The sequence below is a fragment of the Methanomethylovorans hollandica DSM 15978 genome (assembly GCF_000328665.1).
Taxonomy (GTDB): domain Archaea; phylum Halobacteriota; class Methanosarcinia; order Methanosarcinales; family Methanosarcinaceae; genus Methanomethylovorans; species Methanomethylovorans hollandica.
In genome coordinates, this window is sequence record NC_019977.1 from 807,402 (window position 1) to 863,614 (window position 56,213).

The window sequence follows — 56,213 nt, forward strand, 5'->3', positions numbered from 1 at the left end:
CAGTGATCAGGCATGAGCAGTTCCTCAAAGGCAATCTTACAACCCATTTCATAGAGGACAATTCCATAATCAAAGATGTGGAAAGAGTTGTAAAGGAAGATTCGGAAAAGGGAGCTACACTTGCATCTGCACTTGAGAACAAGTCGACAATGGTCGCTGCCGTCACTGCAGCTGTAGAGTCTTATATGCATGCGGCAAAGAATCAATCTAGTAATACAGAGTAAATATTCTATAGAGAGATGTTTATTGGTGGGATAAAGTGAGCACTAATTTAGCTGAGATCATACGGATATTGAAAGAAGCTGATGGAAAACCAGTATCAGGGGAGGAACTTGGAGAACGGTTAGGTGTTTCCAGGGCAATGGTCTGGAAGTATATAAGTTCCTTGAAGGAAGGGGGATACGAGATCGAATCATCCCCAAAAACGGGCTATATTTTAAAGGTAGTCCCGGATATGCTTTACCCTGAAGAGATCAAAGACGGGCTAAATACCACTTTGATAGGTAATAATATCTTTTACTTTGCAGAGTTGGAATCAACTAACAGCTTCGCTAAGGAAATGGCCAAGGAAGCAGAAGAAGGTACAGTGGTCATAGCTGAGTCCCAGAAGAAAGGACGGGGGCGGTTAGGAAGGAACTGGCAGTCACCTAAAGGAGGAGTCAATCTTTCTGTAATACTCAAACCTAATATCCCTCTTGATCATGCAGCAAGGCTTACATTAATGACAGGACTTGCAGCAGCAAATACTATTCGGTCCCTTGGGCTCGATGCCCGTATAAAATGGCCTAATGATGTACTCATAAAAGATAAAAAGGTATGTGGCATACTCACAGAAGTAGATGCTGAAATGGAACAGGTCGATTATATTATCATTGGGATTGGTATTAATGCCAATGTCAATGTGGACGATTTCCCTCCGGGGATACGTGAGAATGCGACAAGCCTCCAGAAAGAACTTGGTACAGAGGTTAATAGGGTAGAATTCGTCCAAAAATTACTGTATGAAATTGAGCAACAATATATAAAGTTCAAGACACAGGAATTTTCTGCTATCCTAAGCGAATGGATCAATCTCTCAGATACTATTGGTAAGAACGTCACCATAATGACCCCTTCGAAGATGGTTGAAGGCAAAGCTATAGGGATCACTGATACAGGAGCTATCTCTGTCAGAACAAAAGATGGGAAAAGGGTAAACCTTATTGCTGGTAGATGTGTCTATACACGTACTAGATGAGAGACTTATCCATGTGGATAGGAAAATATCTATCCGTATTGCTATTGGTTCTGATCATCTGCACGCCGACAGGTGCTGTATTACCCGCTAAGGCTGCTCCTGTAGTGGAAGATGTACTTTTAAATGATACAAGCATATATCTTCTTGCAGGCAATACCTGGCATTTTTATCAGGGATATAATCTTACTATAAAAAGTGTGAATCAGGAAGCTGACAGTGTATGGCTGGAACTGTCTTTGGGAAATAATATTTTGCAAAGTGTAATCCTCAGAGAAGGAGATCTTTTTATCTATAAGAAAAATGATCAGACTCTCCTGAACATAACTGTGGATACCATCTATGCTGGCGATGATGAGGAGCTTGTAGCTTTCTCACCAGTGTTCCAGTACCTGGATAGGAATCTGCCTGAACCTCTAATTCCGGAAGATGAAAATAATCAAGGGCAGAATATCAGTCTCGACGATAATATCTCAAATGGGACAAATGGAATTGAGGGATTCAGATTGCATATGGCAGTTCCGGTTATAGTAATCATTGCTGCTTTAATGCTGTTTTTTAGAAAAAAAGATCCTTAAGAGAACAAAGGGACCTTTCACAATTCCAGGTCCCCGTTCTCCATAAGCACTTTCAGATCTTGAAGGCTCATCTTTCCTGTCTTTTCCAGCTTCTCTTTAGCAACTACTCTTTGTTCCTGCTGTTTCTTTTCATCTTTCACAAGCTGGACATCATTTAATTTCTCAAGATAGCTGCTCAGCTCCTCCCTTAGCTGTGAGGTCCTCTGTTTCAATGGATCAATTCTGGCTCTGAGAGGTTCTGTGACCCCGAATTTTTCCTTTATCTGAGCATGATAGAGATCCGCATCTTTGCGCATTTCATCAACTTTCTTGTATACGTCTATCATTTCCAGATGGTATTGCTGTGAAATTTGAGCCAGTTCTTTTATAGTAGATCCAATATTTTCTCCTGATCCAAACTGTTGAGACACGGCCGCATCATAGGTTTCCTGGATTTTCTTATGTACTTCATCTGCTTTCATGGCAGCTTTCAAACGTTCTTCAAGCTGTACTAACCTGCCCAAGACATCGATCTCATGATGCAGGGGTACATCTGCATTAAGGAATGTATCCAGTTCTGCAGAATATGCTTTAGAAATGATATCTACAGTGCCTCTTGAAACCTTATTCAGTGCATCCCTTTCAGCTTTCAGTTTTCCAATTTCATCTGAAACTTGCTGGCTTGCTGATATCCTGGCATTTTTCACATCTTTAAGCTCAGAGATCTTTGTATTAACCTCATCTCTTTTTTCTTTTAGCTCCCTGGCCCTTGCGACAATTTCCTTGACCTGGGAGTTCAAACTATCTCTTTTTTCCTTGAGTTCTCCCATATTAGTTCGGTGAAGCCGTAGTTCATTGAACAGGGACCTTAGTTCTCTCTCATCCCGCGTTATCTGGGTCCTTAGTTCATTTACCTTTAATTTTAGATCCTTTTCTGAGATGGATGATGCATCTGTCATGCTATGATCTCCTCTTCCTTTACATTTTTCAGGTTTTCCCAGTGCTTCAAAGCCTCTTTATGACTTTGTATCCTATTTTCGAGCCACGAATGCCTTGGTTTTGCTTTGTTTAACTCTTCCTCATGAAGCTTCTTATCTTCAGTCAAAGTATTTTCTCGACCAGATATTGATATGAATTCTTCATGTGCTGCAAGTGCTTCTGCTATCTTGGACTCGATGGAAGATTTGATTTCAGAAGTTTCCCCTCCGGCCAGAAGTGACAGGATCGATGCAACAACAGCTTTTTCTTCGTCTTCAGAAGAAATTGATTTTGCCTTTATTATACTGTCGCGTATAGTGTCAACATCCTTTTGCTGCATATCCGATCCAATTAACTTTTCGAGCGTGATCTCTGCCTGATGGTAGAGTTGCTGGCGCTTTTCTTTGAGCACATCTATGCGTTCGAGCAGTTCTTCATGTTCCTTCTTAATGTTGTCGATTTCCCGGGAACAAGACGAAAATCTCGTATCCAGTTCCTCGAATTCAAAATTGTACTTCTCTAACATCCTATTGTGTTTAAGGATCACTGCATCGATAAGACCTTCACGGCCAAGTAAAGTAACCCCTACACCATCTCCTTCGGTGGTCATTTATTTATCTCCAACTAGACTGTATCTAACAATATTTATTTACAATGTTATATATGTATAAGCTGGTGGTCTCATACTCTGAATACTTGAGCATGTGGCACACCATTTATTATTATCACACTTTTCGGGTCTACCACGCCACAGTTGACAGCACACTGAATACACTTTTCCCCAAAAAGGTTAGCTGTGGTTGCTTTTCTGAGAGTTTTCTCAACAGTTTCTGGTCCAACCGTCTCACCATAGAAAAACTCTTCATTAACTGTTACTGTAATATTTCCCTCTTTTAAGGTCTTTCCAAGGACCTCTTTATCACATATGGCAACAACTACATTGCTGCTGGAAATATGGACCTTCATATACATCAATTGTTCCTCACACAAGTTTCACACTGTCATGATCTGGTTTCATCAGATCCCCAGACCTGCGCATTTTTGATATCATTTCTTCTGCATGAGCTCTGTCAATGCCTTCTACAGCTGCTTCTGCATAGATCTCTTCCAGAGGCGCTTTGCCGGCCGGGTGCCTGCCACCTACCTGCCTGATGATATCCTTGAGCACTTTTATCTTATCCCTCTGGCTCTTGCTGGTACCAGATGCTATTATATCCACGTCGAAGGCACCTGTGGACGGGTCGACACCTACCTGTTTCATGCATGAATATACTATCTTTGTTGTACGCCTTGCATCGTCCATATTAACAATGCTACTCAGACGCACTCTTGCACTTGCTTCTGCCAGTCTTACAAGCGCTTCCAGCTGTCTGGCTGTCACTGGGACCGGGGAATCCTTACCTTCTCCCATTTTACGCAGGTCCATGTAAAACTTCACCAGATGATCCCGTGCTTCCTCTTCCATCACAGGGAAAATATTCCTGCGCGAATAGGCCACATATTTTCTCATAAGGTCCGGGTCTATATCGGGAATGACTATTTCCATCTGTTCATCTACCTGTTCCTGGGTGACCTTGCTTGTAGGCATCTTTTTGCGCTGCTCGGAAAGTTCACCAGCGTAGTGGGATTTAAGGATATGTCTGGCAATACGTGTATCTTTCTCTTCGTTAGGTGTGTCCAGAAGCACGAAGATCATATCAAATCTGGACATAAGAGCTGGAGGCATATTGATCTGCTGAGCTATGCCCTCGTACCTGTCAAAACGTCCATACTTAGGATTGGCAGCTCCAAGAAGTGCACATCGGGATTTCAGAGTGGCAAGAATACCTGCTTTTGCAATAGATACCGTCTGCTGCTCCATAGCTTCGTGAAGTGCGCTCTTGTCCTCGGAACGCATCTTGTCCATTTCATCCACTGCTGCAATACCCATATCTGCCATAACGAGTGCTCCTGCTTCCAGTGTCCACCGCCCATCTCCCATTTCATCCTTCACAGCAGCTGCAGTAAGGCCGCTGCTAGAGGCACTTTTTCCTGAAGCGAATACGCCTCTGGGAGCGAGCTTGACCATATAGCGAAGAAGCTGACTTTTTGCCACACCCGGATCACCCACAAACAACATGTGTATGTCGCCCCTTATTCTTGATCCGTCGGGAAGATGCTTGGGAACGCCGGAAAATAGCTGCAGAGCCAAGGCTTCCTTCACTTCTTCAAGGCCATAGATCGAAGGTGCAATGGACTGGATTATCTTGTCATATATGTGTGGATCCTGGCTCATTTCCCTTATTAGATCTTCCTCTTCGGGAGTTATCTGGAGTTCATCAAACTCTTTATCCACATTCTCAATAGAATTCGCATCCAGTACGAGGTCATAAAAAGGAGATTTCCCTTCGCGTGTGGTACGCTGATGGGAACGCAGCACACCATTGATAACTATCCTGTCTCCGGGTTTTACGATACCTGCAAGGTCTTCTTCCACATCCACATCAAGGCTCTGTGGCTGTGTTCCTCCTCTAAGGTTCTCCGGTGACTCCTGTATCTGCAGTTTCTGGGCATCCACAAACACGGACTGTTCCATGAGTATCTTAAAAGGTCCTCTCTTACCACATGTGTCGTTCTCACATTCCAGAGGCTCAACGAATTTCATTTCCGTTTGGGGTACAAAAGTGATATTTTCGCATCGCATGCACATAAAAGCAGCATTGATTATCTTGGGACGCACCTCTGTGGCTTTACGGATCATGCCCTCGATGGCAATAAATTTCATAAGATGCTTACTGCGCAGATCTCTTATGGGGATCTTTGAAGGGACCTTTTCGAACCTGACCTTTGCCTTATCAAGTGTTTTATCTATAGGCAGATCTATTTCCTGCAAGGCCTTGTCTGCGGATGGCATCACTTCCGAAGGTTGCTCTAAAAGCTCTGCAGCCAGTTCTCTATCGAATATCTCAAGTTTTGAAAAATCAACTGTAAGACTTCGCTGTTCAGGGTATTCGTTGGCAAGCTGAAGAATGTCGTCCCAATAGTACTGCTTGAGGAATACCTTGAATTTATCTTCCCATTTTATATCTGTCATATTTTTCTCAAAGTTTGCTGCGCAGATCTAGTCTTGGCACCAACCCATAGTTTTTAATTTATATCAATATTTCGTGTATGGTAGTTGATCATTTTTTCAGGTCTGAAACCAAATTCTTCTGTACCCTGCGCAGGACCCCTCTTAAGGTCTGCACTTCTCTGGGTATCAGACGTGCTCTGCCGAATATCTTTTTAAGCATAAGTTCTGTCTTTTCTTTTTTATGCTCTGGGTAATCAATGTTGTCCAGGACCTGGGCAAAATGTTCCATTAAAAGCTTTGTATCAAAAGGATCAGCAAGCGGAGTTTCTCCGGGTTGGATGTCGCTTAGCTCATACAGTACCACCGCAACAGCATGTGAAAGGTTCATGACCGGGTATATTTCGGATGTGGGTATGGTAAGGATCATGTCCATCATACGCAGTTCATCTTTGGTGAAACCTTTATTTTCTCTGCCAAAAAGCAGTGCAACAGTGCCGCAAGAGCCTTGAAGATGTTGTTTCAGTTCCCTGGGAACATGCGCCGGGATACGTATGTGCTCGTCGAATTTGCTGCCGGTTATGCCTGTGGTACCTATCAGGAGATTGGCATCTGCAACGGCATCTTCTATGCAGCTTGTTATTATTGCACCTTCGAGCACATCACGCGCATGAGAAGACATTGCACGTGCCTCTCCTTCAAGGGGGCATGGGTTAACAAGCACAAGATCTGAAAAGCCGAAATTCTTCATTGCCCTTGCGACAGAGCCCACATTTCCCTGATACAAAGGCTCAACGAGCACTACTTTGAAATTAAGAGACATGATATATCCTTGATGTTTTTGGAAGCTTATAGGTGTCTGCAGATTATATAAGGCTGATTGTGACACGTATTTGTAAATTGTAAATGATACACTCTTTAATGTCAGGAGTTGGTTAATAATTTAAGTGTTTATTCTATCATGGACGATCTCATAAAAGGATAAAAAAGAATATATGAATTTGCAAGGGCTGACATTTTTCATTCAGGTGATCTCGGTGCATGGGAAGTGACTTAATATTTAAGGGCGAATGAAAATTGAATAATCCTTCCTCTCAGAGGCTTTCCATGAACATTGAACATTTTACACCATCTATTGTTACAGCAGGACAAGTTTCTGACTTGTGGGAAGAAAATGATGTTGTCATTTTCATTATCGAGATGAAAGACTATCCATTAGCTGATGCAGACCATCTCAGTGAGGCGGAAAAGATGCATCTGAATATGCTTAGAACAGAATATTTCAGACACAGATTTATTATATCGAGGCTTGTCTTAAAATCTCTGGCTGCGACTATCAAAGAAAGATCCTGGTCCGATATCGTTACGTGTAAGGATGAAAATGGACGGGTCCATGTATGCGGTCATAATGATCTCAACGTCTGTATCTCCTATAGTGAGGATATACTTGCGCTTGCTTTATCTAAAATAGAGGTTGGGATCGACATAGAGGTCATAAGGTCACGCTCGGTTGCAAGCATTTCAAAATCAATTGATATTCCAAAGTCAATAGATAGAACGTTGTCTGGCATCATTTCCTCTGCAAAAGTTCCTGATTTTCTTGTCATGTGGACTTTGAAAGAAGCTTATTGCAAACTCTCAAATGAAACGATGTTCTCCAGTTTAGCCAGGAAACTGGACCTAGCCGGTCTGTATCACTCAAGTTATTGTATAAAAAATACATACTTGCTTGCTGCCGTTAGCGGATCTCATCCATGCAAGGTTGAGATAGTTTTTCTTCAAAAGATCGATTTTTTAAGCTGAGGAATCAATAAACTATTCTCAGTTCCAATATATATACAAATTCCAAATTGAGTAAGCTTTTTCCCGAGGTAAGGTGCGATCATCTGTATAAAAATAGTCTTTAAGTAAAATATATCTACTTAATTAAAGGATTTGAAGCAACTTTACAATCCGTCCGCAAGCGAAGTATCCATAGTGAAAGTGCCTCCTAGCCCTATCTTATGATCCATGGCATAGGGGACCTTAATGATGGACAATATGGAATAGTTCATTCCGGAAAATAAGGAGGCCTGGAAATGGACATCCATGATCATGCAGCCTTCATATGTGACAAGGGTAATGTTTGAACTGGTTTTTGAGCAGGTTCAGAAAAAGAAAGGTTTTGCAGCTCTTTCCAGAATACTTTTTGAAACATATGATGAAGGCCTATAGGCTCAGATCATTCATCTAGAGCTTTATGCTGCTGACACTCCTACGATACGCAAACTACACCAGTTCATAGAGAATAAAGGATATTCTCTCAGGGGTAAGCACTATGAGATCTATCTCAGCGACCCCCAGAGAACAGCTTCTGAGAAACTGAAGACCATTATCCGTCAGCCAGTAGCATCAAAGATCTGATCCTATCTGAAAGGATCTTATCTGGCTTTTCTATTTTAAGTGATCCAATATAAGGTTTCGGATAACTTTTCATCCTGCCAACCACAAATCATCTAAACCATCCAGACATATAAAATACAGAATGATAGACGAAGTTATCAAAGTATTTAAACAACTGGATAATAAGGACATACGTATCCTTACAGGTATAGAGATAGGAATGAAGGATTCTGAGTGGGTGCCTGTTGAGAATGTCATGAAGTACACTCGTATGACTTATGATAACCTTTCTTTCAAGCTTAAGAAATTGGCAAAATTGAACCTATTATCCTTCACAAATATTCCTTATGAAGGCTATCAGATATATTTTGAAGGATATGATGCCCTTGCTTTGCATACGTTCGTGCAGAGAAAGACTATCAGTGCAATTGGCAACGAGATAGGTGTAGGTAAGGAATCCGTGGTACTGGAAGCCATAAAGGAATCTGAACTCGGTATCGGTGATCCGGAAGGTGTGGTGATCAAGTTCCATAGAGAGGGTCGTACCAGTTTCACCCAGGTAAAACGCAATCGCGGCCATATAGGCGACCGGGAGCACATGTCGTGGATATATGCAGCCCGTCTTGCAGCTAAACGTGAAGCAGATGTTATGAATAAGTTATATCCGGAAGTATCAGTACCAAGACTTGTCGATCACAATAGGCACGCACTTGTTATGGACATCGCTCAAGGCTCCTTGTTGTACAAAACAAAGCTTGCAGATCCGCAATGGTTCCTGGATGAGATCCTGAGGCAATTGAAACTAGCCTATGCTAAAGGTTTTATTCATGCTGACATGAGCGAATATAATACTTTCGTGCATGAGGGTGGTGTACAGATAATAGACTGGCCACAGTATGTGGAACCTTCGCATCCTCACGCTGATGAATTGCTGGAGCGGGACATTTCTAACATACTCTCCTTTTTCAAACGTAAATATGACCTGGAGGCAGAACTTGAAAGCTCAGTGGCATATGTGAAGAGCCAGTGAACAACAATATATCTCAGCAAACCAATACTCATATAATGTATGCATAACGGCATCATTTACGGCATTGACATTGCAAAAGGCTCTCCAAGGGCACAGGCGATCCCCAAGTATGCTGTGGCTATCCTTAAAGAAAACCAGATACAGCGCCACAGCATGGTCAGCAGAAACCACATCCTTAAGATGGTGCAGGAGGACAAGCCTGATTATATCGCAGTGGATAACATATTTGAGCTTGCCCCTGATAAGGATGATCTCATCCGTTTTCTTGCTAAATTGCCGGAATCCACAAGGCTTATTCAGGTAACAGGGGGTCTGCATCAGCAGCCTCTCCTGAAACTGGCCCGGGAGCATGGTATTTCCATGAACCAGTTCAGCCCAGGTGATGAAGCTGAAGCATGTGCACGCCTTGCAGCTATGAGCGTCGGCTGTGAAGTTTCTTTATTTGAAGATGTCACAAAGATCAAAGTTAGCCGGGCCAGGTCACTGGGTAGAGGCGGGTGGAGCCAGAACAGATACAGGCGAAAGGTCCACGGTGCTGTCAAGGAGAAAAGCCGTCTGATAGAGCAGATACTGCGTAAGTTCTCGAAAGATAGAGGTACTACCTTCACTTCAAAATCCATAGAAGGTTTCGGTGGCTATGTGCGTACCGAGTTCATGGTCAATAGCAGCCGCGAGCAGATACCTGTGCATCCTTCCACTAATGCAGATGTACAGGTTACCATCCGTAGTATTGAAAGGGATAAGATCAAGTATATACCTCTTACACCATCCAAGCGTAAATACACTATCGTTGGCATTGATCCTGGTACCACTGTAGGAATAGCCATTCTTTCTCTGGACGGTGATCTTCTTTTTTCCAATAGTTTCAGGGGTATTTCCCATGATCAGGTGGTCAAACTGATCTCAGACCACGGAAAACCTGTAATTGTTGCTACTGATGTATATCCTACGCCTGCAGCTGTGGAAAAGATACGCCGTAGCTTTAAGGCAGTACTAGGTACTCCTGGCACTGAGCTGCGTGCAGAGGATAAGATCGCGATGGCAAGATCATTCGGCTATTCCAATGACCACGAAAGGGACTCTCTGGCTGCTGCCATCAGTACCTATCGTAATTACAAGAACATATTCAGCAGAGTAGAGAAAAGAGCTCCCCGGTTTGCAGATGTGGGTCTGATAAAGTACCATGTAATCAATGGCTATTCCATAGAAGAGGCTATAGAGAAAGTAACTGCTGTTCGCGTTCCCGCCAGATCCGAAACCGCGTCTGCAACAGGGGAAAGCATTGATGCCGATGAGCAGACAAAAAGGCTTCAGGAGCTTATAAGGCAGAAGAATAGCCTGATAAATGAGCTCAAGGAATATGTGAAGGACTTAAAAGAAGCTAATTTGGAAAAGGATCGGCGTATAGCAGAAATGGAAGATCGTGTAAGCAAGCTGAAAAAGTCTGAATCTATGGAGCTGCGTAAACAAAAAGAGATCCGTATACGCGATACGGAAATCTCAAGGCTCAATACAGAACTCAGCAGGTCAAAGCAGGCTCTTCAGGACTCACGCCAGCACATAAAGAAACTTAAGCAGATCCGCAAGAAAGAGATCAAAGGTGAGGGCTTGCCGGTAAAAGTGGTGTACGCATTTACAAAAGAGGCTATCCAGCAGACAATGGACACCTATGGTATCAAAAAAGGTGATGTGGTATTGCTTGAAGACTCCAGCGGAGGTGCTGCCGGTACAGCAGCCATATTGGTGGAAGCAGGTATAAGGGCTGTGATCATAAAAGATGATATTTCACATGCAGCTAGTGAAGCTTTTTTTCAGGGGAACGTGCCCCTTCTGCAAGATGTAGAAATTCAAAGGTTCGATGATTTTGCTACTGTGGACCCTAAAGTTCTGGAACAGGCATTATCCGCATGGCAGGAAGATGCAAAGAAAAAGAGGCGTGAGCAGGAACATCAGCATCTGGCCTCTCTGCTTGAGGAATATCGTAGTGAACGACGGCGTGGTCTTGCCTGAAACTTAAGGCCATTTCCTGTCAAAGAAGATGTTCTTTCCCTTAACACTTAAAGGAATTACCATGGCGATATCTGCCTTTATCATCTCTGCTGCAATGGCTGCAGTACCAGCACTGTAAAATATCCTGTTGTCAAGGCATAGATCTTTTGCCTTGGCTGCAGCACATCCCAGAGCTATTCCGAGGTCCATATATTTGATACTGCATTGAGGACCTTCAAAATCTGTTTTTACCTTCTGTGCTTCAAGCATCAGATCGCATTCTTTATAGCCACATGCACCACAGTTGAGTCCCGCAACACCTGCATTCCTGAGACCTATGAGGACCACGGTATCTGCATCTCTTATATTCCTTGCATCCCTTTTGAAGAATGCGAAGCGTTCTCCTCTTTCATCTGCCATGCCTTCCATGACTCTGGCCAGTATTTCCTGTTCATCGCGCTCAAGTATGCCAGTTATAAGGTCATCCTTACCTTTGGCTTTTGGGGCTGTACGTGCTGCCACCAGTATCTCTCTGGCAAGGATATCGATGCACTGCAGTTCAGGATTCTCTATCATGCCTTTAAGTAGGTAGAGATATATTTTAAGTATTACGAAGCTTAAAATCGATGATGAACAATACTGATTAAAATATCGATGTTGTATGTTGAACAGTGATATGAAATGCAAAGGTCTGCACTGATACTGGCTGGTGGAAAGGGAACAAGGCTTAGAGAACAGGAGAAAGCTTTGCTTGTCTGTAAGGATAAGACCTTGCTGGAAAACGCTATATATGTTCTGGATCAGGTAGTAGATGAAGTTATTGTTTCAGTAAGGGATCATAAACAACAGGAAGCTTTCTCTGAATTTGTTCAAGGTATAAAGTTGCTATGTGACCAATATCAGAGTAAAGGTCCTCTTGCAGGAATGCTGGAAGGCATGAGGGCGGCGGCGGGTAATTATGTATTTGTAGTTGCATGTGACATGCCTTTTCTTCAGCCGGATGTCATTGACCTTTTGTTTAAGGAGGCTGCCGGCCATGATGCAGCTATCCCTTTGTGGAAAGATGGCAGAAAAGAGCCTTTACATGCAGTTTATAATAGAGAACAGCTAATTCCTATTATAGAAAGGTCTATCCTCAAGGATGATCATCGGGTCATGAATGTAGTATCACAATTATATGATGCCAGGTTCACAAGTGTGGATAGAATTCAGCTTATTGACAGGGAACTTGTATCCTTTGTCAATATTAATACTCCAGCTGATCTGGTACAGATCACTAAGAAGGGGGTTTACGATCATGGATAAATGTATGGTCATCGATAAGGCAATTAAAAGAATAGCAAATGATTATGATCTCACCACAGATACCGTTATGGACGCTATTGAAGGCTCCAGGTATCCTCTTGACTTTGATCGGATGGTAGAAGAGGGCAGTTTCTGTTTCAGAGGACCGGATGATGAATCTAAATCTGATAATGCTTCTATCTGCCTGGCTTCCAAGATACTTTCCAATAAAGGGGTGCAGGAGCATATCCTGCCTATCATATGCAGCAGGATAAGGGCATGGGACCATGAGAACATTGAAGATCTGCTGAACTTGCTGAGAAAAGCAGTAAGTATAATGGAACTGAACCCCGAAGATCATCCGGCGATGGAAACTTGTGGTCTTGATATTGGTCATCTGCCTTCTGAAGAGATCCCGGGAAACATACTGCCTGGTTACAGGATATGGTCAATGGATAAAAAAGGAATGTGTCTTGTAGGCAGTGATGCGAACCAAGTTATCACCATCGAACATGTTCCAAGAATATGATCAGGGGATCTTATAAAGTATCTTATTTGTATTTACCTTTTATAGCATTTTTTGCATCTGAATAGCATCTTTCCACTATCTCGGAAGTTCCAGGCACGGAGGTAATCTCCAGCCCAAATATTTCAGCAAATTTATTCATATTTTGCTCAAAGGAAGGGTCATATTCCATATTCCTCTCTATTTTCACAATACGGCTTATATGATGCCGTTTAAATGAATCATGTACAGTTGTCATGTCCTCTTGTTTGTTGCCAGGAGCACCCATATCTTTCCAGTTGGATGCCCACATGGGAGTAAAGAACAGTGTGCCTTTTCCTCTGCATGCTTTAAAAGCCTCTTCATATTTCCTGTTACCACCCAGAGCTATGCTTATACAGTCATCCACTCTGTTGTTCTGCGCATCTCTCAGCAGATATATGGGGCATAAGATATGTGAAAGATCCTTCTCTATATTTTGCAGAGAATTACCGCACAGGCCGTAGAACAGCAGAATACCATCCGAATATGCAGACATTTCTTCCAACGTTGTGTAGACTCCTCTGCGCAACAATGTAAGGTCTCTGTGCAGTCTAAGTTCAAGGATGTGTACAACTACTACCAGACCTTCTTCTGTTAGTTTTTTTTTACATATCCGTCGGATTATGTCATATTTGCCGGATCCTTTTGTTTGTCGGATCATATCCGCTATCTTTTCAGAAGGAACAGATGTATAAGGTATATCACCCTTTCTAAGGCGCCGGATAAGACCATGTGCTTCCTTTGTATCTGTAACGAACAGATAGTCAAAGGCATTTTCAGATGATATGACATGAAATATTTCGTCTTCAAGTATTCTGCAAGCTATTATTGACATAACTGGCATGTAATGTTCTCCGGACAAAAATTGGATAGTTTAGACATTTAACTCCGTGATAAGGATATATCAATAGTTTATTACTCTCTGATGGATACGAAAGATTGCTTTACTTATTGCAAACTACTTTAATTAATTTTTTAATATTGCACGCGGAAGATTCTATGAATGTATATATACAATAATTTTTCTGATACAAAGGGCGGTCCTAGAAGTCATTCGTGTCCTTAATTTATAAAAACACCGATCAAATTCTAATAGAGCATGGATGATTATTGGTTCAAGGAGGGTTTCTTCAGTGAAGACCTGAAGAAAAGATAGCCTGTTATGACAGGATACTGGAATCAAATTCTCTGAAGCCACCTCTTCAAAACCATGATATGATATATCTTATATGGAGTAATAAGGGGATAGCTTATTACTATCTTGTTATGCATGACAAAGCCCTTGAGTGTTTTGACCAGGCTTTCCATTATAAGAAACTTGATGTGGATGTATGGTGCAATAAAGGCGCCGCTCTTTTTAACCCCTGAAGGTATTAAGAAGCCGTATTATGCTATGACAAAGTGCTGGAAACATATATCTCAAATGAGAATGCCGTGTTCAAGAAAGGTATCGCCTATGCTACCCTCGGACAATTGGACGCGACTATTAACTGTTTTTTACGCGTTCTTGAAATTGACCCCGAACAGGACGGTGCCATCGAGGGCCTTACGAGATCAACACGAAAAAAAAAGATCAGTGAAGGTCGAATTTCTCTCCAATGACCGGTGCATATGCCTGCACACCTATTTCTTCTTCTATCCAGGTAGCAAAGCCTTCAGTATTATCTCCATGCATGGTAAATACAGCTTTTGTACCCCTGTCACAGAAATCCTTCACAATTGCCTTAAGTTCTTTGTCCCCGGCGTGGGCTGAGAAATCATATTGTTCAAGCTTAAGCCTGAGCTGTTGCAATACCCCATTGTTCTCGATAATGCCGGTGTCCATGGCCATTCTGCCATTTGTCCCTTCCACCTGATAGCCCGTGAGCATCATCTTGGATTTCGGGTCATCATACAGTTTGTTCAGATAGTACATGGAAGGTCCTCCGTTAAGCATGCCCGAAGTAGTGACAATCACAGAAGATTCCAATGGTACATCGTCCCGCCTGGAACTTTTTACAGATATTGCATTATCAAATGCCCTTTTCAGGTGAGTAGGATTGCGCAGATATGATGGGTGCTTCATCATTATTTCATATGCTTCCTTCCCCATACCATCTACATATGGTCTGATGCCATAAGCATCAAGCAACATCAGCAATTCCTGTGTCCTCCCAATGGCAAAAGCAGGGATTATCACATTGCCTCCTATATCCAGAGTACTTTTAAGGGATTCGATAAAAGTTTCTTCAGTTTCTTTTCTGGGTATATGTTCTTTTGAAAAGTAAGTGCTTTCTATTGCCAGATAATCAGCATTAGGGAATTCCACTGCCCCTGATACAAGACGGGTGTCAGAAGTATTAATATCGCCTGTATATAGCAGACTTTCTCCACTCTTGGATGTTACATGCGTGCATGCCGCTCCCGGAATATGGCCGGCATCGTAGAACTCTACATTGTAACCATGTGTCTGGAATTTAATGCGGTAGTCTACAGTTTTTGTTTTGTACATAAATGTGTGGAGGTCACCAGCGTCATAGGGTGCGTTCACACCTGTGGATTCTGCGATCTTCAGGCTGTCTTTGAGCAGCAGATTTGCAAGGTCAGCCGTAGGTGGGGTCATAAATACTTCAGGTTCAATGTCCATAAGATTAGGTAAAAGTCCACTGTGGTCTATGTGACAGTGAGATAGTAACACGACCTCTGGTCTGACCCCATTAACGGGATATTCAGGTGGCTCTCCCATTTTGATCCCATAGTCAAGCATGACATTATCGTCAAGAAGTAAAGCTGATCGTCCGACTTCTCTGCAAGCTCCCAAGAACCTAAGTTTCATGATATCCACACCTTTCAAACAACGCTTTCCTGCCATTCCCTTATTTTATTGATGGATATATTAGTAAGTTTTGCCAGCTCTTCTGCATCCCTACTTACCAGGTCTTCAAGCTTTGAAATACCTATATTGTCAAATTTTTCGGCAGTGACTTTACCTATTCCTTTTATATCTGTTATCTTTTTTGTTCTTTTCCCCTGTTCCTCTGAAGGCTTGTCATCGACTGCCTTTTGTTCTTGTGTACCTTCTTCCTTTTCCTGCTGGGCTCGTTGCCATTCATTGAAGTTACAGTGTGGACATCCCAGATTCCAGGGTCTTTTTCCTTCTGTTATCACGCGGATGTGGTACAGACCATGCTCCTCGCATAGCTTGTCAGTGACCACTACATGTCCGCTCCTTGGCAAAGGCAGGGAGAAACTGCATTCCGGATAACCTTTACAACCTATGAACCTGGACCCTTTCTTTGATCTCATTACCATAAGGACAGATCCACATTTTGAGCAGGTGCCTATCACTTTATCTTCCCTAAGTCCAGCCCTGAGGGATTCCGTAATGTTGTCTTTGTTTTTCTCAAGGTCATTGAACACAGAATTCAGCATTTCCCTGGACTCTTGAAGGACGTCTTCTTCAGGGATCTGGCCTTCTGCTATCCTGTCCATATCTGCTTCAAGCCTGCTGGTCATTTCAGGCTTGGATATAGTGGGAGCATACTTCTCCAAAGCTTCAACTACAGCATATGCTGTTTTTGTAGGCTGTAAGGGATTTCCATGAACATATGCCCTGGAATATAATTTACTGATTATTTCGTGCCGGGTTGCTTTTGTACCCAGCCCCAATTCCTCCATAGTACGGATGAGGCGTCCCTGACCATACCTTCCCGGAGGCTGGGTTTCCTTGTCCTGTACTTCAATTTCCCGGACTGTAAGTTCATCTCCTTCCTTCATGGCCGGAAGCAGCCTGTCCTCGGGTGCATTATATGGATAATACCATCTCCAGCCGGCTTCTACAAGCCTGGCTCCCGTTGCGCTGAATTCCTCGGAACTGACATCAAACTTCGCTTTGATGGTTTCCCATATCGCAGGCTCAGCAAACGTTGCAAAGAAACGCCTTACCACCATCTCATATATCTTCCATTCCTGCTCATTAAGTTCAGACTTCTTAGCAAGAGATGCAGGATATATTGGAGGATGGTCAGTTGTTTCTTTTTTACCCCTTGTGGGTTCCAGTGTTTCTTTTGCAAGCAGTTTTTCTGCATATTCCTTGAATGTACCTTTGGCAAATATCTCTATCATTTCCCTTAGGTCCAGGGTGGCCGGATATACGGTGTTGTCCGTCCTGGGGTATGATATGAAACCCTGTATGTACAGTGCTTCTGCAATACGCATGGCGCTGGCAGGAGTAAAGCCCAGGGAACTGGCTGCGGTGATGAACTCAGTGGTGTTGAATGGAATGGGTGGTTTATCTTTTTTAGTTGATGTAACTACCTCTTTGATGATGGCATTCTTCCCCAAATTTGAAACTAACTTATCTACTTCATGCTTTTCCCAAAATCGCCTGTTTACATGCTGTACAGTGAACTCGATATCTTTTCGATCCTTAAGATGCGCGTACAATTCCCAGTATGGCTTGATCTCAAAGGCTTCTCTTTCTTTTTCCTTGTCAACTATCAGTGCTAATGTAGGGGATTGAACTCTACCCACAGAAAGGAACAATTTACCGAGTCTTCCTGCAGCAAGTGATATGAAACGTGTCAGGGAAGCTCCCCACACAAGATCGAGGACCTGTCTTGAATGACCTGCATCCGCAAGATTGAAATCAATATTCGATACATTCTCAAATGCGTCTATGATCTCTTTAGGGGTAATGGCACTGTAATGTACCCTGTCAAATTGTACGTTTGGATTGATTTCCCTTATTATTTGCAGGGCTTCCACGCCAATTAGTTCTCCCTCACGATCATAGTCAGTTGCGATCGTAACTCTTGTTGCTTCTTTACCTAATTTCTTTAGTGCAGCTACTATTCGCGCTTCCGTGGAAACGGTAATAACATCTGCATCTACCAGTTCCTTTGCTTCGACCTTCTGCCAGTTATTATAGGATCTGGGGAAATCCAGTTTCACGATATGCCCGCTTAAGCCAATGAATACTTTTTTTCCATCCTCGGCTTCGAACTGATATGTGTCCACTCCGTTAACCCGCACCTGACTGAGCTTCCCTGCAGAAAGGATGTTTGCTATTCTCTTTGCTGCGATATGCTTTTCTGCTACGATGAGGTGCATTCTATCTCCATTTTGAATATTTTGTCCCACCCATCTCACCTTTTTATGGAACGAATTTATATACATTTTAGTTTAAACTAATATTTGGTTATCTTAAAAGCATCCCTGTAAATATATCTATCGCAGACATAAAGTATGGAATGCTTCTTTGATCTCTTTACTATCAGCTACTTTCTATGCTGCAGAGATCAGAATGAAATGCAGATATCCGGATCATGTTAAAAATCCCCTGTACTTCTGTACAGGGGATCAGATGTCTCAATTACGTTGCTATAGGCAGTATCGCCTGATCATGTTACATCATATACTATTGAGGTTTTAGTCACCCTTCCCATTTACAGTGGTTTTGTATCATCAGTGATATCCAGGAAGACAAGGTCTTTTCCCTGTCCGAGATATGCATAATTACCAGCTACAGCAATGTGATAGTTGTTTCCGCCAAGATGGCTTATAAGTTCCACATTAGCTCCCAGGGCAGGACAGATCCCGACTATGATCGGTGCAATCATCAATATTTTACCTACTTGGATCGCTTCTAACTTGATTCTCGTTTACATCACCCGTTCCATAAATCAGATATGCCTGTGAAAAAGGGCATCGGTATGCCTCAAGTAGCTAAACAAATCTAAGGGTTTTGTGGGTTTTTTGTGACAAAAATCCTGCCATTCCCATCCTATGGAATGGATTTATCAAGCAGAAGTTACAGATTTGAAGCACTGGTTTCAAATCAAGGATCAATACCATGAAGATAATTGCAATAGTATCAAGCCCCAGAGGCAAGAATAGTAATACGTTGAAGCTTTTGAATGCGGCCCTGGAAGGAGTTGCAGCGGCGGGAGCAGAGGCTGAGGTAATCGATATTGCTAAATTGAAGATCAAGTATTGTACAGCGTGCGATGTCTGCCATAAAACCGGAGTATGTCCCATCAAAGATGACTTTAACGGCGTACTGGAAAAACTGCTGGTTGCAGATGGTATTATCTGGAGCAGTCCTAATTATATAACCAATGTAAGTGCACAGCTTAAAACGTTTTTCGACAGGACTCCTCGCGTCATTCATGAGCACCTCTTTGAAGGCAAGTATGCTTTTTCTTTAACAACCGCAGGCAGCCAAGATGTGGATTTTGTACTTGATATCATGAACAACTTCATGAAGATGTGCGGGGGTAAGGTGATCGGAGGTGCGGGTTGTATAATGGCTCAGGGTCCCATGGACATGGAAGCTGCTATAAGCAAATCTTATGAGCTGGGCACCCATCTGGTTGAAGCTATACGCGAGAAAAGCAAATATCCCGATCAAGAAGCTCTCCATCATGCATGGAAAGATAGTTTCAGGCATGCCATCATTGCCAACAAAGAGGAGTGGCCGCATAACGTGGACCACTGGATCTCAAAGGGCTGGCTGTAAGCATATGTGGATGTAAGCATAATGAGTATAATGTGAGTGGGGTGATCACATGAATAAGATGGACATGCTGACTGTCGGAGAAATGGGACAGAAGCTTGTGGAGGCCGGGAGGCTGAAGCTGCGCCCGCTGTGCGTATACTGTACGGACGAGATACCGCAGGGGGCTGTGGCCTCATATAAAATAGATCGCTGCATAGCTAAAGCTGTCTACACTGCCGCCATATTTCATGAAACGCCCCAGGTCTACATAGAGGCAGGCCATGAGCAGTACTGCGCCGGGGGACTCTTGTGGATGGGGTTTGTGGAACCGCATCCGAAGCTGAAGTACTTCGTGACTGTGGGCACACCGGATTTTCGTGGCGGTGCTGCCGAGCATCTTAAGGCCACACCCGAATTGTTCGACGAGCAGAGAGAGCGTGCCGGAAAAATTACTCCTCCGGGCAGATACGTCGTCATAGCGCCTTGTACAGACGACATAGCTCCGGAAAGTATCAGATCATTGATCCTTTTTGCAGGCAGCGAGCAGATCAGAAACCTGTGCGGCCTGGCCCAGTTCAGCAATTCCGATCCTTTCTTCAGGACGCTTATTCCGGCAGGATCCACCTGTGCCATGATGATAACCTTCCCTGCAGGCATGGCCGAGCATGCACCAAAGGATTCGGCTTATGTAGGTCCCACCGACCCCACAGGTAACCTCTGGCTTCCTGCGGACCTGCTCATCATGGGCATTCCCGCAGCCATAGCCCGTCAGATGGGGGCTGATATGGATGCGTCTTTCATCGGAAGGCGGGGGAAAGTAGCGTACCCGGAGAAGCGGGTTGAGGTGGAGCGTAAGGATAATGGTTGCGTACATGAATCTATTTAGCGAGTTATCGCATTCAAATGAGAATTAGGGATTATAGCTGCCTACTTTAACCGAGGATACCACTAAGCAGATTTGTATTCTAAAATTACATAAAATTCATTTTATGTAACTTTTTATTCCCTTCCAGCAACAACCTCCACAGCGGCACATACCTCACCCTCCGCCCCTCGATCTTCTCCTCTCCAAAAGTATCCGCTGTAACAATGGTTCCTTCCTGTATTTTGAAATGTTTCATGCCAGCCAGCAGGCCATTTCTCTCGCGCTCTTTTGTCTGAGGGTCGGACAGGTCTGAGCAGACCTGTATCAACTCATTTATATAGCCATCGAGTATGGCCGATAAAATCTTGAAATTTTGTTTTGTATAGACGAAAACATTGATCTTAAATATCCAGCCACTCGCCAAAAACCAGAGCTTATCTTCCTGAGGGCGACCGGAAAGTTCAGTACGTGGATAGAATACGCAGTTATGGAGAGCATTCTATCTGTATCTGTAAAATATATTGTAGAGTGTCTGCTATAGCATGGAATATACGGGTTTTGAAAAAGGGCCATATGTCAAGGCAACTGAATGGTCATCTGAAAAAAGAGTGTGAGGAGGTTCTACCCTCCCATCATTTATGTGTAAAGTATGCTAGGATCTCTGAGCCCACAGAGTCGATCCTGCAGAAACCGAACCTTTCGAACTGCACTATTTTGTCCAGTTCGGTTGAGATCATTTTTTCGCCAATGCCTTTGAACTCCCCGTCAGGAGAGAGCACTTTGACAGGTATACCGTCAACGGGTGCCCAGTGAATGATCTTCATGCGGTCCTTTTTAAGATTGGCAACCTCATCACCTATGTATCTGGCCTGCAACGGAGCCACGGAAGTGATCTCCACGTTGTACAGATCCTTGAGGCGGATATGTGATCCTGCCTGAAGCTGCTCCACGTCATCCTTACAGACGAACACCCTGTCTGTAACATCGATGCTGCGATGGCCCTTGTTCTCAGTGGGATGCAGAGGAGGTTTGGCTGTGCGGGGTTCTGCACCAGCTATCGGCAGTTCCACGGGGTCCCATACGAAGAAGTATCTGCTCGCGATTGGATCAACCATTTTCCTGTTCTCAGCGTACAGCGTGTCCATGCTGATGCTCACATCAGTTTCGCCGACTCCCATCTCTATCATGAACTTGCGGATGGCCTGGGGCAGTATTCCCCTTCTGCGCATAGCCCTGAGGGTTGGCAGGCGCGGGTCGTCCCAACCGGAGTATTCCCCTTCCTCTATTGCACGGCGCAGAGTGCTGGTACTGAACTTGCCGAACTCGTGCATCTTCACCCTTCCCCAGTGCAGGGTTTTCGGATATTCCCATCCCAGATACTTGTATATGTATGTCTGGCGTTTCTCACTGTCCATGAGGTCCTTGCCCCGGATGATGTGCGTTGTTCCAAGTTCATGATCCTCAATAGCTCCCTCAAAGTCAAGAAGGGGCCACACTACGTACCTGTCATCGACTTTCGGTCTCGGGTGGGGTTGTTTAACAATGCGGAAGATCCCATAATCCCTCATTGCAGGGTCCTTATGCTTGATATCAGTCTTCAGACGCAGCACGGCATCCTTTGCTTCATATTCTCCGGCCAGCATCTTGTCCCAGTATACTAGATTCTCCTGAGGGCTTGTATTTCTGTGAGGGCAAGGTTCGCTGGCATCCTTTAAGCTTTTGAACTCCTCGCTGGTACAGAAACATACGTATGCATTGCCCTGCTCGATTATCTGGCGAGCATATCTGTAATAAAGAGGTATCCTGTCAGAAGCAATGACCACCTGGTCAGGCTCAGCTCCAAGCCACCTGCAATCATCCAGGTACCAGTCATAAGCCTCAAGCATAGGCCTTTTGGTCTGGGGATCTGTGTCATCGAACCTGATGATAAGCTTGCCTTCGTACATTTTCACATACTCGGAATTCACCACTATGCCACGGGTACTGCCCAGGGTAGGAGGACCATTGGGGTTGGGTGCAAAACGCATTACAACTTTTCCACATTCAGCGCCTTCAAGTGGCTTCAGGCCCTTTGCAGGCTCCTTTTTTGCACACATGTTCGCTATCATTTCCGGAGCAAGCTCTTCGAGTCTTGCCTGCCACTGCTCCGGTTTCTCTTTGGATACTCTCTCCAGTATCTCCTGTATCAGAGGAGATACTTCCTTTGCACTGGCTCTCAGATGGGTGCACTCTCCCATCACCTTGCTCATAACAGCCGCAAGCTGTGGGGCCTTTCCATACTTCACGGCATTCTGAAGTGCGTATTTCTCAATGATCTGTTTATCCTCATCAGTTAATGTCATCCGGACTCTCCCTGGATATAAAATAAAGTTCCTGTGTCGCATGAAGCGTGTTATTTTGGCTTAGTTGAGTGGAAACTAGTTAAAGTTGATGTTATGCGAAGTAATACATTAAGCACAAATATATAAAAAAATATACCTTTTTAAATTAACAGATATCAAATAGATCTTCCGACCTGAAGTATGATGGCTGTCATTTTCTGAAGTCTGGTCATCTCATTCTCAAAGTCCTTCAGGAATTCATCCACCGCAGGACCTGCTATTGCACCCTGTATAGACGGCTTGATCAGTTGTTCCTGCTCCAGCACCCGCAGTGAATAACGGACCTTATGGGTGGCCATTCCAGTCTCTTCGGCAAGTTTAAGTATGCCTATCGGTCCCTTTTCAATTACTGTCTTGAGGACCACAAGATGTCTTTCGGAGAGGTCCATTTCCCGTTCTATCTGGTCGAAAAGCATTATACCACCTCGTTTCTCAGAATACCTATGCCTTCGATATCTATCTCTACCACATCTCCGGGGTCAAAAGGACCTACGCCCGAGGGAGTGCCTGTAGCGATGATGTCACCAACTTCAAGTGTCATGATGTTGGATATGAATTCAAGCAGATAAGGGACTTCAAAAATATGGTTTGAAGTGCATGAGTCCTGTTTGATCACACCGTTTACCCGACTGCGTATGCATACGTTCTCCGGATCTATATTGGCTGCAGGCACTATAAAAGGACCAACAGGTGCAAATGTGTCAAAGCTTTTAGCACGTGTCCACTGGTTATCCCTGCGTTGAAGATCCCTTGCAGTGACATCATTAAAACATGTATAACCAGCTATCACATCAACTGCCTTTTCTCTTTTGATGTTCTTGCAGCGTTTGCCTATGACCACCGCCAGCTCTGCTTCAAAGTCCACCTGCTCGCTAATACGCGGATATACTATCTTATCCATATGGCCAATGACAGCTGAAGGGGGTTTCAGGAATATAACAGGTTCTTTTGGTACTGGCATATCCACTTCAATGGCGTGGTCATGGTAGTTCAAACCTACACATATGATCTTTGTGGGCACAGAAGGAGGAAGAATGGTCAGTTCGGAAAGTTCGAATATCTTACCTTCTACATTACCTTTTCCAATTACCTTGTTGCCATCCACATTGCCATAAAAGGTTTCATCCCTGTACCTGAAGCGACCCAGCATATGGTCATGGATTTGCTTTCATTGTAGATAAGAGTGAGTGTCAGGAACAAGCATAACTGCTAGGATATCTATTAAATAGATAAAGAACTTCTCAAATTTGAGGAGATACCTCCGGTAAATTATTTAACCTTACTCTGAGTATTTCCTCCTATGGAATGGTATGTCATAGATGCTGTAGAGGTAGCTTATGAGCGTACAAAAAAGTGTCTTTTTGAGCCATTTGATATCTGGAAATGGGTAAAGCTTGCGATAATCCTGATACTCGTGGGTGGAGGTTCGGGTTATGGGGGCAATTCTTTTAACTCTTTCAACTCTTTTTCGGATACAGAGACATATCCCGGACATGGTCCAGACTATGATCCGGGTTATTATTCGGAATTTAACCCACTTGATCTCATAGAAGATGCAGCTTCTGCAGTGTCTAGTTCAGCCGTTCTGGCAATTTTATCGCTAATATTTCTTTTAGTGATCGTCTTCATGTATATCTCAAGTGTTATGGAATTCGTGTTAGTGGAATCTCTTGTCAGTAATAATGTAAAGTTCTGGGAATATACCCGTCGTTTCTTGGGTAAGGGATTTCATCTATTCCTCATCAGGGTCGCAACACTCATACTGTCTCTGTTAGTACTTGCGGTCATAGTTATCTCTTTCATTTTTATATCTCGCATGTCATCGGGTGATTATTTCTGGCTGTCATTGATCAGTGGAGTTATGATCGTTTTTTTTCTTTTCATTGTTTTTGCGATCATTACCTCTGTTTTCGGCTCCTTCATAAGCATGTCCATACCTATAGTATTGTATAGTAATATTGGTGTGCTTTCAGCTATCCTGGAAGTTCTCAGAAAGTTCAGATCTGACTGGCAACAGATAATTGTTTATTGGGTAGGAAGGGCAGTATTGGGAATAATTGTAGGTATAGCGGCTTTCGTCGTTCTAATGCTTGCACTTCTGGCAACAATAGTGCCTTTTCTGATAGTGGATGTAGTTATCTACTTCTTGTTGTCGTTGGTTCTATCGGGTTTTGAGTGGATAGTTCTTACACCTTTCATTCTTGTAGAAGTAATAATTTTTATAATTGTCATGGCCTTAGTGAGCATGCCTTTCGGTGCCTTCCTCAAATACCACATGCTATCCTTCGTGGAAAAATGGTTTTCTGAAGCAGGTATTCCGTTTGGAAAGGGAATTGACCGTGTGGCAGAACAAGTAGCAGTACCCATGGCCTGACACCCTGTGTTTCTTTTTTCCAGCTTCTATATTTTACTTAAAATATAATTAAAAAAAAATTCTACTCAAACGTGTACTATATATAACTATACTTATTAATTCTAAAGAAGCGGTATAAAATATCTTCCTACCGCTTTAAAACGTTCAGATCCGATCAAATAATAGGGGAATGATAAGATTGGAAACATCTGAACGCGGTCACAGGCCGATGTCTAATAGGGGGAATACTAAATGCAATCCTATAATAATTCTTTTGCAGTACCTCTAATGATCCTTTTTTTTGTCATGGGGATACTTGTTACAGTTGGAAGTGCCATGCCAGTTGATTCTTTTAATTCCCAGTATGGAGGGTCAGTGAGTATAGTCGACATTGATCATAATGCTTCACAAGCCATATCATCTGCGATGAATGAGTTTGTGGTAATACGTACTCTTACTCCTGAAAGTGTTGAGGTCGAAGTGGGAGATACGGTCATATGGAACAATCTCCAAAGACCAAAAAAGCCTATAGTGGTGGTGAGTGATGATGGTTTGTGGGAACCTCAGATCATCTATTATGGTAAATCTTTCACCTACACTTTCCAGAACACAGGTACATACACCTTTTTGATAGAAGGTACTCAGCTGAAGGGTACTGTATTTGTTTTGGAAAAGAAGCTAGAAGATTTGGCTGAAGAGGAAAATGAATCAGATACATCTGGTTCGATGCCCATGATGGTCTGGAACGGAACAAAAAATGTTACCCAGAGCATGATGGACACAGTGACCGGAACCATTGCAGAACTTACCCGGGGAACAAATGAATTCCTCATGATCAGGACACTACAACCCATATCTATGGAAATACAGGCTGGGGAAACTGTTGTCTGGCATAATCTCCAGAGGCCAAAGAAGCCAATAGTTGTGGTGAGCGATGATGGCATGTGGGAGCCTCAGACCATTTACTATGGTAAGGTCTTTAATTATACATTTGATAAGCCGGGGAATTACACTTTCATGCTGGAAGGTACTAATATAACCGGTACTGTAGTTGTTACTGAAGTTTCCACTGCAAGTGCACCGGAATCTATGGAAGAGGCAGCTGCACCTTCTGTTCCGGCAACAAGTCCGGTGATGGTCCAGGATGGTACTAAGGAGAGGGTGCAGGACAGAGCTGAAGAAACAGTTCAAACAGCAAGCCGCACAAACGAATTCCTTATGCTAAGGACAATAACGCCCACTTCCATGGAGGTCCAATCCGGTGAAACTGTTGTCTGGCACAATCTTCACAGGCAAAAGATGCCCATTGTGATCATCAGCAAGGAAGGTCTATGGGAGCCTCAGACTCTATATTATGGGAAGGTATTCACATACACTTTCGATAAAACCGGTACCTACACCTTCACGTTGGAAGGTACTCAGATATCAGGTACTATTGTGGTAAGTTGATCATATTCCCCCTTAGGGGGAATAGTTATCCATTTTCAGTTGGTGAATCTTGTTATCAGGTAAGCCATCATTAGAACAAGCGCCCCTACAATCATCAGTAGAACTACAGCGCCTACAAGCCAGAACTTTAAGGTTTCAGAAAGGGGGATGTGCAGACTGGCGTTTTTTCCTTCCATTTCAACGTAGGAATGTACTCCCCGTTTTTCCGGATGAATCTGTTTTTTTTCCGTGTCAATAACTGGTATGTCTCCGGATACATACTTTTTGTCAAAAGCACGCGTATCCTCTTTTACAATTGTAGTATCATTTTTTAGTTCAGAGACTGTGTCAGCAATTACAGTTTCATTTGTTGTCTCATATGTATTTTGTTCTGATAAATTGCTATCAGGAACAATTACCTGATCAGGTCTTATAATACTTATATCCCCGGAAGATTCTACATATTCAATATCCATCTCACTGGTCTCTTTTACTTCTTCCTCTGTAAAAGTCTCATTTTTATTTATATTACTGAACAGTGATTCTTCTCCCAGGGGTGGATTGAAGGAAAACTCTTCTTGATTTTCCTCTTCGATCTCAGATCCTGTTCTCTCTTCAGACGTTGCAGGCAGATTGTCTGCTTCATTAAAGGTATATTGCGTCTCTTCCACAACATTCTGTTTCTGTTCTCTTACTGTATCCTGTAGATCACTATCATGCTGTGGGAACGAGTTTTCCTCTTTTAGCCGAATGTCCAGCTCGGGATCAAGAAGTATGGCTCTATCATAGCTTTTTTTAGCCTCGTCGAATCTGCCCCTATCCTCAAGTATCCTTCCCTTTTTTAACCATGCACTGATATTATTAGGTTCCAGTTCAAGAGAACGGGTAAAATATTCAAGTTTCTTTTCCGGATCCTGGCTTTTTATTCCCATGCTAAACCAGTTCTCCGCTTCCTTTTGTTTTTTCTTGGATTTCACATCATCCATCAAGCCCATAAGCACACCTCATTTTTTTATTAGTAAACCAAACATCTTTCATCCTTACAACTAATCAGATCCATTGGTATATATAAATACACTGAAAATGTAAGCACCAATGAAGATTGTTCAGCAATGTATCTTTATCAGAACAACTTCTTTTGTCCTGAAGGACCCCTTGCATATTTTCCAAATTCACTGCCTACTAGCTCTTTTCCGTTGAATACCGGTCCGTCCTTGCACACTCTAGCACCAGCATCGTCTATGCAGCATGCTCCACATATCCCGATCCCACACTTGAAGTACCTGTGAAGGCTGAACTCCGTGCGTTCAAGTGCCCCTTCCCTTTCAAGGATCCCAAAGACCCTTTTCATCATCATTTCCGGACCACAGGTATATATTCTGTCATATCCCGAGATATCAAGTTCTTCAAGTACATCTGTCACAAAGCCGCAGCGATGTGCAGAACCGTCATCTGTGGTGATGTAGACCTGTCCGCATTGCAGGAACCTATCCATGAACAACAGTTCATTGACATTCCTGGCTCCCAGGATGGTGGTTACCTGAGAACATGTGGATAATGACTTTTCAGCAAGCGGAGCCAGGGGGGCTGCTCCTACTCCTCCTGCAATGAGCAATATACGTTCTCCGTTTTCTGGAAGCATGAATCCTCTTCCAAAAGGTCCTCTCAATCCCGTAGACTCACCTTCCTGTATTTCGAACAAGCGCGATGTGGCATCGCCGACTTTCTGCACGGTGACGGCATTTTTGTAGGAAAGTGTCATGGGGATCTCATCAATTCCTCTTATCCATACCATAACGAACTGGCCAACAGTAGCATCTTCAAAAGAATGATCAAAAAAGAAGGTACGGGTGGAGGGTGTTTCATCCACAATTTTTACTATATCAGCATTCAATGGTAACATCAGAACCTCTTGTGCGCAATTCCTGTGATGTCTTCGGTCTTCGTATAGCCGTGCTCTTTAAGGAACCTGTTAATACCTGCATTTATGTCGGAGAATACATTCAGTCCCTCATAGACCCCGGAGCCTATTTGTACGGCACTGGCACCTGCCATGATCATTTCCACGGCATGTTGCCAGGTTGATATGCCTCCTACTCCTATTATCGGTATGTCCAGATTCGCATAGAGGTCATAAACACATTTTACAGCAACAGGGCGCACTGCTTCTCCAGAAAGGCCTCCGAAGCGGTTACCAAGTACAGGATAACCTGAATGTATATCTATTGCCATACCGCGTACGGTGTTGATGGCCACCACTGCATCTGCCCCTCCTGCCTGTGCTGCCTTACCTATTGTAACTATGTCTGTGACGTTTGGTGTAAGTTTCACCCATACGGGTATATCAGTAACTTCACATATAGCTGAAGTAACAGCTTTTACCATTGCCGGATCGGTACCTACCGATGCACCATATCCCATGGCATGAGGACAACTGACATTAAGTTCAAAAGCGTCAGGTTTCCCAGGTATCAGCCCTTCTGCAACCATGCGGAACTCTTCTGGATTGCCACCAAAAATACTTGCTATCACAGGCACCCCGGCTTTATTCTTTGCTTTTTCTAGTTCCGGCAAAAAGGCTTCATAGGAGGGATTTGGTAAACCCATGGCGTTCAGGTATCCACAATCAAGCTTTACCATGCTTGGGTTGCTATGTCCGTCCTTGGCTTGTGGGCCAATAGACTTAGTTACCACTGCACCTGCGCCTTCGCGACCCATACGGATAAGCGAAGCACCTGTAGTACCCATGATGCCCGCAGCAAGTATTGTCGGATTCTTTAAGTGCATACCTGTGATGTTCATCTTGGAAACCCCTCTTCTAATTCCGGATACTCACTTGTTGATCCTTAGTTTGGAAACTGCTTCTTTTACAAGGTCTTTGCCGCCCATAGCTACTATCTCCTTGCCAAGTCTTAAGGCATGGTTGCGATAATCTTCAAGAGGAATAACCTCTTCGATACGCACCTGCCGGGTCCCATCAAGGGAAAGGACTTCTGCAAGTACTTTTACCTCATCATTGTTAATGAACTGTGCAAAGGAGCCTATAGGAGCTGTGCATCCACCTTCTACGTCTTTTATCACTATGCGTTCTATTTCCGTGGCGATACGGGTCTGAGTGTGATTAAGTTGAGCGGTCACAGTTTCTGCTTCCGAACCAGCAGGTGTCACAACAGCTATGGTTCCCTGGTTGGCAGATGGGCAAAATTTATCTGTATCCAGGCGCTCGACGTCAAGCTCCCATTTCATACGCTGTAACCCCGCTTCTGCAAGCAGGATCCCATCGTAATGTCCATCCTCAAGTTTCTTCATGCGGGTGTTGATATTACCCCTAAGGTCTTTTATGTGCAGATCTGACCTGTATCTTAAAAGCTGAGCTCTTCGGCGCATGGAAGTGGTGCCGATCACCGCACCTTTTGGCAGATCATCCAGCTTTGCTCCATCCCTTGTCATCAGCACATCACTTGGGGAATCCCTCTCAAGGACAGCAGAAGTTGTAAGTTCTTTTGGTCTGACAGTTGGCAGATCTTTCATGGAATGCACCGCAATCTCTATGAATCCTTCCACCATCCGGTCGTCAAGTTCACGCACAAAGGCGCCAACACCTGCTACTTCATGCAATGGCCGGTCTGTGAATCTGTCGCCTGTAGTCTTTATGATCTTACGGCTTGTTTCAATACCTCTGTCTGCCAGCATCCTGGCAACGATATCCGCCTGTGCAAGAGCAAGGGCACTGCCTCGTGTTCCTATTCTCATGTTAGTGCAACCTTATTTGAGATTTGCTTGGTATGCAGCCAGCAGCCTTTCCAGGTCCTCTTCCGAATGTGCAGTGCAGAGGAAATTCGTTTCGAACTGTGATGGAGGCAGGAATATGCTGCTTTCCAGCATCCTGAAGAAGAATTTCAGATAACCTTCCTTGTCACATCTAAGGACTTCCTGATAGTTGCGGGGTCTGTCCCCAAAGAACACCTTGAACATCGAGGATACACCACACACATTGTAGTTAAGGCCGAGGTCCTCAACAATATCGGTGATGCCCGCACGCAGTTTGTCTCCTGTGGCATTCAGTTTCTTGTGCACGTTCTCTTCTTCCAGTATATCAAGAACAGTAATTCCTGCAGCTACGGATGTGGGGCTGCCGCTGTATGTGCCAGCCTGGTATACGCCACCCGATGGGGCTACCATTTCCATGATCTCTCGTTTTCCTCCGAACACCCCTATGGGCATGCCGCCACCTATGATCTTACCTAAGGTGGTCATATCCGGAGTGACCCCGTAGTATTCCTGGGCTCCACCCATGGCCATGCGGAATCCTGTGATAACCTCATCAAAAATGAGCACGACATCATTCTCTTCTGTGATCTTGCGCACTTCCTGGAGGTAACCCTCATCCGGAAGTATCGGACCAACGTTGCCCATCACAGGCTCCAGTATAAAAGCTGCAATATCTTTTCCGTACTTTTCCATGACCTCTATAAGTGCCTCTATATCGTTGAAAGGCACCTGCAATGTATTCCTTGTGAAGTCCTCAGGTACTCCTAGAGAGTCTGGTTTTCCCAGAGTGGTGGCACCTGAACCGGCCTTAACGAGCACTGCATCATGGGCTCCATGGAAACCGCCTTCTATCTTGATGAACTTGTTCCTGCCGGTAAAACCACGTGCAACACGCAGTGCGCTCATAGTAGCCTCAGTACCGGTGGAAACGAACCTTACCATATCTATGCTCGGGTATATCCCTGCTATCCTTTCCGCAAGCTTGATCTCCAGTTCCGTGGGAGTGCCGTACAGCCAGCCCTTATCAAGCTGTTCGATGATAGTCTGCTTTATTTTTGGGTTGGCATGTCCCAATATATTTGGCCCGTATGCAAGGCAGAAATCTATGTACCCATTGCCGTCAGCATCGGTTATCTTTGATCCCGAGGCGGATACTGTATAAAATGGGAAGGGTTTAATGGCCCTGACAGGACTGCTTACTCCACCTGGTATTAGTTTCCGTGCTTTTTCATATAATTTCTCTGATCTTGTCAATTCCACTAACATCACCATTCTATTATTTTAACATCCTTGCAAGGTCCTTAGCAAAATAGGTTAGTATCATATCTGCTCCTGCTCTTTTGATGGAAAGCAGGGATTCATACATTACCTTATTCTCGTCCAGCCAGCCCAAACGTGCAGCAGCTTTCAGCATTGCGAACTCCCCGCTGACATTGTATGCAGCAGTGGGCATCTTGAACTCTGTCTTGATGCGATAGAGTACGTCGAGATAAGGAAGGGCGGGTTTTACCATAATAACATCAGCCCCTTCCAATATATCCAGTTCTGCTTCTCTCACTGCTTCATCTGAATTTGCAGGGTCCATCTGGTAACTGGAACGATCTCCAAACGAATAACCGGAATCAGCTGCTTCCCTGAAAGGTCCGTAAAAAGCAGAAGAGTACTTCGCTGCATATGACATTATAGGCACATCACTACAGTTACTTTTGTCAAGTGCGTCTCTTATGGCAGTTATCATTCCGTCCATCATTCCGGAAGGAGCTACCATATCTGCTCCGGCCAGTGCATGGCTTACTGCAGTTCTGCCAAGCAGAGGAAGTGTGGGATCGTTCAATATCTGTTCATGTTCCATATCAACTACGCCACAATGTCCATGACTTGTATATTCGCACAGGCACACATCTGTTATAACATACATGTCCTTTCCAAGCTCGTTCTTTATCTCGCGCACTGCCCGCTGTACTACATCATCCTCGCCCCATGCGCTGCTTCCTTTATCATCTTTTGTGGAAGGTATCCCAAAGAGTATAACGGCGGGAATTCCCAGTTCTGCTGCTTCTTTAGCATCGTCTGCTGCCATCTCCACGGGAAGCCTGGAGATCCCCGGCATTGAGGACATTGCTAGTGGTGAATCGATATTTTCATCCACGAACATGGGATAGATAAGGTCATCCACCGAAAGTGAGGTCTCTCGGATCATATCTCTTATCTTGCCGCTTCTTAGCCTTCTCATCCTAACCTGTGGGAACATTTGATCACTTCTGTTATTTGCATTTGTTATTGTTCTTTTCCGGGATCTTATCAATATTGAATAACCTTGAGACCACATCCAGCAGCTCATCATCGCTCATTTCTGCAGCGTTGCGCAGTACTTTTGTAGGCTCTGCCAAAATTTTATTGACTATTGAATGTGTGAGGTCATCCAGCACTTTGTTCTCTATCTCACCAATGGTGTGATAAGCGCGCAGTTTAGTAACAGCACGTTCTTTTTCCTGTTTTCTTACATTATACACATTGGCATAAATGGCAGAAACTATATGGTCAGCTTTCTGCTGCTTGTATTGTTTCAGTAGCAAGCACAGCTCCTCATCAACTATTTTTTCTGCCTTCTTAGCTTCTTCTTTGCGTTGTGCCAGATTCCTTTCGTTTATGATCCTTAGATTATCTATGTTGTACAGTTTGACATGCTCAATCTCTGCAACACTTGATTCGATATCTCTTGGGTTGGCGATATCGATAAGAAGAAGGTCTCTTTCCCGGCCTTTCATGATCTCTTCTATCAAAGATATTCTAAGTACATAGTGAGGTGCGGATGTGGCACTGATAACTACATCTGCCTTTCGTACATTTTCGGCCAGGTTCTCAAAATGCACTGCATGGCCTCCCATACTATCGGCCAGATCTCTGGCTTTTTCAAAAGTGCGATTTGCTATATATACCAGATCCATTTCTCTATGAGCAAGCGCCCTGGTCACCAGAGTTCCCATCTCCCCGGTACCAATAACGAGAATCATTTTTCCTTCCAGGCCTCCAAGTACCATTTCAGCCAGATCGACTGCAGCTGAACCAATAGATACTGAACCTCTGTTCACTTCCGTTTCTGTACGGACGCGCTTACCTACCTGTATGGCTTTGCTGAAGGCCGTATCAAGCATTCTTCCGGTAGTGCCTGTTTTTTTTGCAAGCAGGTACATATCTCTTATCTGCCCAAGGATCTGGTCCTCCCCGACGATCATTGATTCCAGTCCGCAAGCCAGACGTAAGAGGTGTAAGAGTGACTCATTGTGGTCCAGGAATTCGACCACTTGCAAGGGAAAGGCCATACTTTTTGCAAAATTGAACAACACACTGCTGCCTTTCGGGGAAACCACATATATCTCTATGCGGTTGCAGGTCTTCATCACCACACATTCCTGGACGAACTCATTTGAATAAAGGCTCCTGAGCACTTCTTCAAGGTCACCATTCCATGACCTTTCCATTTCTTCTATGCTGGCTTTGGAATGGGTTATCACCATGCTGTTTATCTCAGTCAATGTTACCTCCATCGGTACCAATGGCCGGTTCCATGTCTGAGAGGTGGGAATGTGGTTCCATGATATCAATCTTTCTTATTGATTTGTTTCTGTACTATAACATATGCTCTTTTATACGCTTTTTCGTATGATTCAGAGATATCTTTCCAGACCATCGGATCCTCCAGTACTTCCCAAAGGATCGTTTTTCGCATCTTTTGTTCTTTAATATGTTCTTTGAGATAAGTTCGGATGTCATTCTGCAGTAATATCATCTGCTCATATTCGGGAGTGATGACCTTTTCGATGTTCTGACGGACATATCTTGAAAAAGCCGGGCTTGAACCAGTGGTAGAAATACCAATTACCAGATCTCCTCTATGGATCACAGCTGGTATTGTAATTTCTCCTATGGTATCTACCTGATTTGTCAATATTTTCAGGGATCTTGCGATGGTTGTGATACGATCGTTTATTTGCCTGTTGCTGGTGGCAGGGATCACAAGAAAAGCATCCTCTATAATCTCTTTGATATCATTATCTGAAAGTGTGCCTGCATCCGCTCGTATGAGTGTTGCAAGCTTTTGGTCATGGAGTTCACTTAGTCTGTGAGAGAAATTCCTGCTTATAACAACCGTATTGCCATATTCACTGAACAATTCTGCTTTTCTTTCCCCTACGGAGCCCCCGCCAAAGATCACCACTGTTCTGCCGTGCAGGTCAATCATTAGTGGAAGGAATCGTTTATTCTCTGGCATGTTATTCTCCTATTTGGTTCTGGAATTTATGATAATGTTACTATAGTCTTATGCCTATTTTCTTGAATTCCTTTTCACTGAACATGACCTTATAGTCATCTATCCCTGTAAGTTTCGATATCTCTTCTGCAATAGCCAGACATTCATCACGGGAATAGGAATGGACCATTGTGAAAATATTATACGGCCAGCCGGGATGACGGGGGCGGGCATAACAGTGTGTCACATCATCTACGGTTGCCATAAGTTTGCCCACATCTTCTACATTCTCATCAGGGACGTTCCAGACACACATTGCATTAGCAGTGATGCCGATATCCCGATGTCCTATGGAGGCGCCGAATCTTCTTATAATACCCAGTTCTTTCATCAAAGTTATCTGCTTAACAACTTCTTCTTCGGTTATGCTAAGCTGTTGTGAAATATCCTGGTAAGGTGATGAAGTGATGGGTATACCTTCCTGTGTCAGGACAAGTATCTGTTTTTGGATCTCTGTCATTTCCATAAGTATCACTTTATCTTGAACTTAACTCCTATTTTGAACAGCTGGGTGGTTGGCAGGTCCATCATTGGGCATTGGATCTCCTGCCTCAGTTCCTCAAGTATTTCCTGCAGGCGCTGGCTGCTGGGTGCGGAGAGTGTGAACCATATATTATAATCCCCCGGGCGCAGATAGTTATGTGATACTTCCGGATAGGAATTTATTAGTTCTGCAATACGCTCTATTTTCTCTTCCGGAGCTTTCAACGCAACAAGAGTACCTACACGCCCGGTTTCTTTGCTGTTAATAATAGGTCCTATACGTCTTATAGCTCCTTCATCCAAGAGGTGTTGCATGCGCTTGACCACTTCATCCTCGGGGATCCCTGTCTTATCTGCCAGTATCCTGAAAGGATGTGTATCAAGTGGAAAATCCAGTTGTACAAGATTCAGGAGTTTCTTATCTGTTTCATCTATCCGGATCATGTGAATCCTCGTTTTTAGGTATATATATGCAATATGGTTCTTCAGCGAGGTAGTCTCCTGTTGCTGCATAAGCTCTTGCTCTGCATCCGGAGCATACATTTTTGAATTCGCATCTGCCACATTTGCCTTTCAATCTGGAAGTGTCTCTCAGGTCTCTGAAGACCCGGGCATCTGTCCAGATATCCCTAAAGGGCTGCTGCCTTATGTTCCCTGCAAGTACCGGCAGGTATCCGCAGGGGTACACATCACCTGTACTGGAGACAAAGCAAAAACCGGTGCCACCAAGACAACCTTTTGTCATTGCCTCGTATCCGTGCGTTTTGACCGAGACCTCAATACCCTCTTTCTTGGCACGCTGGCGCATTATTCGGAAATAATGGGGTGCACATGTTGCCTTCAACTGGATAGGTGTTGTTTTTTGCTGGTCATAGAACCAGTTAAGGACACGTTCATACTCAACAGGCGGTATCTCTTCATTTTCCAGTTCTTTACCTCGGCCTGTGGGTACAAGCAAAAATATATGTAATGCCTCTGCACCAATCTCCTCTGCCATTCTTAGGATATGAGGTATTTCATCAACATTCCTTTTTGTAACAGTGGTATTTATCTGGAACTCTATACCTGCTTTTTTAAGTGCTTCTATGCCTTTCATGGAGCCTTCAAAAGCACCCGGAACACAGCGAAAATCGTCATGGAAATCTGCCGTAGCGCCATCGAGGCTTACACTCACCCTTTTGATACCTGCTTCAAGAAGCTGTTTTGCAACCTCCTCAGTGACAAGGGTTCCATTTGTGGCAAGCACAACCCTTAGCCCTTTTTCGGTACCGTAATGTGCTAGTTCGTAGACATCTCTTCTTACAAGAGGTTCACCACCACTAAGGATCAAAATGGGATTGCCCATTTCCACTATCTCGTCTATGAAATGTTTTGCTTCCTTAGTGTTAAGCTCTCCTTCAGGTATCTGTGAAGTAGAGGCTCCTCTGCAGTGTTTGCAAGAAAGGTTACAGCCCGCGGTAAGTTCCCATGCAATTAATCTGGGAGGTTTGAAAGAAGGCTCAATATTTTGTTCCATATTGATCTCAAAGGTTTTAGTTATTTTTTTGTATTCAAGCTCATAAATTTCAGTGCCTATCTTTGGCACTTCATATCTTATGACAATCGACTTAAATAGGATGTGTCTATACTCACTAACCCATATTAATAATTAGTTGTGTTACTTAAAGATGCGGACATATAATTATGATGTATGGGCATTTGTTTACAGATGATCAGTATGCAATAAAGGTGGTAATATGGAAGCTTTCGTTATTGCCTTCTTTGTAACCTGGATAGTTATACTTTTATATATCCTTCGCATGATTAGGACTTATTACTATTTGCAACGTGAGATAAACATACTTAAGAAAGTGGATGGGAATTGAGCTAGGTATGGAAAAACAGCAAAAAACTATTGCAGTAATCCTGTTCGTAGTATTGGTTGCGGTGATCGGTCTGTGGGGGGTTGATTTTTCCCAGAGTTATTTAATGGTATCCGATTTGGCAAACGATCCACAGTCTCATATAGGGAATGAGGTCAATACTATGGGCAATATAAAGAACGGGACTTTACAGGTAGTACCGGGAGTAATTACCTTTTCACTGGTAGATCTGGAGGATCATGTATCTGAGATCCAGGTGCAATATACTGGAGATCTGCCTGCAAGTTTTGTTGAAGGACAGGGTATCAGTCTGAGCGGGACCATGGTTTCTGCTCAGAAGATAGAAGCTCACCAGATAGTGATGGGTTGTCCATCTAAATATACTGAATAATGTCATGTAAATGGCAAATCAAGATATTGGAAATGATGTAATTATGACGAGAGTCGAGGATTTTGAGGAGTACAGGCAGATCAATCTAGCACTTGCTGATCTTGTCCAGAAGATGGATGACTCTTCTCCGATGAAAAAGTTATTAGATCACGTATGCAGTTCGGGTGGCAAAAAAATAAGGCCTCTTATCCTGATGCTCTCCACAGAAGTGTGTGATGGGGAGAAGAACAAGGCTATAGATGCTGCACTTGCCATAGAGTTGATACACTCAGCTTCTCTGATCCATGATGATCTTCTTGATGGTGGTATTCTAAGAAGGGGAATCCCTTCGGTACATGAGAAATATGGAATTGCTGCTGCACTTCTTTGTGGTGATTTTCTCATCTCTAAGGCAATAACGCTGATTTCCCCTTATGGGCATGATGCCGTCCAGGAGTTCGGAAGTGCAGGAATGCACATGGCGGAAGGGGAAACTATTGACATAAGGAGTATGAACGAGGAATTCAGGCTGAAGCACTATTTTGATTGCATAAATAAAAAAACAGCTTCCCTGTTTGCGTCCAGTGCGGCTATAGGTGCATATATTGCAGGTTGTAGCAAGGATGATGCTCTGAGATTCCATGCTTTCGGAGAGAATGTGGGTATAGCATATCAGATCGTAGATGATCTTCTGGAGTTCCTGGAAGAGCTGGAAGACAAAAAGTCCACACAAGAATCAGTTACATTACCTCAAATATACAGTCGTGCCCTGGGACGTGAGCAGGCAGTACAACGAACCATTGCTGAGGTGCACAGATATGTGGGGTTTGCCAAAGCTCTGCTGAGTTCTTTCAAATCATGTGCTGCAAGGGAAAAATTACTGCTTATCACAGATCATATAACTATCGACCTTCTTCCGAGCAGGGTATGAGTTCTTCTATTTATTTCAATTTCAAGGTGAACGGATGCGAGTATACGATAGATCAGTTATCAAAATAGATGCAGGTATAGATAATGGAAAAGTAGTGCTTGAAAGTGAAGGAGCATTAAGTCCTATTGCCAAACCTATCATTAGCAAGATAAATGATATCTTCCGGGAAGAGAAGCCCATATATGTCGATGATGAAAACATTGTTTTTTCAACGTGGGTACCTCCTGTACCTGGTGAGGTGTTCAACAGGCTCATAAGTGCAGAAATAAGCTCTATACTCAGAAAAAGGGTTCCAGATCAGCTTTCCATTGGGATCACCTCAAGATGTCCTAACAATTGCATTCATTGTGGGGCAGCTGATATCATTGCAAAGACAGAGCTTACCGTTGAGCAGATCAACGGTGCAGTTTCACAGTCTATTGAACTTGGCTCTTACTATATTTCCTTTGATGGAGGCGAGACCATGATGCGCAATGATCTCACTGAAATGGTAAAGGCGGTTGACAAGAGCAAAGCAATTGCTGCCTGTTTTACTTCCGGGTTCAGGCTCACCGAAGAAAGGGCGAAGGATCTGAAGGCTGCAGGTCTTTATGCAACGCATATAAGTATTGATAGTCCCCGGGAAGAGGAACATGACCGGGTCAGAGGGCGTGAGGGGGCTTTCAAGGACAGTTTGCAGGGGATCAAAAGTACTTTGGAGGCAGGCATATTAGCTGACATGTTCGTAGTTGTTTCACCTCACAACATCGATGATCTTGAGGACTTCTACGGGCTTGCCGAAAACTTAGGTATGCATGAATTATCCATCTATGAGATCGTTGCAGTTGGGCGTTGGCTGGAACATGAGGATGAGGTAATTTCGGATTCAGATGTGAAGATGCTGGGCCGATTCCAAAAAGAAAAGAACAGGAAATCAGAAGGTCCCAGGGTAACAGCTCTTCCGTATTTCATGGGTCCTGACCAGTTCGGTTGTTTCGCCGGCAGAAGATGGATGCATGTCACACCCGCTGGAGATGTTCTTCCTTGTGCTTATACTCCACTTTCTTTTGGAAATTTAGTTGAGGAAGAATTAAATGTAATCTGGAAGCGCATGGGGCAACATGATGCATACAGAAAGAATGCAGATTTTTGCAGGATGCGGGACCAGAGATTCAGGCAAAAATACATTCATGTTATTCCCAAAGAAGCTGCTTTGCCATTAAGGCTTGACAGACTTTAACAGAGAATATGTATTTCTATTTCGTGGAATGATCAAGTTGATAACGTTTTGCTCTTTATATGGTGTAAAATTTATACTTGCTCTCATATAATAATCAAGTTTGGTAGGGTTCATGAAACCGAATACTTTATATTCAAGGTTACAATTACAGTTGGTATCTTATCACATCAAGCGAATTATTAATCACCTTTGCATGAGGATTATGCATGGCCAAAGATAAAATCTTATCAGAAATCAAACAAGCAGAAACCAATGCGCGGATTATGGTGGACAACGCCGCCAAGGAAAAGAACGATCGCATTTCCAAAGCCCGCGTAGAGGCCAGAGAGATTATAAAACAGGCTGAGGTGGATGCTCATAAATCGTCTCAGAGCACTCTCCGGTCTGCAGAACATGAGCTTGCTTCCCAAAAGCAAAAAATTATTGAAGAGGGTATAAAGGAAGCAGACATTGTTGCTAAGAATGCAAAGGCAAAAGTCGATCAGGCAGCAGAGAACCTTATTAGTGAGTTTGAGAGGGCGATCCATGCTTAATCCAAGGCAAATGAGCCGTGCTTTAATAGTTGGTCACAAAGATCTTCTCGAAAAAACAGTTGAAGTCCTTCACCAAACAAATTTATTTCAGATAGAGGACTATATTGAAGACGATTCGGGTCTTAAGATCGGCAAGCCCTTTGATAACGGGGATTCTATTTCAAAAGCATTAATCAAGATACGATCTATAGCCAGTTTTCTTGAAGTTAAGAACGAACCTGCTAAAAAACAAAAAGTTTCAACTCTTTTGCGTGATTTAGATTCAACTCTTAAAGTTCTGGACACGGAGGTTTCCACAAAAACAGAAACAAAGAGTGGACTGGAGACCAGGGTCAAGGAAATAGAATCTCTTAAGAAGGATTTATTACCGTTTGCGGATATTCCGCTTGATCTTGATCTATATCGAGGTTATGATAATCTGGCAATATTCCCTGGTATTGTAAAGGGAAATATTGAGAATGAGATCTCCGGCATAACAGGATCCTATGAGTTGTTCACAGATCATAAATCAGGGACTATTGTGCTATTTGTGCCAAAGAGGCATAAAGAAGATGTTTCTAAAGCTCTTTCTGATTATGAGTACCGGGAACTTAAAGTCCCTGATCAGAAGGGTATGCCTGCAGAAATCATTTCAAGGATCGATTCAGAAAGAACTGATCTTCTCAGGCAGATTGACGGCATAGATTCAGATATCAGATTGCTTAAGGATAAATATAAGGACTTTATCATGGCAAGCAATGAGGTGCTTTCTATAGAGGTTGATAAATCTGAAGCTCCTCTGCACATTGCCACATCTGAAAGTACTTTCGTAATTGAGGGTTGGGTTCCTTCAGACAGTTATAACAAGCTAGAAAGGGCAGTTTCCAGAGCGACCCAGGATCGTGTGTTCGTAACACAGCAGGAAATAGAGCATGAACAGGAACCAATTGTCCCTGTAGAGTATGATAATCCCAAGGTTGTCAGACCTTTGCAGGAGATTATGAACCTGTATGCACGTCCCAGATACAAGGAGTTAGATCCTACAAGCCTTATATTCATCACTTTCCCATTGTTCTACGGCATGATCCTTGGTGACATTGGCTATGCCCTTATCCTGATGGCACTTGCTTTAGTTATCAAGAAAACAGTGAAATCTGATGCAGTCAAGCCTCTTATGAATATACTTATCTATTGTCAGATATCAACTTTCATATTTGGTATCCTTTATGGTGAGTTCTTAGGATTCCCTCTTGCAGGTCTCGTCTCTCACGGGGAGATTCAGGCTGGTCTGATCCCTGGTTTTAATACCATTGACTTATTTGCTTCTCCTGTAGGCGGAGAGATGATAACTTATCCCATACACCGGACTCATCTCGTAATGACAATGATAGTATTTACAGCATTGATCGGTGTGATCCACATTAACATTGGATACATCCTGGGATTCATAAACGAGAACAGAAAGCATGGATTCTCTGCAGCTCTTCTTGAGAAGGGCAGCTGGATAATTATTCAGCTCGGAATACTTCTTGTAGTTCTTGGTTACTTCGGGATATTACCATCGGCATTACTATATGCTGGTATAATAGTATTCCTGGCAGGTTTTGTGATGCTGCTTAAAGGTGAAGGTATCAAAGGACCTGTGGAATTACCTTCCTTATTAAGCAACTCTTTATCCTACACTCGTTTGATAGCTGTAGGATTATCTTCCATTTATATTGCGTCTACTGTCAACATGATCGCATTCGAGATGATATGGCCTGATAAATTTGGACCTATGACAGTATTTGCAATACTTGTATTCATATTCGGGCATGCTTTAAACACTGTCCTGAGTATTATTGCCCCCGGACTGCACGCTTTGAGGTTGCAGTACGTAGAGTTCTTCGGAAAGTTCTACGAGGGAGGCGGACGTAAATATGATCCATTTGGATATATCAGAAAATACACGGAGGAATAATTAAATGGCAGTAGAAACAGCAGCAGCAGTAATGGACCCAGCAGGGTTGAAGGCAATTGGTGCAGGACTTGCAGTAGGTCTTACAGGACTAGCATCAGGTATAGCGGAAAAGGATATTGGTAGTGCAGCAGTAGGCGCAATGGCAGAGAACGAAGCTCTCTTTGGTAAGGGTCTTATATTGACCGTTATCCCAGAAACCATCGTTATCTTTGGTCTGGTAGTTGCACTGCTGATCAGCTAAGTTGATTTAAGAGCATATTTGCTCTTAAATTCTTTAAAGGTGTTGAGCATGGGACTTGAAACTGTTGTTAAAGATATCATGGATGCTGCTAATGCTGAGGTATCCAGAATTAAAGCACAGACCGATGCTGAAGTTTTAGAGATCATCGAGGAAGCTAAAGACGAATCTAAACGCATAATGGGCGAAAGTCTTGCAAAAGCTGAAGACGATATCAAAAGAATGAAGCAGCAAGAAATATCCAGTGCAAATCTTGAAGTAAAACGCACTTTGCTCAATGCACGCAAGGGAACACTTGAAGAAGTGTATGACCGTTCATTTGAAATCATTTCTTCATTACCGGAATCTAAGGATAAGGAATTGTTGAATATTATCATTATGAACAATGAATCCAAAGGTAAGAGGATATACTCCAATGCGAAATCAGAAAAACTCGTAAGGGAACTATCTTCACTGGAATATGCCGGTAACATTAATTGTGCAGGTGGTGTGGTCATAGAAAACGAGGATGGAACTATCCGTCTAGATTATACTTATGATGTGATCCTGAAAGGCGTGAATGAGCAGTTTTTGAAACAGACATCTGACATTTTATTCGGGTGATTCTTATATGCGGCTGTTGCAGAGATTGAAGCATGGGCTGAATTCCCAGAAATCACGGCCTCAAGGGCATTCCAACTATGCATATACTACGGCACGTGTACGTGCAATGAAAAGCAAGTTACTTCCTCAGGAAACATACCCCAGGCTAATGAACATGCAGATCGCTGAGATCACAAGGTTCATTCAAGAGGTTGAATACAAAGAGGATGTTGATCAACTTGCAAGATTATATGAAGGTGTCGACCTTATTGAGCATGCACTTAACAGGAACCTGGCGGTTACCTTCACTAAGTTAATCAGTATTTCAGAAGGCGAACTGAATTTTCTTATATCTGAATATTTAAAGAAATATGATATTTGGAACATCAAGACCATCCTTCGTGGAAAACGTTGTGGTGCATCAACGGATGAGATCCTTGAAGCAGTTGTTACAGCAGGCCGCCTAAGTTATACTTTCACTTCGGAATTGGCTGCGAAATCCACATATGAGGATGTCATTGCGGCGCTGTCTACAAGTGAATACTACTTGATTTTGAAGGATTATAATGGGGAAAATCTGTCGGAGATCGAGAACCTCCTTGATAAGAAATATTATTATGACTTGTTCCAGTCCATAGGGAATCCAAAATCCAAAGACCGGAAACTTTTCAATAAATTCATCAGGACAGATATCGACTTAAAGAACCTGGTTACAATATTCAGACTTAAGAAATATGGGATCTCAGATCCATCGGCAGCAGACCTTCTAATAGAAGGTGGGCTCAAACTAAAGATAAGGGATATTGAGAGAATGCTTTCTTTATCATTTGAAGATTTCCTTTCCGAACTGGAGAAAACTCCTTACTGGGAAGAAATATCTAGTTGCTGCAGCGTAAAAATGGATTCTTTGATAGATCTTGAAACAAGGATTAAGAAACTTAGGTTAAAATCTGCAGAAAGTTTCTCTCATGTCTATCCACTTTCTATTGTACCTATAATGGACTATATACTCAGCAAAGAAAATGAGGTAGGCAATCTGCGTATGATCATTCGTGGGAAGGCAGTTGGTCTTAGTGATGAAGAAATTAAAAATCAGTTGGTGATCTGATGGAGCTTGCAGTTGTAGGTAGCAGCGAGTTTGTCACTGGATTCAGGCTGGCTGGAATTAAGAAGATCTTTGAAGTTAATAATCATATAGAACTTGAACCTACTGTAAAAAAAGTGCTTGAGGATAGGGATATTGGAATACTTGTGTTACATGGGGATGACCTGTCCAAACTACCGGAGATGTTGAGGAACACGATCAATGAATCTGTTGAACCGACTGTTGTTACTCTGGGAGGTAGTGGTCAAAGTTCGAACTTAAGGCAAAAGATAAAACAATCGGTAGGTGTAGATCTGTGGAAATAAAAGGTGAAATTTATCGTGTGGCTGGACCAGTCGTTACTATTCAAGGTATCAAACCAAAGATGTATGATGTGGTCAAGGTTGGTCACGAAGGATTGATGGGCGAGGTCATTAGGATCGAAGGTGACAAGGCCACAGTTCAGGTATACGAGGACACATCTGGTATCAAGCCAGGTGAGCCTGTGGAGAATACAGGTACGTCCCTTTCAGTGGAACTAGGTCCGGGTCTGCTGGAAAGTATTTATGACGGCATTCAGAGACCGTTGAAGGTTCTCCAAGAACAAATGGGGGATTTCATTCAGAGAGGTGTATCTGCTAACGGACTTGACAGGGACAAGAAATGGGATTTCAAACCCGTTGTCAATATAGGGGATAAGGTAAAAGGTGGAGAAGTTATCGGTCTTGTACAGGAAACCGAGAATATAGAGCACAAGATCATGGTCCCTCCAAAAGTATCAGGTACAGTATCTGAAATAAAAAGCGGTAAGTTCACTGTTGATGAAACTGTTTGTGTTCTTGCAGACGGCACTGAACTGCAGATGATGCAGAAGTGGCCTGTCAGAGCACCAAGGCCAGTAAGCAAGAAGCTCTTACCTAAGACCCCTCTTATTACCGGTCAAAGAATTCTGGATGGCCTTTTCCCGGTTGCAAAAGGAGGAACTGCTGCTATTCCAGGACCATTTGGTTCAGGAAAGACAGTTACTCAGCAGCAGCTTGCCAAGTGGAGTGATACGGATATTGTGGTCTACATAGGTTGCGGAGAGCGTGGGAACGAGATGGCTGATGTGCTGAATGAATTCCCTGAACTGCAGGACCCTAAGACCGGCCGTCCGCTGATGGAACGTACTGTGCTCATAGCAAATACTTCAAACATGCCTGTGGCTGCCCGTGAAGCATCGGTGTATACTGGTATCACTATCGCCGAATATTATCGTGATATGGGATATGATGTGTCTCTCATGGCAGACTCTTCTTCCAGATGGGCAGAAGCTATGAGAGAAATTTCTTCAAGGCTTGAAGAGATGCCTGGTGAAGAAGGTTATCCAGCTTATTTGTCAGCAAGACTATCAGAGTTCTATGAGAGAGCAGGTTATGTGAAATCCCTGGCAGGGGTGGAAGGTTCCATAACAGTTATCGGTGCAGTTTCTCCGCCAGGTGGTGACTTCTCCGAACCGGTCACACAGAACACTTTACGTATTGTGAAGGTTTTCTGGGCTCTTGATGCAAAACTTGCGCAAAGAAGGCACTTCCCGTCCATTAACTGGCTTACCAGTTACAGTCTTTATAACAACTCGCTTTCAGGATGGTTTAGTGAGAACGTAGCTCCGGATTGGAACGATCTCAGAGATAATGCAATTGACTTACTCCAGCGTGAATCCGAACTCCAGGAGATTGTGCAGCTCGTAGGTTCGGATGCTCTTCCAGAGGACCAGCAGCTGATCTTGGAAATATGCCGTATGATCCGTGAATATTTCCTGCAGCAGAATGCATACCATCCTGTGGACACTTACTGTTCATTCGACAAGCAGTACAAATTGCTAAAAGCCATCTTCAAGTACAGTGACATGGCGACAACTGCTCTTACATCAGGTGTCCCAATGACAGATATTCTGTCCCTTCAATCCAAGGATGAACTTGCAAAGGTCAAGTTCGAAGAAAACTTCGGGAAAGCACTTGATGAGGTCCTGATAAAGATGGATTCTGAGTTCGCAAAGCTGGGAGGCAATTAAAATGACCAAGGAATATAAGACTATAGTAGAGGTATCAGGCCCTCTAATATTCATTGCGAAGACCGAACCAGTGGGTTACAATGAACTTGTGAATATCAAACTGCCTGATGGCAGTACTAAAAGAGGTCAGGTACTTGACACATCAGCTGACATCGTAGTTGTGCAGGTATTCGAAGGCACAGGCGGACTCAACGAAGAATCGGGGGTTGTATTTACCGGTGAGACCGTTAAGCTGCCTGTTTCAAAGGACATGCTGGGTCGTATCCTTTCAGGCTCTGGTGAGCCTCTTGATGGTGGACCCCGTATAGTTCCTGAAGACAGGCTCGATGTGAATGGTGCATCAATGAACCCATATTCAAGGATGCCCCCTGAGGAGTTCATCCAAACGGGTATCTCCACGATCGATGGAACTAATACGCTCGTAAGAGGCCAGAAACTGCCTATCTTCTCTGGTTCCGGTCTTCCGCACAACGAGATAGCTCTGCAGATCGCACGACAGGCAAAGGTGCCAGGTTCAGAAGAACCTTTTGCAGTAGTGTTTGCCGCAATGGGCATTACCAATGAGGAAGCACAGTACTTCATGGAGGATTTCGAAAAGACCGGTGCTCTGGAAAGAGCAGTGGTGTTCCTGAACCTTGCTGATGACCCTGCTGTCGAGCGTATTATCACTCCAAGGCTGGCTCTTACAGCAGCTGAATATCTTGCATATCAACATGATATGCACGTGCTTGTTATCCTTACGGACATCACCAACTATTGTGAGGCATTGCGTCAAATGGGTGCAGCCCGTGAAGAAGTGCCTGGACGTAGAGGTTACCCTGGTTACATGTACACTGATCTGGCCTCCCTCTATGAGCGTGCAGGTGTCATAAAAGGTACGAAAGGATCTGTTACACAGTTCTCCATTCTTACAATGCCAGGTGACGATATAACTCACCCCATTCCGGACCTTTCCGGTTACATTACCGAAGGTCAGATCGTGGTTTCAAGAGAACTGCATAGAAAAGGTATCTATCCTCCTATCAACGTGCTACCATCTTTGTCCCGTCTTATGAACTCCGGTATCGGTGCAGGTAGGACCAGGGATGATCACAAGGCAGTTTCAGACCAGATGTATGCAGCATACGCAGAAGGCCGTGACCTCAGAGGACTAGTGGCTATCGTGGGCAAGGACGCATTGTCTGAGAGAGACCAGAGGATCCTGGAATTTGCAGATCTGTTCGAGGACAGGTTCGTGCGTCAGGGAAGGGAAGAGGACAGATCCATTGAGGATACACTGAACGTTGCATGGTCTATTCTTTCAGAGCTTCCGGAAGCTCTGCTCACAAGGGTAGACAACAAGTTCATAGAGAAATACCACCCTGCTCACAAGAAGAGCAACTAAAGGGAACCTGGTGAACGAACATGGGCGCAAAGGATGTTAAACCAACCCGTTCAGAGCTTATAGAGCTCAAGAAGAAGATCCAGCTCTCTCAGAGTGGCCACAAGTTACTTAAAATGAAGAGGGATGGACTGATCCTTGAGTTCTTCGAGATCCTAAGTAAAGCAAAGGATGTCAGGTCTGAGCTGGACCAGGCCTATGAAGTGGCAAATAAGAAAATAGGTATTGCAAACGCTGTTGACGGTATCTTTACCGTCAAATCCACAGCTTTCGCCCTGCAGAACATTCCCCAGATAGAACTTGAAAGCCGTAACATAATGGGTGTTGTGGTCCCGAAGATTGAGTCCTCCAGTGTACGTAAATCCATAGAGGAACGTGGTTATGGTATACTGGGAACCAGTTCCTATACCGATGAGGCTGCAGACGCCTATGAGGTGCTGGTGGAGAACATCATTGTTGCAGCAGAGATAGAAACTACTATGAAGAAACTGCTCGATGATATCGAAAAGACCAAACGCCGTGTAAATGCTCTTGAGTTCAAGGTAATTCCTGAACTGCAGGAATCTATGGACTTCATAAAACTTCGTCTTGAAGAGATGGAAAGAGAGAACACTTTCAGGCTCAAGAAGATCAAAGGATAAGATTCTCGTATATGGGATCTGAAAAACCTGAAGAAGATCGGCCCAATTTGGCCGACCGTCTCTTCATAGAACTTGGAAAGCCTCATAATCTGGCACGGATTTTAAGGTGGGCCTGGCTCATCTCACTAATCATACTGGTTTTGGGCTATTTCCTTATATTTTTACATCTTTCAGGCAAATTAGATATTTGATTATTTCATTTTTTATTTCTTTGTTGACCTTAAACTGTTCAGCACAGCTTGTGCATGGTCTTTTGTTTTCACATTGTCCCATATCTCTGCAATGTTACCTTCCGGGTCGATCAGAAATGTTGTTCTGACAGTGCCCATTGATTCCTTTCCCATGAATTTTTTCAGGCGCCATACATCGTATAGCTTATGCACAGCGATCTCTGTATCAGAAAGCAGTGTTATTCCTATTTCCTTTTTCTCCATGAATTTCTGATGCGAGGTTATACTGTCCCGGCTCACGCCCAGGATCATTGCTCCTTCATCTTCAAAAGCGTCTTTAAGTGAAGTGAAGTCCTGAGCCTCCTTTGTGCATCCTGTTGTATTATCCCTGGGATAAAAATAAAGTACGACCCATTTCCCTTTAAGGTCTTTGAGGCATTTTTCGTTTCCATTCTGGTCTGGCAGGCAGAATAAAGGTGCTTTCAAGCCTTGAGATAGTGAATTTTTTGACATTATATTTTCCTTTGTATATTATCTTGTTTTGTTTGTAATTAGAATTTGATCATGGATTTTCCAATTAGTATTTATCCAAGCAGGTATAGTTTATTCCATTTATCATATAATGACGATATATACAGCCTTTTTGGCTTAGAGGGTAGAAAATGGTATCAAAAGCACTCCCTTTCACAAAAGAAAAGATCTCTGAGATAATTGCACAATATCCCACACCTTTCCATCTGTATGATGAGAACGGTATCAGGGAAAATGCCCGCAGGCTCAAGGAAGCTTTCAGCATACTGGAAGGTTTCCAGGAGTTCTTTGCTGTGAAAGCTCTTCCAAACCCCTATATTATAAAGATCCTCAAGGAAGAGGGGTTTGGAGCAGATTGCAGTTCTCTGCCTGAGTTATTGCTTGCAGAGAATACCGGCATCGTGGGAGAATCTATTATGTTCAGTTCAAATGACACTCCGGCAGATGAGTTCAGGAAGGCCAAAGAACTGGGTGCTATAATAAATCTCGATGATGTAAGCCATATCAAATTCCTGGAAGATGAGGCCGGCCTGCCGGAACTTGTATGCTGCAGGTATAACCCGGGCCCTCTGAAGGAAGGCAATGCAATAATCGGCCGACCTGAGGAAGCCAAGTATGGCTTTACCCGTGAGCAGCTCTTTGAGGGATACAGGTACATGAGGGATAAAGGTGTGAAGAGATTTGGCCTACACACCATGGTAGCATCCAATGAGTTAAACCCACGGTATTTTGTAGAAACGGCAAAGCTCCTTTTCGAGCTTATAGCTGATATTTCCGGTGAGCTTGGTATAAAGTTCGAGTTCGTGAACCTTGGGGGAGGCATTGGTATACCTTATCATCCGAAGCAAGAGCCTGTGCCTTATGATGTCATTGCCAGGGGCGTCAGGGAGGAGTATGCAAAGATCATTGAATCGAACGGTTTGGCTCCTCTTAAGATCTATCTGGAATGCGGACGTGTGATAACAGGTCCTTATGGATATCTTGTTACAACAGTACGTCACATGAAACATATCTATAAGGACTACGTCGGCACTGACGCATGTATGGCCAACCTCATGAGGCCCGGTCTATATGGTGCATATCACCACATTACCGTTCTTGGCAAGGAGGACGAGCAGCCGTGTTTCAAGTACGATGTCACTGGTTCTCTATGTGAGAATAATGACAAGTTTGCCATTGATAGGATGCTTCCGCAAGTGCAGCGTGGAGATATTCTGGTCATCCATGACACTGGAGCTCATGGCTATGCTATGGGTTTCAACTACAATGGTAAACTCCGATCTGCAGAGATCCTGCTAAGACAAGATGGCAGCTTTGCACAGATCCGCAGGGCTGAGACTGTGGATGACTATTTTGTGACGCTGGATATGGCTGGTCTTAACAGTTTCAGTTAAAACACAATTTTTATGATGGATATAAATTTTCCATCATTTTTATATATCTAACTATTTATATATATATTATGAAGCCTGCCCTTATCTTTGATATGGATGGGGTGCTTGTAGATTCCATGCATCTGCATGTAGCTGCTTGTGAGATGGCATTTTCAGAAGCATGTATCCATATATCTCCTGAATTAATTTATGAGCCTGCGGGGTCAAATGATAGGGGTATTATGGAAAAGATGCTGTCTTATTTCAGCTCTCCTGATGAAATACTGTTGTATATCAAAAAGTAACTGACTTTTTATCTTCACAGAACATTTAATCACCAGGTGACGAAAAGAATATAGAGCTTGAAACTGATATAAATTTGATATTGCACAGATCAAAGAATACTTTGGAATTTATAATCTATATGTGTGTAGATGGTCGAGGTGAATAATATGAGGATGCTGGAGGAGTTTTTCCCGGAATTCGCACAGAAGCTGGATGAGGTCGATGAGATATACAGGGACAAAAGAACAATTGATGAAAAGACATATCAATTCATCTGTTTTGCTCTTTCAATTAAAGCCCGCTCAAAACCCTGTGTACTTAAACATTTCAAAGGTGCTCTTGAAGCAGGCGCAACTGTGAAAGAATTGACCTATATCCTGGCTTTGACAATGCGTGAGGCCGCAGGTGCGGATGACTGCTGGACCCATGATGTCATAGGCGAGTGGAAAGAAATCCTTAAAGGCAACATATCCTGCTGTTGTGCAGGAGACAAAGATTAAGTCTACGGCTTTTTTCCTGCTTTTTACTTTTTTATAACCTTTCATTTTCTGATGACTATTTTTTCCAGTATCCAGCATCTTTTTTGCTGTATGATCAAGGACATTTCGCTTTCGTCATACACGGAACAGAATTTGAACTTATTTTAGTGTCTAAAATGCAAAAAATGGAACATTGGCTTGAAACACATATAATAATATTATAAGAATAGTGGTGAAAAATACTATCCCTTCAATACTTAAAAAGGAAAGAGGGGATAATACTTTTCTTTTTGAGATGTATTAGTCTTTATTTTCAGTTTTCCGGAGGTTTTTCATTCTTTCAAGTTCAGCTTCAAGTTCCTGTATCTTAGTCTCATCGATCCTTGCCTCCAGGTTCGAGAGCTGCTTGTCGGCTTTCAGGACCGCAGCACGGATCTTTTCTACAATGTTCTTCTCCAGATCAAGCTTCTGTTTTTTAGTTTCGCTAACCAGGTCCTCCACCAGTGTCTTGCCCTCTTCTTTGCTCAGAGCGCCGGTATCAATCTTTTCCTTAACGAACTCTCTTATTCTCTCTTCAGACAATGCTGCTAATCCTGCACCTATAAGAGCAGCTGCACCAAGAATACCTACTTTTTTCATTTTATCCATGTACTGAACCCCCTTGTATATTTCAGGATCATTATGATTACAGTTCAGGTCTCCTGCCAGAACTTAAATGCCATAAATGGAAAAATATCCATATAGGACAAATCTGTGATCCTTTTGATAAGCCAGGTTAAAATTTCCTATAAAAGATATGCACAATTGTAATATAAATATAGTGGGTTATATCGAAGAAGAATACTTATCAATGATTATTATACCTCAATCTCGCATATTGCTCTATCAAGAGTTATCTAAAAATATGAAAATCTAATCAACAGATAGAACTCTATATTATATGTTAAGTTTGTTTATTTAAACTCTTTTAGAAACATTCAATTACTATGAATTACATCACAGGGATAGCCATGCCACATAAAAGGAATAATTCTATTGATCTTCCTATTGTTGCCGTTCTAGTATTGCTTACTGACTTATTCGTGTTAATACCGGAGCTGGCTTCCACACCTATTAGGACTATACTCGGTTTGCCTATGGTACTTTTCCTTCCGGGCTATGCTTTGATAGCCGCTCTTTTTCCGGCAAAGGATGACCTGGATGGAATTGAGCGTCTTGCATTGGGTTTTGGTCTGAGTATCGCCGTAGTGCCACTGATAGGTCTCGGGCTTAACTACACTTCTTGGGGTATAAGGCTCGTTCCAATATTGGTCTCTTTATCAGTCTTCACTCTCTTGATGTGTGTAATTGCATTTTACAGAAGAGCTCAGCTTCCTTCTGAAAAGGCATTCTCGGTGTCCTCAGGTGATGTATATGCAGCCATTAAAGAGCCAGTCAGCGGGCAATCAGAAAACAAGCTGGACCGCATTCTGACTATTATTCTTGTGATCTCGGTACTGTTATCTGTGGTGGCACTTGTTTATGTTGTGGTAACTCCAAAACAAGGTGAAAAGTTCACAGAATTCTATATTCTTGGTATGGATGGCAAGGCCGAAAATTATACTACTCTCTACACTCTGGGGGACAGTGGTGAAGTGATCGTTGGTGTGGTCAATCACGAATATGAGCTTGTTAAATATACAATGGACATTAGACTCGACAATGAATCGCTTCCGGTTCCAGCCAATGCCAAGAGTTTCAGTTTGGAACATAATGCTACCTGGGAGGAGCCTGTAGAGTTCACGCCAAATTCTGTTGGCGATAACATGAAATTAGAGTTCCTGCTCTACAAGAACGATAATTTGACTGTTCCTTACAGAGATCTCCATCTCTGGGTCAATGTAACAGGAGGGGTCTAAATGCAGGATAGTGAAAAATATGATCATGGAAAATGGCAGGAGCATGACTTCTCCCGTTTGACTACAAGGTCTGCACTTCTTGTTTTACTTACTATCTTACTCATAGTGTTTGCGGAAATCTTAATGTTCTCTGGAATCCTGGGAGCCGCTATCCTACTACATACTCTTCTTCTTATAGTTGTGTCCATAGGCACTGTCAGCATCAAAGATAAATATGTAGCATGGGCACTGCAGGCTCTTATGCTCTTGCCTCTGTTAAGGCTGATCAATTTCTCTATGCCTGTGTTCTCTGAAATGGTCTTGTATCGGTATTTCTATATATATGTACCACTGTTTATACCTATATTCCTTATAATAAGGCATCAAAGCTTTTCCTCGGTACAGCTTGGACTGTCCTTCAAGAAATTTCTTCTTTACTTGCCTCTCTCATTAGTGATCGGTTTGCTGATTGCAGAATTAGAGTACTTTATTTACCCTGCTGTTCCTCTTGTACCAGATACATCTTTCTATAATATGATGGACGTTTTCTTGATTATGATCTTTTGCGTAGGTTTGGTGGAGGAGCTTGTATTCAGGTCTATTCTTCAAACTAGACTCGAAGGTGTGTTTGGTCCTGCGATAGGGCTCATTGCTACTAGTTTGCTTTTTGGTATTATGAGTTCCACTCATGGAATAGGTCCAGGGATCATCTTTGCATCGCTGGTAGGTCTTATACTTGGTTACATGTTCATCAAAACCCGAAGCCTTCCATTTGTTGCTCTTACCCACGGTATTGTCAATGTTTTCCTTTTCAGCATTATACCCTTGTTAGGACCAGGGCTAGGGATATTCTAATAAACGCATATTCCTTGAATTTTCAAGGATAATATTTAATTAAAGCAAAATAAAATCTTATTTTTTTATAAGAGTCAAAAATTTCATTTAATAATTATTTATCTAAAATTATCTAATATTTATAAACATCTCTACATATAGCTGAAGTCAATAAATAGTCTTATTTAAATATGAACAAAAGTAGAAAGTTTAGAAGAATATTATACTCAAAATTTATTTATTTATTTGTTAGAGTTCTTTATATAAGACAATCATCAACTACAATGATCGACTTTCTTGGTTATACCACTTAGATTATAATAATGATCTTATAAACCACTATGGCAGCGAAAGATATCAACAGTGGTATGATGCTCATATCCAGTGAGCATTTGATGGCATTGTTCCATTTTGTGGATGCTGCCAGCATAAGTTTTGCACAGAGTAATATCACCAATGCAAAGACAGCAAAAAATCCATATTCAGGCAGTCCCATAGCTGTGGTCATAGATGCGGTTGCACCTTTTGTACTGACAGATGCCATTGCACTTACTAACGCTGCAGATGCTATAGAGAGTAACATATTGTTCTGTCCATATTCCTTATCTCTATATATATCTTTTCTACTATCCGGAGCATTGCTATCAATTGTTGTAATTGTTTTTCGTATATTAGTAATGTGTTTCCCTTAGTTATTACCTTCTTCCTCTAAAATGAATAGCTTATTTATTGTTGTTGTTGTTGTTATTATTATTATTATTATTATTTATTAATAATATGCCCGATATTCAGGATAAGAGCAAACCAAATCTATATGGGATCAAAGGTTTACATAATGTTTATTCATGGCATGGACTTGCTGTGCACTTCAAGCACATTTCCAGAGTTCAAAGATGTGAATTATATAGTTCATGTACATCTTCACGTAGATCAAATTCCTGTAATTTTTCCATCAAAAGGCAGGATGCAATTTTTATGCTTGAATCAGATTTCAATGTAACACTTAATCTGGTCGAAAAACTTATAGACACTTTGCTTGATATGGGTAATACACGTATTCTGCGATGCAGTAAGGACGATACTGATCCTTTTGATGAAGGTACAAGTATGATACTATTCGATGAGGAATTGTAATTCTGCATCATAAAATTGCATCACAAAATTATTATGCATCTACGTTCATCTGCATCCTATGTTTACGATCATTACAGGTGCTCAGTTCGGTGACGAAGGAAAAGGGAAGATAGTTGACCTGATATCTGATAAATACGACCTTGTGGTAAGATTCCAGGGAGGGGATAATGCTGGCCACACTGTCAAAGTCGGTGATGCTGTCTATAAACTACATCTCATACCTTCAGGTTTTCTGCTAGACTCTAGGGTGCTCATAGGTCCCGGTACAGTTCTCAACCCTCAATCTCTGGCACAGGAACTGGAAATACTTTCTCGAGGAGGGATACATATTGGTCCCGATAAGCTTGGTATCGACGCTAAGACCAGCATAATAATGCCATACCATATTGAACTTGATGGTCTTAAAGAATCAAGTCGTTCTGAGAAGATAGGAACAACTAAAAAAGGTATAGGTTTTGCATATATTGACAAGGTTGCAAGAGATGAAATACGCTTAGCTGATCTCATAGACAAAAAGAGATTACTTGCAAGGCTTGGGGAACTTGCTTCCCAGAAGGAGAATTCCATCCGGGAGCTAGACGGTAACCCATCTGTTGTCATGGATAATGAGTTCATTGATCTCTATGTTTCACTGGGTAAACAATTTGCACCTTATATGACGGATGTATCTCTGGAGATAAATAAAGCATTGGAAGAGGGTAAAAATGTCCTGGCTGAAGGTGCGCAGGGGACGCATCTTGATGTGATCCATGGGACACAGAAATTTGTTACTTCATCTTGTACTATTGCGGGTTCTGCATGTGCCAACTTGGGGGTAGGCCCCACCAAAGTCGACAATGTGTTGGGCATAGTCAAAGCATATATTACTCGTGTAGGTGAAGGTCCCTTGCCTACCGAACTGAAGGATGATGTGGGAGAGCATCTTCAGCAGGTTGGGGGGGAGTTTGGCACCACTACTGGTAGGGCAAGGCGCTGTGGATGGTTTGATCTGCCTTTGGTAAAGAAAGCTGTTTTCCTCAATGGTTATACTGAGCTTGCCTTGACAAAGCTTGATGTGCTTTCTGACATCAACCCGTTAAAAGTATGTGTAGGTTATGAACTCGATGGTATGTCCATCAAATACCCTCCGGAGCTTACTGCCGACCTTGCAAGGTGTGTTCCTATTTATGACGAATTAGAGGGATGGTCAGATGATCTTACACATGTACGCCAGTTCTCCGATCTGCCGGAAGCTGCCTGCAGATATGTATCATATCTGGAGGAAAAGATAGGTGTACCTATAGAATATGTCTCAGTGGGTCCGGGAAGAGAACAGACCTTCAAAAAATAATTCACCTCTTTCTGCCGAAAAGCGTATATACTAACTGAGAGTTTAAAAGCAGTACTCCACCGTATCCAAGTTTCCAGATGCTGAGTCCAATTATCTGTAAATTTATTATCGAATCCAGGGAGAATAGAATGACTACGTTATATGATGTTCCTGCAAGTGACCTGATCTCCAAGGTAGCAGAAAAGTTAAAGGAGAATGAGCATGTACAGCCTCCAGAATGGGCAGCCTATGTTAAGACCGGTGCCC

64 protein-coding genes (2 of these 64 cut by a window edge) are annotated in these 56,213 nt (G+C 43.0%); 36 read left to right on the top strand and 28 right to left on the bottom strand.

Annotated features, from left to right (window positions below; genetic code table 11):
* The 3 genes in view from METHO_RS03830 to METHO_RS03840 are tightly spaced (at most 35 nt apart) and all read left to right on the top strand, a layout consistent with a single transcriptional unit that may run on beyond the window.
* On the top strand, positions 1 to 224 hold the end of the coding sequence (locus METHO_RS03830; protein ID WP_015324204.1) for an acetyl-CoA carboxylase biotin carboxylase subunit. The gene continues 1,267 nt to the left of window position 1, outside the view; only the last 224 of its 1,491 coding nucleotides appear in the window; its start codon lies beyond the left edge, outside the window; the stop codon is at positions 222 to 224.
* Positions 225 to 259: 35 nt separating this feature from the next.
* Positions 260 to 1,237, top strand: a complete 978-nt coding sequence (locus METHO_RS03835; RefSeq protein WP_015324205.1) for a biotin--[acetyl-CoA-carboxylase] ligase — start codon at positions 260 to 262, stop codon at positions 1,235 to 1,237.
* An 11-nt stretch (positions 1,238 to 1,248) separates the two neighbouring features.
* Entirely contained in the window at positions 1,249 to 1,812 is a 564-nt protein-coding gene (locus tag METHO_RS03840) for an S-layer protein domain-containing protein (RefSeq protein WP_015324206.1), read from the top strand.
* A 17-nt stretch (positions 1,813 to 1,829) separates the two neighbouring features.
* Here the strand turns inward: METHO_RS03840 and METHO_RS03845 are convergent, their stop codons facing one another.
* The 5 genes from METHO_RS03845 to METHO_RS03865 all read right to left on the bottom strand — a co-directional run bounded on the left by METHO_RS03845 (position 1,830) and on the right by METHO_RS03865 (position 6,641).
* Positions 1,830 to 2,750: a coiled-coil protein gene (locus tag METHO_RS03845; RefSeq protein WP_015324207.1), complete on the bottom strand. Its 921-nt coding sequence runs from the start codon at positions 2,748 to 2,750 to the stop codon at positions 1,830 to 1,832.
* A complete protein-coding gene (locus METHO_RS03850) occupies positions 2,747 to 3,379 on the bottom strand; it encodes a hypothetical protein (protein ID WP_015324208.1) in 633 nt (210 codons plus the stop codon). The genes METHO_RS03845 and METHO_RS03850 overlap by 4 nt, the downstream gene beginning before the upstream one ends.
* Before the next feature lie 71 nt (positions 3,380 to 3,450).
* Positions 3,451 to 3,741 (bottom strand): DUF424 domain-containing protein, encoded by a 291-nt coding sequence (locus METHO_RS03855; protein ID WP_015324209.1) that lies wholly within the window; start codon positions 3,739 to 3,741, stop codon positions 3,451 to 3,453.
* 10 nt (positions 3,742 to 3,751) lie between these two features.
* The gene (locus METHO_RS03860; RefSeq protein ID WP_015324210.1) at positions 3,752 to 5,842 is read right to left on the bottom strand and encodes a minichromosome maintenance protein MCM; all 2,091 of its coding nucleotides are present in this window, start codon (positions 5,840 to 5,842) and stop codon (positions 3,752 to 3,754) included.
* 88 nt (positions 5,843 to 5,930) lie between these two features.
* The gene (locus METHO_RS03865; RefSeq protein WP_015324211.1) at positions 5,931 to 6,641 is read right to left on the bottom strand and encodes an RNA methyltransferase; all 711 of its coding nucleotides are present in this window, start codon (positions 6,639 to 6,641) and stop codon (positions 5,931 to 5,933) included.
* 254 nt (positions 6,642 to 6,895) lie between these two features.
* Between METHO_RS03865 and METHO_RS03870 the strand changes: the two genes are divergently transcribed.
* Positions 6,896 to 7,621 carry a 4'-phosphopantetheinyl transferase family protein gene (locus METHO_RS03870; protein WP_156811023.1) on the top strand — a complete coding sequence of 242 codons (726 nt, stop codon included), beginning with the start codon at positions 6,896 to 6,898 and terminating at the stop codon, positions 7,619 to 7,621.
* Positions 7,622 to 7,764: 143 nt separating this feature from the next.
* On the opposite strand, the gene METHO_RS13945 is transcribed toward METHO_RS03870, so the two are convergent.
* A complete protein-coding gene (locus METHO_RS13945) occupies positions 7,765 to 7,914 on the bottom strand; it encodes a hypothetical protein (RefSeq protein ID WP_216594315.1) in 150 nt (49 codons plus the stop codon).
* 163 nt (positions 7,915 to 8,077) lie between these two features.
* On the opposite strand from METHO_RS13945, the gene METHO_RS14380 reads away from it, so the two are divergent.
* From METHO_RS14380 to METHO_RS03880, 3 genes are all read left to right on the top strand, one after another.
* The gene (locus METHO_RS14380) at positions 8,078 to 8,221 is read left to right on the top strand and encodes a hypothetical protein (protein WP_394296208.1); all 144 of its coding nucleotides are present in this window, start codon (positions 8,078 to 8,080) and stop codon (positions 8,219 to 8,221) included.
* 121 nt (positions 8,222 to 8,342) lie between these two features.
* Positions 8,343 to 9,230, top strand: coding sequence for an RIO1 family regulatory kinase/ATPase domain-containing protein (locus METHO_RS03875; RefSeq protein WP_015324213.1), 888 nt, complete (start codon positions 8,343 to 8,345; stop codon positions 9,228 to 9,230).
* A gap of 39 nt (positions 9,231 to 9,269) precedes the next feature.
* On the top strand, positions 9,270 to 11,240 hold the full coding sequence (locus tag METHO_RS03880) for a DUF460 domain-containing protein (RefSeq protein ID WP_015324214.1): 1,971 nt from the start codon (positions 9,270 to 9,272) through the stop codon (positions 11,238 to 11,240).
* A 3-nt stretch (positions 11,241 to 11,243) separates the two neighbouring features.
* Here METHO_RS03880 and METHO_RS03885 read toward each other — a convergent pair whose 3' ends face one another.
* A complete protein-coding gene (locus METHO_RS03885; protein ID WP_015324215.1) occupies positions 11,244 to 11,795 on the bottom strand; it encodes a ferredoxin domain-containing protein in 552 nt (183 codons plus the stop codon).
* Positions 11,796 to 11,900: 105 nt separating this feature from the next.
* Between METHO_RS03885 and METHO_RS03890 the strand changes: the two genes are divergently transcribed.
* The gene (locus METHO_RS03890; protein ID WP_015324216.1) at positions 11,901 to 12,524 is read left to right on the top strand and encodes a molybdenum cofactor guanylyltransferase; all 624 of its coding nucleotides are present in this window, start codon (positions 11,901 to 11,903) and stop codon (positions 12,522 to 12,524) included.
* A complete protein-coding gene (locus tag METHO_RS03895; protein ID WP_156811024.1) occupies positions 12,517 to 13,032 on the top strand; it encodes a hypothetical protein in 516 nt (171 codons plus the stop codon). Before METHO_RS03890 ends, METHO_RS03895 begins: the two co-directional genes overlap by 8 nt.
* A gap of 22 nt (positions 13,033 to 13,054) precedes the next feature.
* Here the strand turns inward: METHO_RS03895 and METHO_RS03900 are convergent, their stop codons facing one another.
* Positions 13,055 to 13,894, bottom strand: coding sequence for a DUF1638 domain-containing protein (locus tag METHO_RS03900; protein WP_015324218.1), 840 nt, complete (start codon positions 13,892 to 13,894; stop codon positions 13,055 to 13,057).
* A gap of 557 nt (positions 13,895 to 14,451) precedes the next feature.
* Between METHO_RS03900 and METHO_RS13550 the strand changes: the two genes are divergently transcribed.
* Complete coding sequence (locus tag METHO_RS13550; protein ID WP_156811025.1) at positions 14,452 to 14,652, top strand: tetratricopeptide repeat protein; 201 nt, start codon at positions 14,452 to 14,454, stop codon at positions 14,650 to 14,652.
* Here the strand turns inward: METHO_RS13550 and METHO_RS03905 are convergent.
* The 3 genes from METHO_RS03905 to METHO_RS13250 form a co-directional block, all read right to left on the bottom strand.
* Complete coding sequence (locus METHO_RS03905; protein WP_015324219.1) at positions 14,624 to 15,901, bottom strand: MBL fold/beta-CASP domain-containing RNA metallo-hydrolase; 1,278 nt, start codon at positions 15,899 to 15,901, stop codon at positions 14,624 to 14,626. The genes METHO_RS13550 and METHO_RS03905 overlap by 29 nt on opposite strands.
* A complete protein-coding gene (locus METHO_RS03910; RefSeq protein WP_015324220.1) occupies positions 15,880 to 18,141 on the bottom strand; it encodes a DNA topoisomerase I in 2,262 nt (753 codons plus the stop codon). The genes METHO_RS03905 and METHO_RS03910 overlap by 22 nt, the downstream gene beginning before the upstream one ends.
* Before the next feature lie 335 nt (positions 18,142 to 18,476).
* Entirely contained in the window at positions 18,477 to 18,650 is a 174-nt protein-coding gene (locus METHO_RS13250; RefSeq protein ID WP_083885728.1) for a hypothetical protein, read from the bottom strand.
* Between the two features lie 233 nt (positions 18,651 to 18,883).
* On the opposite strand from METHO_RS13250, the gene METHO_RS03915 reads away from it, so the two are divergent.
* A complete protein-coding gene (locus tag METHO_RS03915; protein ID WP_015324221.1) occupies positions 18,884 to 19,549 on the top strand; it encodes a flavodoxin family protein in 666 nt (221 codons plus the stop codon).
* A 49-nt stretch (positions 19,550 to 19,598) separates the two neighbouring features.
* Positions 19,599 to 20,414 (top strand): DUF169 domain-containing protein, encoded by an 816-nt coding sequence (locus METHO_RS03920; protein ID WP_015324222.1) that lies wholly within the window; start codon positions 19,599 to 19,601, stop codon positions 20,412 to 20,414.
* An 85-nt stretch (positions 20,415 to 20,499) separates the two neighbouring features.
* Here METHO_RS03920 and METHO_RS03925 read toward each other — a convergent pair whose 3' ends face one another.
* The 4 genes from METHO_RS03925 to METHO_RS03940 form a co-directional block, all read right to left on the bottom strand.
* On the bottom strand, positions 20,500 to 20,721 hold the full coding sequence (locus METHO_RS03925; protein ID WP_156811026.1) for a hypothetical protein: 222 nt from the start codon (positions 20,719 to 20,721) through the stop codon (positions 20,500 to 20,502).
* A gap of 304 nt (positions 20,722 to 21,025) precedes the next feature.
* Positions 21,026 to 22,735 carry a glutamate--tRNA ligase gene (locus METHO_RS03930; RefSeq protein WP_015324223.1) on the bottom strand — a complete coding sequence of 570 codons (1,710 nt, stop codon included), beginning with the start codon at positions 22,733 to 22,735 and terminating at the stop codon, positions 21,026 to 21,028.
* Positions 22,736 to 22,890: 155 nt separating this feature from the next.
* Complete coding sequence (locus tag METHO_RS03935; protein WP_015324224.1) at positions 22,891 to 23,190, bottom strand: hypothetical protein; 300 nt, start codon at positions 23,188 to 23,190, stop codon at positions 22,891 to 22,893.
* Entirely contained in the window at positions 23,190 to 23,924 is a 735-nt protein-coding gene (locus tag METHO_RS03940; RefSeq protein WP_015324225.1) for a fumarylacetoacetate hydrolase family protein, read from the bottom strand. Before METHO_RS03940 ends, METHO_RS03935 begins: the two co-directional genes overlap by 1 nt.
* A 150-nt stretch (positions 23,925 to 24,074) precedes the next feature.
* On the opposite strand from METHO_RS03940, the gene METHO_RS03945 reads away from it, so the two are divergent.
* Both METHO_RS03945 and METHO_RS03950 read left to right on the top strand, forming a co-directional pair.
* On the top strand, positions 24,075 to 25,148 hold the full coding sequence (locus METHO_RS03945; RefSeq protein ID WP_015324226.1) for a DUF7544 domain-containing protein: 1,074 nt from the start codon (positions 24,075 to 24,077) through the stop codon (positions 25,146 to 25,148).
* Positions 25,149 to 25,379: 231 nt separating this feature from the next.
* Complete coding sequence (locus METHO_RS03950) at positions 25,380 to 26,576, top strand: hypothetical protein (protein ID WP_015324227.1); 1,197 nt, start codon at positions 25,380 to 25,382, stop codon at positions 26,574 to 26,576.
* Between the two features lie 35 nt (positions 26,577 to 26,611).
* On the opposite strand, the gene METHO_RS03955 is transcribed toward METHO_RS03950, so the two are convergent.
* The 11 genes from METHO_RS03955 to ahbD all read right to left on the bottom strand — a co-directional run bounded on the left by METHO_RS03955 (position 26,612) and on the right by ahbD (position 36,637).
* Positions 26,612 to 27,550 (bottom strand): tetratricopeptide repeat protein, encoded by a 939-nt coding sequence (locus METHO_RS03955; protein ID WP_015324228.1) that lies wholly within the window; start codon positions 27,548 to 27,550, stop codon positions 26,612 to 26,614.
* 128 nt (positions 27,551 to 27,678) lie between these two features.
* Positions 27,679 to 28,458: a dihydroorotate dehydrogenase electron transfer subunit gene (locus METHO_RS03960; RefSeq protein WP_015324229.1), complete on the bottom strand. Its 780-nt coding sequence runs from the start codon at positions 28,456 to 28,458 to the stop codon at positions 27,679 to 27,681.
* Positions 28,458 to 29,357: a dihydroorotate dehydrogenase gene (locus METHO_RS03965; protein WP_015324230.1), complete on the bottom strand. Its 900-nt coding sequence runs from the start codon at positions 29,355 to 29,357 to the stop codon at positions 28,458 to 28,460. Before METHO_RS03965 ends, METHO_RS03960 begins: the two co-directional genes overlap by 1 nt.
* 30 nt (positions 29,358 to 29,387) lie before the next feature.
* Complete coding sequence (gene hemC, locus METHO_RS03970; RefSeq protein WP_015324231.1) at positions 29,388 to 30,308, bottom strand: hydroxymethylbilane synthase; 921 nt, start codon at positions 30,306 to 30,308, stop codon at positions 29,388 to 29,390.
* A gap of 12 nt (positions 30,309 to 30,320) precedes the next feature.
* Positions 30,321 to 31,592: a glutamate-1-semialdehyde 2,1-aminomutase gene (gene hemL / locus METHO_RS03975; protein WP_015324232.1), complete on the bottom strand. Its 1,272-nt coding sequence runs from the start codon at positions 31,590 to 31,592 to the stop codon at positions 30,321 to 30,323.
* A 10-nt stretch (positions 31,593 to 31,602) separates the two neighbouring features.
* On the bottom strand, positions 31,603 to 32,577 hold the full coding sequence (gene hemB / locus METHO_RS03980) for a porphobilinogen synthase (RefSeq protein WP_015324233.1): 975 nt from the start codon (positions 32,575 to 32,577) through the stop codon (positions 31,603 to 31,605).
* A gap of 13 nt (positions 32,578 to 32,590) precedes the next feature.
* Positions 32,591 to 33,862 (bottom strand): glutamyl-tRNA reductase, encoded by a 1,272-nt coding sequence (gene hemA / locus METHO_RS03985; RefSeq protein ID WP_015324234.1) that lies wholly within the window; start codon positions 33,860 to 33,862, stop codon positions 32,591 to 32,593.
* A gap of 65 nt (positions 33,863 to 33,927) precedes the next feature.
* A complete protein-coding gene (locus tag METHO_RS03990; RefSeq protein ID WP_015324235.1) occupies positions 33,928 to 34,599 on the bottom strand; it encodes a precorrin-2 dehydrogenase/sirohydrochlorin ferrochelatase family protein in 672 nt (223 codons plus the stop codon).
* Positions 34,600 to 34,639: 40 nt separating this feature from the next.
* Positions 34,640 to 35,104 (bottom strand): siroheme decarboxylase subunit beta, encoded by a 465-nt coding sequence (gene ahbB / locus METHO_RS03995; RefSeq protein ID WP_015324236.1) that lies wholly within the window; start codon positions 35,102 to 35,104, stop codon positions 34,640 to 34,642.
* A gap of 5 nt (positions 35,105 to 35,109) precedes the next feature.
* Positions 35,110 to 35,565, bottom strand: coding sequence for a siroheme decarboxylase subunit alpha (gene ahbA / locus METHO_RS04000; protein ID WP_015324237.1), 456 nt, complete (start codon positions 35,563 to 35,565; stop codon positions 35,110 to 35,112).
* The gene (gene ahbD, locus METHO_RS04005; protein WP_048831225.1) at positions 35,549 to 36,637 is read right to left on the bottom strand and encodes a heme b synthase; all 1,089 of its coding nucleotides are present in this window, start codon (positions 36,635 to 36,637) and stop codon (positions 35,549 to 35,551) included. The genes ahbA and ahbD overlap by 17 nt, the downstream gene beginning before the upstream one ends.
* A gap of 220 nt (positions 36,638 to 36,857) precedes the next feature.
* Here ahbD and METHO_RS14385 point away from each other — a divergent pair, with 220 nt between their 5' ends.
* The 13 genes from METHO_RS14385 to METHO_RS04065 all read left to right on the top strand — a co-directional run bounded on the left by METHO_RS14385 (position 36,858) and on the right by METHO_RS04065 (position 47,954).
* Entirely contained in the window at positions 36,858 to 36,986 is a 129-nt protein-coding gene (locus METHO_RS14385) for a CcmD family protein (protein ID WP_015324239.1), read from the top strand.
* Positions 36,976 to 37,374, top strand: a complete 399-nt coding sequence (locus METHO_RS04010) for a cytochrome c maturation protein CcmE domain-containing protein (RefSeq protein ID WP_015324240.1) — start codon at positions 36,976 to 36,978, stop codon at positions 37,372 to 37,374. The genes METHO_RS14385 and METHO_RS04010 overlap by 11 nt, the downstream gene beginning before the upstream one ends.
* 10 nt (positions 37,375 to 37,384) lie before the next feature.
* Positions 37,385 to 38,284, top strand: a complete 900-nt coding sequence (locus tag METHO_RS04015) for a polyprenyl synthetase family protein (RefSeq protein WP_015324241.1) — start codon at positions 37,385 to 37,387, stop codon at positions 38,282 to 38,284.
* A 34-nt stretch (positions 38,285 to 38,318) separates the two neighbouring features.
* Positions 38,319 to 39,503 carry a radical SAM/SPASM domain-containing protein gene (locus tag METHO_RS04020; protein WP_015324242.1) on the top strand — a complete coding sequence of 395 codons (1,185 nt, stop codon included), beginning with the start codon at positions 38,319 to 38,321 and terminating at the stop codon, positions 39,501 to 39,503.
* 206 nt (positions 39,504 to 39,709) lie between these two features.
* Complete coding sequence (gene ahaH / locus METHO_RS04025) at positions 39,710 to 40,036, top strand: ATP synthase archaeal subunit H (RefSeq protein ID WP_015324243.1); 327 nt, start codon at positions 39,710 to 39,712, stop codon at positions 40,034 to 40,036.
* Positions 40,029 to 41,975 (top strand): V-type ATP synthase subunit I, encoded by a 1,947-nt coding sequence (locus METHO_RS04030; protein WP_015324244.1) that lies wholly within the window; start codon positions 40,029 to 40,031, stop codon positions 41,973 to 41,975. The genes ahaH and METHO_RS04030 overlap by 8 nt, the downstream gene beginning before the upstream one ends.
* 4 nt (positions 41,976 to 41,979) lie before the next feature.
* Positions 41,980 to 42,216 (top strand): hypothetical protein, encoded by a 237-nt coding sequence (locus METHO_RS04035; protein ID WP_015324245.1) that lies wholly within the window; start codon positions 41,980 to 41,982, stop codon positions 42,214 to 42,216.
* A gap of 48 nt (positions 42,217 to 42,264) precedes the next feature.
* The gene (locus METHO_RS04040; protein WP_015324246.1) at positions 42,265 to 42,816 is read left to right on the top strand and encodes a V-type ATP synthase subunit E; all 552 of its coding nucleotides are present in this window, start codon (positions 42,265 to 42,267) and stop codon (positions 42,814 to 42,816) included.
* Between the two features lie 7 nt (positions 42,817 to 42,823).
* Positions 42,824 to 43,903, top strand: coding sequence for a V-type ATP synthase subunit C (locus tag METHO_RS04045; RefSeq protein WP_015324247.1), 1,080 nt, complete (start codon positions 42,824 to 42,826; stop codon positions 43,901 to 43,903).
* Positions 43,903 to 44,205 carry a V-type ATP synthase subunit F gene (locus tag METHO_RS04050; RefSeq protein ID WP_015324248.1) on the top strand — a complete coding sequence of 101 codons (303 nt, stop codon included), beginning with the start codon at positions 43,903 to 43,905 and terminating at the stop codon, positions 44,203 to 44,205. Before METHO_RS04045 ends, METHO_RS04050 begins: the two co-directional genes overlap by 1 nt.
* Complete coding sequence (locus METHO_RS04055) at positions 44,196 to 45,932, top strand: ATP synthase subunit A (protein WP_015324249.1); 1,737 nt, start codon at positions 44,196 to 44,198, stop codon at positions 45,930 to 45,932. The genes METHO_RS04050 and METHO_RS04055 overlap by 10 nt, the downstream gene beginning before the upstream one ends.
* Before the next feature lies 1 nt (position 45,933).
* Positions 45,934 to 47,316, top strand: coding sequence for an ATP synthase subunit B (locus METHO_RS04060; protein WP_015324250.1), 1,383 nt, complete (start codon positions 45,934 to 45,936; stop codon positions 47,314 to 47,316).
* A gap of 20 nt (positions 47,317 to 47,336) precedes the next feature.
* The gene (locus METHO_RS04065) at positions 47,337 to 47,954 is read left to right on the top strand and encodes a V-type ATP synthase subunit D (protein ID WP_015324251.1); all 618 of its coding nucleotides are present in this window, start codon (positions 47,337 to 47,339) and stop codon (positions 47,952 to 47,954) included.
* A 203-nt stretch (positions 47,955 to 48,157) separates the two neighbouring features.
* Here the strand turns inward: METHO_RS04065 and bcp are convergent, their stop codons facing one another.
* On the bottom strand, positions 48,158 to 48,637 hold the full coding sequence (gene bcp, locus METHO_RS04075; RefSeq protein WP_015324253.1) for a thioredoxin-dependent thiol peroxidase: 480 nt from the start codon (positions 48,635 to 48,637) through the stop codon (positions 48,158 to 48,160).
* Between the two features lie 149 nt (positions 48,638 to 48,786).
* On the opposite strand from bcp, the gene METHO_RS04080 reads away from it, so the two are divergent.
* The 3 genes from METHO_RS04080 to METHO_RS04090 all read left to right on the top strand — a co-directional run bounded on the left by METHO_RS04080 (position 48,787) and on the right by METHO_RS04090 (position 50,813).
* A complete protein-coding gene (locus tag METHO_RS04080; protein ID WP_015324254.1) occupies positions 48,787 to 50,049 on the top strand; it encodes a diaminopimelate decarboxylase family protein in 1,263 nt (420 codons plus the stop codon).
* A gap of 68 nt (positions 50,050 to 50,117) precedes the next feature.
* On the top strand, positions 50,118 to 50,333 hold the full coding sequence (locus tag METHO_RS13955; protein WP_015324255.1) for an HAD hydrolase-like protein: 216 nt from the start codon (positions 50,118 to 50,120) through the stop codon (positions 50,331 to 50,333).
* Positions 50,334 to 50,480: 147 nt separating this feature from the next.
* Positions 50,481 to 50,813: a carboxymuconolactone decarboxylase family protein gene (locus METHO_RS04090; RefSeq protein WP_015324256.1), complete on the top strand. Its 333-nt coding sequence runs from the start codon at positions 50,481 to 50,483 to the stop codon at positions 50,811 to 50,813.
* 279 nt (positions 50,814 to 51,092) lie between these two features.
* Here METHO_RS04090 and METHO_RS04095 read toward each other — a convergent pair whose 3' ends face one another.
* Positions 51,093 to 51,440, bottom strand: a complete 348-nt coding sequence (locus METHO_RS04095; protein ID WP_015324257.1) for a hypothetical protein — start codon at positions 51,438 to 51,440, stop codon at positions 51,093 to 51,095.
* A gap of 362 nt (positions 51,441 to 51,802) precedes the next feature.
* On the opposite strand from METHO_RS04095, the gene METHO_RS04100 reads away from it, so the two are divergent.
* From METHO_RS04100 to METHO_RS04125, 6 genes are all read left to right on the top strand, one after another.
* Positions 51,803 to 52,690, top strand: coding sequence for a DUF1616 domain-containing protein (locus METHO_RS04100; protein WP_015324258.1), 888 nt, complete (start codon positions 51,803 to 51,805; stop codon positions 52,688 to 52,690).
* On the top strand, positions 52,691 to 53,524 hold the full coding sequence (locus METHO_RS04105; protein ID WP_015324259.1) for a CPBP family intramembrane glutamic endopeptidase: 834 nt from the start codon (positions 52,691 to 52,693) through the stop codon (positions 53,522 to 53,524). It abuts the gene before it with no gap.
* Positions 53,525 to 53,844: 320 nt separating this feature from the next.
* Complete coding sequence (locus METHO_RS13560) at positions 53,845 to 54,195, top strand: hypothetical protein (RefSeq protein ID WP_156811028.1); 351 nt, start codon at positions 53,845 to 53,847, stop codon at positions 54,193 to 54,195.
* 283 nt (positions 54,196 to 54,478) lie between these two features.
* Positions 54,479 to 54,637: a hypothetical protein gene (locus tag METHO_RS13565; protein ID WP_015324261.1), complete on the top strand. Its 159-nt coding sequence runs from the start codon at positions 54,479 to 54,481 to the stop codon at positions 54,635 to 54,637.
* A 58-nt stretch (positions 54,638 to 54,695) separates the two neighbouring features.
* Complete coding sequence (locus METHO_RS04120) at positions 54,696 to 55,967, top strand: adenylosuccinate synthase (RefSeq protein WP_015324262.1); 1,272 nt, start codon at positions 54,696 to 54,698, stop codon at positions 55,965 to 55,967.
* A 128-nt stretch (positions 55,968 to 56,095) separates the two neighbouring features.
* On the top strand, positions 56,096 to 56,213 hold the 5' end (the start) of the coding sequence (locus METHO_RS04125) for a 30S ribosomal protein S19e (RefSeq protein ID WP_015324263.1). 332 nt of this gene lie beyond the right edge of the window; only the first 118 of its 450 coding nucleotides appear in the window; the start codon lies at positions 56,096 to 56,098; its stop codon lies off the right edge, out of view.

Excerpts from the sequence above, each read along its gene's own strand:
- METHO_RS03840 (WP_015324206.1), top strand. The coding sequence starts at position 1,249 with ATGTGGATAGGAAAATATCTATCCGTATTGCTATTGGTTCTGATCATC.
- METHO_RS03845 (WP_015324207.1), bottom strand. The coding sequence starts at position 2,750 with ATGACAGATGCATCATCCATCTCAGAAAAGGATCTAAAATTAAAGGTA.
- METHO_RS03850 (WP_015324208.1), bottom strand. The coding sequence starts at position 3,379 with ATGACCACCGAAGGAGATGGTGTAGGGGTTACTTTACTTGGCCGTGAA.
- METHO_RS03855 (WP_015324209.1), bottom strand. The coding sequence starts at position 3,741 with ATGTATATGAAGGTCCATATTTCCAGCAGCAATGTAGTTGTTGCCATA.
- METHO_RS03860 (WP_015324210.1), bottom strand. The coding sequence starts at position 5,842 with ATGACAGATATAAAATGGGAAGATAAATTCAAGGTATTCCTCAAGCAG.
- METHO_RS03865 (WP_015324211.1), bottom strand. The coding sequence starts at position 6,641 with ATGTCTCTTAATTTCAAAGTAGTGCTCGTTGAGCCTTTGTATCAGGGA.
- METHO_RS13945 (WP_216594315.1), bottom strand. The coding sequence starts at position 7,914 with ATGATCATGGATGTCCATTTCCAGGCCTCCTTATTTTCCGGAATGAAC.
- METHO_RS03875 (WP_015324213.1), top strand. The coding sequence starts at position 8,343 with ATGATAGACGAAGTTATCAAAGTATTTAAACAACTGGATAATAAGGAC.
- METHO_RS03880 (WP_015324214.1), top strand. The coding sequence starts at position 9,270 with ATGCATAACGGCATCATTTACGGCATTGACATTGCAAAAGGCTCTCCA.
- METHO_RS03885 (WP_015324215.1), bottom strand. The coding sequence starts at position 11,795 with ATGATAGAGAATCCTGAACTGCAGTGCATCGATATCCTTGCCAGAGAG.
- METHO_RS03890 (WP_015324216.1), top strand. The coding sequence starts at position 11,901 with ATGCAAAGGTCTGCACTGATACTGGCTGGTGGAAAGGGAACAAGGCTT.
- METHO_RS03895 (WP_156811024.1), top strand. The coding sequence starts at position 12,517 with ATGGATAAATGTATGGTCATCGATAAGGCAATTAAAAGAATAGCAAAT.
- METHO_RS03900 (WP_015324218.1), bottom strand. The coding sequence starts at position 13,894 with ATGCCAGTTATGTCAATAATAGCTTGCAGAATACTTGAAGACGAAATA.
- METHO_RS03905 (WP_015324219.1), bottom strand. The coding sequence starts at position 15,901 with ATGGCAGGAAAGCGTTGTTTGAAAGGTGTGGATATCATGAAACTTAGG.
- METHO_RS03910 (WP_015324220.1), bottom strand. The coding sequence starts at position 18,141 with ATGCACCTCATCGTAGCAGAAAAGCATATCGCAGCAAAGAGAATAGCA.
- METHO_RS13250 (WP_083885728.1), bottom strand. The coding sequence starts at position 18,650 with ATGATTGCACCGATCATAGTCGGGATCTGTCCTGCCCTGGGAGCTAAT.
- METHO_RS03915 (WP_015324221.1), top strand. The coding sequence starts at position 18,884 with ATGAAGATAATTGCAATAGTATCAAGCCCCAGAGGCAAGAATAGTAAT.
- METHO_RS03920 (WP_015324222.1), top strand. The coding sequence starts at position 19,599 with ATGAATAAGATGGACATGCTGACTGTCGGAGAAATGGGACAGAAGCTT.
- METHO_RS03930 (WP_015324223.1), bottom strand. The coding sequence starts at position 22,735 with ATGACATTAACTGATGAGGATAAACAGATCATTGAGAAATACGCACTT.
- METHO_RS03935 (WP_015324224.1), bottom strand. The coding sequence starts at position 23,190 with ATGCTTTTCGACCAGATAGAACGGGAAATGGACCTCTCCGAAAGACAT.
- METHO_RS03940 (WP_015324225.1), bottom strand. The coding sequence starts at position 23,924 with ATGCTGGGTCGCTTCAGGTACAGGGATGAAACCTTTTATGGCAATGTG.
- METHO_RS03945 (WP_015324226.1), top strand. The coding sequence starts at position 24,075 with ATGGAATGGTATGTCATAGATGCTGTAGAGGTAGCTTATGAGCGTACA.
- METHO_RS03950 (WP_015324227.1), top strand. The coding sequence starts at position 25,380 with ATGCAATCCTATAATAATTCTTTTGCAGTACCTCTAATGATCCTTTTT.
- METHO_RS03955 (WP_015324228.1), bottom strand. The coding sequence starts at position 27,550 with ATGGGCTTGATGGATGATGTGAAATCCAAGAAAAAACAAAAGGAAGCG.
- METHO_RS03960 (WP_015324229.1), bottom strand. The coding sequence starts at position 28,458 with ATGTTACCATTGAATGCTGATATAGTAAAAATTGTGGATGAAACACCC.
- METHO_RS03965 (WP_015324230.1), bottom strand. The coding sequence starts at position 29,357 with ATGAACATCACAGGTATGCACTTAAAGAATCCGACAATACTTGCTGCG.
- hemC (WP_015324231.1), bottom strand. The coding sequence starts at position 30,308 with ATGAGAATAGGAACACGAGGCAGTGCCCTTGCTCTTGCACAGGCGGAT.
- hemL (WP_015324232.1), bottom strand. The coding sequence starts at position 31,592 with ATGTTAGTGGAATTGACAAGATCAGAGAAATTATATGAAAAAGCACGG.
- hemB (WP_015324233.1), bottom strand. The coding sequence starts at position 32,577 with ATGTTCCCACAGGTTAGGATGAGAAGGCTAAGAAGCGGCAAGATAAGA.
- METHO_RS03990 (WP_015324235.1), bottom strand. The coding sequence starts at position 34,599 with ATGCCAGAGAATAAACGATTCCTTCCACTAATGATTGACCTGCACGGC.
- ahbB (WP_015324236.1), bottom strand. The coding sequence starts at position 35,104 with ATGGAAATGACAGAGATCCAAAAACAGATACTTGTCCTGACACAGGAA.
- ahbA (WP_015324237.1), bottom strand. The coding sequence starts at position 35,565 with ATGATCCGGATAGATGAAACAGATAAGAAACTCCTGAATCTTGTACAA.
- ahbD (WP_048831225.1), bottom strand. The coding sequence starts at position 36,637 with ATGGAACAAAATATTGAGCCTTCTTTCAAACCTCCCAGATTAATTGCA.
- METHO_RS14385 (WP_015324239.1), top strand. The coding sequence starts at position 36,858 with ATGGAAGCTTTCGTTATTGCCTTCTTTGTAACCTGGATAGTTATACTT.
- METHO_RS04010 (WP_015324240.1), top strand. The coding sequence starts at position 36,976 with ATGGGAATTGAGCTAGGTATGGAAAAACAGCAAAAAACTATTGCAGTA.
- METHO_RS04015 (WP_015324241.1), top strand. The coding sequence starts at position 37,385 with ATGGCAAATCAAGATATTGGAAATGATGTAATTATGACGAGAGTCGAG.
- METHO_RS04020 (WP_015324242.1), top strand. The coding sequence starts at position 38,319 with ATGCGAGTATACGATAGATCAGTTATCAAAATAGATGCAGGTATAGAT.
- ahaH (WP_015324243.1), top strand. The coding sequence starts at position 39,710 with ATGGCCAAAGATAAAATCTTATCAGAAATCAAACAAGCAGAAACCAAT.
- METHO_RS04030 (WP_015324244.1), top strand. The coding sequence starts at position 40,029 with ATGCTTAATCCAAGGCAAATGAGCCGTGCTTTAATAGTTGGTCACAAA.
- METHO_RS04035 (WP_015324245.1), top strand. The coding sequence starts at position 41,980 with ATGGCAGTAGAAACAGCAGCAGCAGTAATGGACCCAGCAGGGTTGAAG.
- METHO_RS04040 (WP_015324246.1), top strand. The coding sequence starts at position 42,265 with ATGGGACTTGAAACTGTTGTTAAAGATATCATGGATGCTGCTAATGCT.
- METHO_RS04045 (WP_015324247.1), top strand. The coding sequence starts at position 42,824 with ATGCGGCTGTTGCAGAGATTGAAGCATGGGCTGAATTCCCAGAAATCA.
- METHO_RS04050 (WP_015324248.1), top strand. The coding sequence starts at position 43,903 with ATGGAGCTTGCAGTTGTAGGTAGCAGCGAGTTTGTCACTGGATTCAGG.
- METHO_RS04060 (WP_015324250.1), top strand. The coding sequence starts at position 45,934 with ATGACCAAGGAATATAAGACTATAGTAGAGGTATCAGGCCCTCTAATA.
- METHO_RS04065 (WP_015324251.1), top strand. The coding sequence starts at position 47,337 with ATGGGCGCAAAGGATGTTAAACCAACCCGTTCAGAGCTTATAGAGCTC.
- bcp (WP_015324253.1), bottom strand. The coding sequence starts at position 48,637 with ATGTCAAAAAATTCACTATCTCAAGGCTTGAAAGCACCTTTATTCTGC.
- METHO_RS04080 (WP_015324254.1), top strand. The coding sequence starts at position 48,787 with ATGGTATCAAAAGCACTCCCTTTCACAAAAGAAAAGATCTCTGAGATA.
- METHO_RS13955 (WP_015324255.1), top strand. The coding sequence starts at position 50,118 with ATGAAGCCTGCCCTTATCTTTGATATGGATGGGGTGCTTGTAGATTCC.
- METHO_RS04090 (WP_015324256.1), top strand. The coding sequence starts at position 50,481 with ATGAGGATGCTGGAGGAGTTTTTCCCGGAATTCGCACAGAAGCTGGAT.
- METHO_RS04095 (WP_015324257.1), bottom strand. The coding sequence starts at position 51,440 with ATGGATAAAATGAAAAAAGTAGGTATTCTTGGTGCAGCTGCTCTTATA.
- METHO_RS04100 (WP_015324258.1), top strand. The coding sequence starts at position 51,803 with ATGCCACATAAAAGGAATAATTCTATTGATCTTCCTATTGTTGCCGTT.
- METHO_RS04105 (WP_015324259.1), top strand. The coding sequence starts at position 52,691 with ATGCAGGATAGTGAAAAATATGATCATGGAAAATGGCAGGAGCATGAC.
- METHO_RS13560 (WP_156811028.1), top strand. The coding sequence starts at position 53,845 with ATGGCAGCGAAAGATATCAACAGTGGTATGATGCTCATATCCAGTGAG.
- METHO_RS13565 (WP_015324261.1), top strand. The coding sequence starts at position 54,479 with ATGCTTGAATCAGATTTCAATGTAACACTTAATCTGGTCGAAAAACTT.
- METHO_RS04120 (WP_015324262.1), top strand. The coding sequence starts at position 54,696 with ATGTTTACGATCATTACAGGTGCTCAGTTCGGTGACGAAGGAAAAGGG.